We start from the raw sequence: 57,671 nt of genomic DNA, 5'->3' as shown, positions 1-57,671 counted from the left end.
CTCGATACTGGTGAAGCTCGCTTATAAGCGGCAGCAATCCACGGAGTTTCCGCCGGCCACGATTCCGGGCGCGGCGACCACAGTGCAGGTGATGGTGAAAGACTCCAGGAAATATGCCGCCAGCCACGGCTGGGGCTTTGGGCGGTTTGTCAACGGCAAGCCGGTGGATGCCGCCCAGCATGAGACGTGCCTCTCCTGCCACGAGGGCAACGTCAAGGACCATGATTTCGTCTTCACGCGATATGCACCGTAACCGATGCCGGGGCTCGGGCGATTTCGCTTTCACGACTGTTCGCCGAACGGCGGCCTCTACACTCGATTACAAATTCACCGAAGCCCGGACACATCAGGGATACGTGAGGCCGGGAAATTGGCGCCATCACCGGGTCGCCTTCGCCGACCGGAGCCCAGAACTCCTGCCTGAAAGGAAAAGATGATGACGTTTCTGGTCATTGCCTATCTCGGAGGGGCGCTGACAATTCTCAGCCCCTGTATCCTGCCCATCCTTCCCTTCGTTTTTGCGCGGGCCGGGCAACCGTTCCTGCGCAGCACGCTGCCCCTGCTTGCGGGAATGGCGGCGACCTTTTGCGCCGTCGCGACACTGGCCGCGGTGGGCGGCAGCTGGGCAATCAGCGCCAATGAATATGGCCGGCTCGCGGCTCTTGCGCTGCTTGCGGTCTTCGGCGTGGGGCTGGTCTCGCCCCGTGCGGCCAGCATCATCACCCGCCCGGTCGTCGAACTCGGCAACCGGCTCGCCAATGCCGCCGGCAAGCCCGGGTCAGTACCGACGATTGCAGGCTCGCTGATACTCGGCATCGCCACCGGCCTTTTGTGGGCACCCTGCGCGGGACCAATCCTCGGGCTTGTCCTGACGGGGGCGGCCCTGAAGGGGGCCAATCTGGAAACGAGCCTGCTGCTTGCCGCCTATGCCGCCGGGGCAGCGACATCCCTTGCCGTTGCCATCCTCATCGGCGGCCGTGTATTTGCGGGTATGAAGCGGTCTCTGGGTTTCAGCGAGCGGGTCCGCCAAGTGCTTGGCGCGGCGGTGCTTGCCGGCGTCACGGTCATCGCGCTCGGTCTGGATACAGGTCTCCTGTCGCAGATTTCCTATGCGAGCACGGCATCCTTCGAACAGCAGGTGCTCGATCGGCTCCGCACCACCAAAGCGCCTGAAGCGGCGACCGCGGCAGGCGCCAGCGCCAGCGCTGCCGCGGCCCGGTCAGAGCTGCCGGTTGAAGGCAAGGCTCCATCCCTCGACGGCGCCGTCGAGTGGCTCAACTCCCCGCCGCTCACGCGTGAGCAATTGCGTGGCAAGGTCGTCCTCGTCGACTTCTGGACCTATTCCTGCATCAACTGCATCCGCACCATTCCCTATGTGCGGGCCTGGGCAAACAAATACCGGGATCAGGGCCTCGTCGTCATCGGTGTCCACGCCCCCGAATTCGCCTTTGAAAAGAAGATCGACAATGTCAGGCAGGCCGTCGCCGGCTTCAAGATCGATTACCCGGTGGCAATCGACAATGATTACAAGATTTGGCGCGCCTTCGATAACAGCTACTGGCCGGCGCATTACCTGATCGATGCCAAGGGCCAGATTCGCTACCACCATTTCGGCGAAGGCGATTATCGGCAGACCGAAGAGGCGATCCAGGACCTGCTGCGTGAAGCCGGTAGTAGCGCTTCCTCCAGCGCACCGGTGAGCCCGGAGGCGACAGGGGCTGAAGCCGGTGCGGATATCGGGCACATGCGCTCCGGCGAAACCTATATCGGCTACGGACAGGCTGAGAATTTCGCATCTAACGAGGCGGTGCGCGCGGACACGCCGCGCGACTACTCCGTCACGACGCCTTCTCTCAACGAATGGGGACTTTCCGGTACCTGGACGGTTGGCGCGGAAGCGGCCACACTTGATGCGGCTGATGGCGGCATAACCTACCGCTTCAGCGCCCGTGACCTGCATCTGGTCCTTGGGCCGGCAAGCGCCGGAAAACCGGTTCGTTTCCAGGTCACCATCGACGGGCATCCGCCGGGCGCAGATCACGGCGCCGACACGGATGCCGAGGGCAATGGCGTCGTCACCTCAACCCGTCTTTACCAGCTCGTCCGCCAGTCCGGCACCGTCGCAGCGAGAACCTTTGCTATCCGCTTCCTCGACCCCGGCGTGCAGGCCTATGCCTTCACGTTCGGCTGAACCTGCATTTTCCTTCCCTTTCCCATCAAACCAAAGGAAAAACATGATGCACCGTCGTCTCATGCCAAAATTCGCGATCGCCATCGCAACCGCACTGATCGCTTTTGCCGCACAGGCGGCGGAGGTGAAGAATATCGTCATAGTCCATGGCGCGCTGGCCGATGGATCGGCCTGGCTCCGGGCGACAGAGATTCTTCAAAGCCGAGGTTTCAACGTCACGATCGTGCAGGAGCCCATCACCTCGCTTGCCGATGATGTGGCGGCCACCAACCGTGTCCTCGATCTCCAGCAGGGCCCGAGCCTGCTCGTCGGACACAGCTACGGCGGCATGATAATTTCGGAAGCCGGCAGTCGACCGGACGTGGCCGGGCTGGTCTATGTCGCCGCCTTTCAGCCGGAGAAAGGAGAGAGCCTTCTCGACCTCGCCGGCTCCAGACCGCCGGCCGGTAACGGCATCAAGCCGACGAAGGATGGCGCGTTCCTTTACCTCGATCCCGCCGTCTTTGGACAGGATTTCGCCGGCGATCTGCCGCGTGAGGACGCGGCCTTCATGGCAAGAAGTCAGGTCTTCGCCGCCAAGGCCGCCTTTGCCGCCAAAGCCGGCGAACCCGCCTGGAAAACCAAAAAAAGCTGGTCGATCGTCGCAACGCAGGACCGGTCAATCAACCCCGATCTCGAGCGTGACATGGCCAAGCGCGCCGGCAGCGCGGTGACCGAGATTGCGGCAAGCCATGCGGTCTTCGCCTCCCAGCCCGATAAGGTTGCAGACATCATCGAACAGGCCGCCCGGCAATCCGCGAAATAAACCGCGCCCGCCTCGAAGTCCAGCACAGCCGCGCCAGACACCGGGGCGGCTGATTGCGTTGGAAGGGCGAGCCAAATGTATCAGTCTGTATCCGGAATGCACCCTGCTACAAAACCATTCACAGTCGGCTCCCTTGGGACACATCGAGGATACACGCACCCTGTTACTTGTCCGGCATCCAACACGGACAGGAGAGACAGCCAATGACTTCCGAGATCAATTTCCAACGCCGCCGCTTCTTTGGCATTGCCGCAATGACGGTTGCCGCCGTCGAATTCGGGGCCACAGGCCTTGCTCATGCCAAGGGCGAAGCGCCTGCGCCTCAGCCGTCAACCGGACGCGACGGAGCGACCTCCTTTGGCGCCCTTAAGCAGGTTGAAGCGGGTGTACTCAGCGTCGGTTACGCAGAAGCCGGCCCCGCAGACGGCCCAGTCGTGCTGCTGCTGCACGGATGGCCTTATGACATCTACAGCTATGTTGATGTCGCACCCATCCTTGCATCGGCTGGATATCGGGTACTTATCCCCTATCTTCGCGGATATGGCACGACCCGTTTTCTCTCGGACGACACGGCACGCAACGGACAGCAGGCGGCGCTTGCGGTCGACATGATTGCCTTTCTCGACGCACTCGGCGTCAAACAGGCCGTCGTGGCCGGTTATGACTGGGGCGCTCGCACCGCCGACATCATGGCCGCACTCTGGCCCGAGCGTTGCACCGGGCTCGTGTCGGTCAGCGGCTATCTCATCGGCAGTCAGGAAATCAATAGAAAGCCACTTCCTCCCAAGGCGGAACTTTCGTGGTGGTATCAGTTCTATTTCGCGACGGAACGCGGCCGTGCGGGTTACGCAGCGAACACCCGCGACTTCGTGCGCCTGATCTGGCAGACGGCATCTCCGACCTGGAAATTCAGTGACGAGACCTTCAATCGTTCGGCACCCGCATTCGACAATCCCGACCATGTGGCCATCACCATCCATAACTACCGCTGGCGGTTGGCACTGGCAGACGGGGAAGCCAAGTACGATAAATACGAGCGCCAGCTTGCGAAACTTCCCGTCATCACCGTGCCGACGATAACCTTGGAAGGCGACGCCAACGGTGCTCCGCATCCAGACCCTTCCGCCTACGCGTCGAAGTTTTCCGGCAAATACCAGCACCGCAACATCAGCGGCGGCATCGGCCACAACCTTCCGCAGGAAGCGCCAGAGGCGTTTGCCAGGGCTGTTCTGGACGTCGCAGAGCTTTAAACTTGCCGAAGCCCGCGAACCGTTGTCTTACTGCATGTGACAGCGGGGCGCGCGGTAGCGGGCCACTCGAACCGTCCGGACGACGAAGGCATCCAATGGACCATATCGACCATATTCTCGTCGTGGACGACGACAGGGAAATCCGGGAGCTGGTCTCCAGCTACCTGAAGAAGAACGGCCTGCGTACGAGCGTGGCGGCCGATGGACGGCAGATGAGAAGTTTTCTCGACGGCAATACCGTCGATCTCATCGTGCTCGACGTGATGATGCCTGGCGATGACGGGCTAGTTTTATGCCGTGAGCTGCGGGCGGGGAAACACAAAGCCACGCCGGTGCTGATGCTGACGGCCCGCGATGACGAGATGGATCGCATTATCGGGCTCGAAATGGGCGCCGACGACTATCTGTCGAAGCCCTTCGCTGCCCGCGAACTTCTTGCGCGGATCAAAGCCATTCTGCGCCGCACGCGGATGCTGCCTCCCAATCTGCAGATCAGCGAGGCCGGGCAGCTCCTGACCTTTGGTGAGTGGCGCCTCGACACGGTGGGCCGTCACCTGCTCGACAGGGAGGGCACGACCGTGGCCTTGAGCGGCGCTGAATACCGGCTCCTCAGGGTCTTCATCGATCATCCCCAGCGCGTCCTCAACCGGGACCAGCTGTTAAATCTCACGCAGGGCCGCGATGCCGAACTTTTCGACCGGTCGATCGATCTTCTCGTGAGCCGCGTGCGCCAAAGGCTGGGGGATGACGCGCGCGAACCCGTCTACATCAAGACGGTGCGGGCGGAAGGCTATGTCTTTGCGGTGCCCGTGGAGATTTCGGAGCCGAGGTTATGAACGGCCCACGCCTGCTCGCCGGCTGGTGGCCGCGCTCGTTGCGGTCCAGACTTTTCATCATCCTGTTTGCGGGCCTTGCCATTGCCTACGGTCTGTCGTTCAGCATCCTCTTTGCGGAACGATATATGTCGGCAAAGGCGGTCATGCTCGGCACTCTTGAGCAGGATCTGGCTGTATCGATCGCCATAATCGACCGCCTGCCTGCGGAAGAGCGGGCGCAATGGGTCCATCGCCTGAGCCGCAGCAATTATCAGCTCGTCCTCGGCCCGGGTGTTCCAGGTGTTTCCGACATGTCCGGCCGCGGCGCTGAAATTGCGCAGAGGATCGAGGAGGCCGCAGGACACCGTTTCCCCGTCAAGGTCGAATCCATTCCCGGCGACGGCAAGCGGCTTCAGGCGCATCTGACGCTATCGGACAGCTCACCCCTGACAATTGACGTGACACCGCGCGGCGTGATGCCCTTGGCGGAATGGCTGCCTTATGTCTTCGCCGCTCAGATGGCGCTTCTTGTTCTTTGCACCTGGTTTGCAGTGCGACAGACGACCAGACCGCTCAGCGCGCTGGCTGCGGCAGCCGAAGCGTTAGATCCGGGGGAAAAGGGGTTGCCGATGAGCGAGAGCGGCCCAAGCGAAGTTGTCCACGCCGCCCGCGCTTTCAACGCGATGCGCGATCGCGTCGCCCAATATCTCGAGGAGCGGGTCCAGATTCTCGCGGCGATTTCGCACGACCTGCAGACGCCCATCACCCGGATGCGGTTGCGGGCCGACATGGCAGACGATACGCCGGAAAAGGAAAAGTTGGTCAGTGACCTGCGTGAAATCGAACGTCTAGTACAGGATGGTATCGCTTATGCACGCAGCGCTCATGGCAATGGCGAGAAATCCTCACGTATCGATCTGGCCTCTTTCATCGACAGCATAGCCTACGACTATCAGGATACCGGAAAAGCAGTCACGGTTGACGGTATGGTGCGCGGCACAGTATCGACAAAGCCACATGCCCTGCGAAGAATCCTGACGAACTTGATAGATAACGCACTCAAATTCGGGGGCAGTGCGGAAATCAAGGTCGACCGGCGCACTGAAGGCACCGTGGTCATCACGGTGCTCGATCGTGGGCCGGGCATCCCCGACGAGATGCTGCAAAATGCCATGCAGCCCTTTTTCCGGATTGAAACATCGAGAAACCGCGACACCGGCGGAACAGGACTCGGACTTGCGATCGCGCAGCAGCTCGCCGGAACAATCGGCGGCTCGGTGCGCCTCTATAACAGGCAAGGCGGCGGGCTTGCAGCCGAGGTGGCTTTTGCCTGAGAGGGACGCAGGTCAACGATAACCAGTAACAACGATACTTTTCGATACAGTTTTGCAGTTTCCGGAAACATGCCGGATACGCCGATCCGTCACAAAGCTCCTATCACGAAACGCCGCAGCAGCGGCACAATGAAAGGAGCCTCCCGTGACCAAGATCGAGACTGTTCTTTATACCGGCAAGACCCACACGACCGGTGGGCGCGACGGATCGGCGCAAAGCGATGATGGCGCGCTTGGCATCAAGCTTTCCCCTCCGGGCAGCGGAAAGCCGGGCACGAATCCCGAGCAGCTTTTTGCGGCAGGCTGGTCGGCATGTTTCATCGGCGCCATGACAAAGGCGGCGGCAAAACACCAGCTCCGGCTTCCAGCCGACACCACTGTCGATGCGGAGGTTGACCTCGGCACGACGGGTGGCGAATTCTTTCTGCAGGCTCGCCTGTCGGTCAGCCTGCCCGGTATCGATCGTCCCATCGCGCAGACGATAATAGAAGATGCCCACCAGATCTGCCCCTATTCGAAGGCAACCAGGGGGAACATCGATGTTACGCTCATTCTCGCTTAAGCCGATGGTTTCCGCCCGCGTCCTTGTCATCGCCGTCGTGTTTGCGGCGATATTTGCAGTACCATGCGTATATGACTCAACATCCGACGAGCCCTCGCCGCTTGCGGGACTTCTGGGCGCGGTTTCATCGATCTGACCTCAAGGAAACGGCTCGGCGCCCCGCCGCGGCCGTTTTCGCATTCACTTCTTCCTTCCATCCCTTTTGACAACGCCATGGCGTTGCGCAACGCCCTGCGGCAAGCGGATAATCTGTCCACCACCCTTTCACGATATCGGAGACCGGCCTGCCGGTGGGCAAGCGGGTACTGCCTATGGACGCCGGGCTGCCGAAACCGCCATCTGAACACGGGTCAAAAATCAGGGAAGTTCATGTCTTGCTTCACTCCATCGTTGCGCTACGGTTGTGATCAGGGATTTTCAATGGAGGGACTAGGGAATGTGCAACCATTGCGTGATCGAGAACGTGAAAAAGAACATGCTGTCGCGACGCTTGTTGTTCAAGGGCGCCGTGGCCGGTGTAACGGCGATGACGGCTGGCAGCCTCGCGGCCCCGGTACTTGCGCAAACACCCAGACAGGTCATCGATCTCACACATACATATGACTCCACGTTCCCTACATTCGATGGCAAGCCGGGCATAGAATACGAGTGGGCAGCTCAGATCGCCAAGGACGGTTATCAGCTCCATAAACTCACGATCTACGAACATACCGGAACGCATATTGACGCACCGTTCCACTTCAGCGCCGACGGGGCGAGTGTCGATCAGTTGGAACCGCAGAAACTTGTCGCGCCGCTGGTCATCGTAGACATCACAGACCGCGCAAAAGAGGATGCCAATTCCACGATCGAGGCCGAAGACATCGAGCGCTGGATATCCGCAAATGGCGACATTCCGGCAGGTTCGATCGTCGCTCTGCGCTCCGGCTGGGCAACCAGAGTAAAGAGCCCCTCCTTCCGCAATGACGACGCCGGAAAATTTGCCTTCCCCGGTTTCGGCAAGTCGGCAACCGACCTTCTGCTCAAGCACGATACGGTCGCAATCGGTGTCGACACGCTCTCGCTTGATCCTGGCAACTCCGCCGATTTCGCAGTTCACAATTCCTGGCTGCCGGCAGGGCGCTACGGCATCGAAGGCCTCAACAACCTTGAGGCTTTGCCGGTAAGGGGCGCGACAATCGTCGTCGGCGCGCCTGCACATCGCGGCGGAACGGGTGGTCCGGCCCGGATTCTGGCTCTGGTCTGAACGTAGTACGCCGGGGCGCCCCCGCATGCAGTAGCCGCTTACCTGCCGCATCAGATCAATCCGCTCAGCATCCGCCGCGGTCGCAAAGGAAAGGCTGGGCGACGCGTCGCCCCGCGCTTGCCAGGAAGAATTCCAAGCGGTGACGTCGCGAAGAACATATCCCCTTGTAACATAACGTTACGTCAAGAAACCACCGTAAGGGAAGGTTTCGATAGATAATCGACGCCTGTATTGCCGTTTAGGGAGGGCTCAGGCGCACCACCGTCACTTTTTCCTTTTGCGCCCAGCGGTCGTCACGTCGCAGCTCTTCCCACCCCCGCCAGTTAAGGCCAGGCAGACATGTTTTCCGGCTCTCTGTAACGCGACGCGGGCGTCCCGGATGTCTGGCGACCTGCTCTAATCGGTAGGCACGATTTGCATTGACTGGCCTTTGAACGAGGTGCCGCGCTGCAAGGCGATCATGAGGAATGAGGGCTCCAATCAAGTATGATCCACTATATGGACCTTATATATGCGCAAATTAACTGCATAAATCCGTCTATTTACTGTTGATTTCATGAATTTTCCTGTGTATCCCGAATACATGATTTTGTAACGGTCCATATTGTGGAGGCAGTATCCCGATACATTCAGACCTTTGGAGGGGTCTGGCCTGTCTGGCAACAACAGCTATCCTGATGTCGCGGTCGTGGCACGGACATCCTGTTTTGCAGACATGTTCATTGCGAAGGTTGTTCTGTGGGAGAGGAGGCCCCGATGACCATGACCGCAAACGCGAATGACGACGTATTTGTACTCGATGGCGAACTGTTGCACACCGGACAGGTAACAGGCTCCTGGTTCATGCGCCCCATCGAGGCCGTGGCGGCGGTGCTGCTGGCGGTGATGATCGGCCTGCTTCTGCTGGGCGTGACGTCACGTTATGCCCTGCATCTACCGATTGTCTGGATCGATGAAACGGCGTCCTTGTGCTTTCTGTGGTTTGCCATGCTGGGCGCGGCAATCGCCATCGATCGCAGTGAACACCTGCGCCTCACGCTGTTTCTCAACATGTTCCCGCAACGTGTTCTGGGCTATATCAATTCCCTGGCACTGGTGCTGGTGGCGACATTTCTTGCGGCAATCATCAAGCCCGCCATGGAATACGCCATCGAGGAGTGGGTGGTCACGTCAGCGGCGCTGAATATTCCGATGTCGTTTCGCGCTGCGGCGCTGCCGGTCGGCGCCTGTCTTATGCTGCTTTTGGTGCTCAACAATCTCTTCCGACGAGAAAATCTGCGCGATATCATTGCGGCCCTTGTAACGGTCGCGGTTGCCTCAGGCCTGCTCTATCTGGCATCGCCGATGCTGGAATCCCTCGGCAATTTTAATCTGGCGATCTTCCTCGGCCTGTTCGTTGCGGTATTTCTGGTGCTGGGTGTTCCGATTGCCTTCTGCTTCGGCCTTGGAACCCTCGCCTATCTGACCTTCACCACCTGGGTTCCGACCATTGTGATGATCGGGCGCATGGATGAGGGCATGTCCGGCATCATTCTGTTGTCAGTGCCAGTCTTCGTGCTGCTCGGCTGCGTGCTCGATGCAACCGGCATGGGTAAGGCGATTGTCGAGCTTCTGTCCTCGATGTTTGGCCACATTCGCGCGGGCATGTCCTATGTTCTGCTCGGTTCTCTGTTTCTTGTCTCCGGCATTTCCGGCTCCAAGGTTTCTGATATGGCAACCGTCGCACCGGCGCTGTTTCCGGAAATGAAGCGCCGTGGCCATAAACCCAAGGAAATGATCGCGCTTCTGGCCACCGGCGCCGCCATGGCCGATACGGTTCCGCCCTCAATCGTGCTGATCGTTCTGGGTTCGGCGGCAGGTGTGTCTATTGCCGGCCTCTTCACCTCCGGTTTCATGATTGCAATGGTACTGCTTCTGGTGCTGGCCGTTCTGGCCCGCTGGAAGGCGCGGGATGAAAACATGGAAGGCGCAAAGCGCACGCCATGGCCGCAGGTCGGCAAGGCAGCCCTGATTGCCGCACCGGCGCTCGTTCTGCCCTTCCTCATCCGCAGCCTGGTGGGCGGCGGTGTCGCCACGGCAACCGAAGTATCCACTATTGCCGTGCTCTACGCCATGATCGTCGGCGCAGTGCTTTATGGCGGCATCAGCCTCAGGAAGCTTTATTCGATGCTGGTTGAGACGGCAGCCCTTTCAGGGGCGATCCTGCTGATCCTCGGCTGTGCGTCGGCCATGGCCTGGGGGCTGACGCAGAGCGGCTTTGCTTTCCAGCTGACCGCGATGATTACCGATCTTCCGGGCGGCTGGATGACCTACATGGTCGTGTCGATCCTGATTTTCATGATCCTGGGCTGCGTCCTGGAAGGACTGCCAGCAATCGTTCTGCTCGCGCCGATCATGTTCCCGATCGCCCGCACGCTTGGCATCAATGACATTCATTATTCGATGGTCGTGGTGGTCGCCATGAATATCGGCCTGATGGCGCCGCCCATCGGTATCGGCTTTTACATCGCCTGCAAGATCGGCAACGTGTCGCCGGACGAAGCCATGGGTGCCATCTGGCCCTATCTCGCAGCCATGATCATCGGTCTGCTGCTGATTGCAGCAATCCCCGGATTTTCGACCATTCTGCTCTGAGACCGTGGCGGGTCCGCCCGCCACGCCCATGAATGATACCTGCTTTATTTTGGGAGGAGAAAGCAATGAATATCAACAGACGTACCATACTCGCCGCCGCCGGTTCCGCCGTACTGGCCACCGCCTTCGTGTCGCGCGCCCGCGCTGCCCAATACAATTATAAATATGCCAACAATTTGCCTGCAGCGCACCCGATGAACATTCGCGCCAAGGAGGCCGCTGAGCGCATCGCCAAAGAGACCGATGGGCAGGTCAATATCAGCATCTTCCCCAGCAGCCAGCTGGGTGCCGACACAGACGTTTTGAGCCAGGTGCGCTCCGGAGGCGTTGAATTCTTCACGCTTTCGCCGCTGATCCTGTCGACGCTGGTACCGAACGCCTCCATCAGTGGCATCGGTTTCGCCTTCCCGAACTACGAGTCCGTATGGGCGGCCATGGATGGCGATCTCGGTAAATATGTCCGTGGCGAAATTGCCAAGCAGAATCTCGTTGCCATGGACACCATCTGGGATAACGGCTTCCGCCAGATCACCAGCGCTTCCAAGCCCATCGCCACGCCGGCCGATCTCGAAAGCTTCAAGATCCGCGTGCCAGTGAGCCCGCTCTGGACCTCTATGTTCAAGGCGTTCAAGTCTGCCCCTGCCTCGATCAATTTCGCCGAGGTCTATACTGCACTGCAGACCGGTGTGGTCGATGGCCAGGAAAATCCGCTGGCGATCATTTCCACCGCGAAGCTGTTCGAGGTGCAGAAATTCTGCTCGGTCACCAATCATATGTGGGACGGGTTCTGGTTCCTCGCCAACAAGCGCGCCTGGGAGCGTTTGCCGGATGACCTGCGCGCCATCGTCGCCAAAAACCTCAACCAGTCGGGCAAGGATGAACGCGCCGATGTGGCGAAGCTCAATGCCTCGGTCAAGGAAGATCTGATTTCCAAGGGCATGACCTTCAACGACACGGATGCGACACTCTTCCGCGCCGCGCTGAAAGAGGCAGGCTTCTATTCCGAGTGGAAGGGCAAATACGGCGATGAAGCCTGGGCCATTCTTGAAAAGGCCGTTGGTGCAAGCCTGACCTGACCGGCCCGTTGAGTAACTGGCCCCGCCCGTAGCGGGGCCAACCCGACTATGTCTGACGATTGGAATGGAGACTGCTTTGACAGGTCGCCTGACGGGAAAACGCGCGCTTGTGTTTGGCGCAGGATCATCGGGGCCGGGTTTTGGCAACGGCAAGGCTGCGGCGGTGCAATTTGCCCGCGAAGGCGCGCGCGTAGCCTGTGTCGACCTCTCCGCTGACGCAGCCGAAGAGACGGCTGAGATCATTCGCGGAGAAGGCTTGGAGGCGATTGCGGTTGCCGCCGATGTCACTGAACTACAGTCCGTATCGGCCACCGTTGCCCGCACCTGCGAGGCCTTTGGTGGCATCGATATTCTGCACAATAATGTCGGCGTGACCCATATGGGCGGGCCGATTGAGCTGGATGAGGAAAGCTTTCGCGCCTCGGTCGATCTCAATATCGGCTCCGTTTATCGCACCTCCAAGGCTGTGTTGCCGGTGATGTTGGCGCAGGGCGGCGGGGCCATTATCAATATCTCGTCGCTCGCCTCCATTCGCTGGACCGGCTATCCCTATTTTGCCTATTACGCCATGAAGGCAGCTGTAAATCAGGCGACTGTGGCGCTGGCCATGCAATATGCTCGGCAGGGCATTCGCGCCAATTGCATTCTTCCGGGAATGATCGACACCCCACTGATCTACAAGCAGATCAGCAATCAATATGCGTCTGTCGAGGAGATGGTGGCGGCGCGCAATGCGGCTGTCCCGGTGGGTCGCATGGGCGATGCCTTCGATATTGCCCGCGCCGCCGTTTTTCTCGCATCTGATGAGGCTAAGTTCATCACTGGCGTCTGTTTGCCGGTCGATGGCGGGCAAAGCTGTGCGGTGGGGGCGTTTTCCTGAGATGGCAGCAACAACAACGATCCCGGTAGAAAAAGATCTGACGGGCGCGCGCGCGGTGGACCGGGCTCTGGCGCTGCTCTCCATGGTCGGGAGGCACGCAGAACGCGGCGTGGCGCTTTCGGTCATCGTGACAGAGAGCGGACTGAACAAGCCCACGGCCCGCCGCCTGCTGCTGGCTCTGATCCGTGCCGGCCTTGTGGAGCAGGATGAGGAAACGCGGCGTTATTACCTCGGCGAAGAAACCTATGTGCTGGGCAGCCTGTCATCGCGCCGGTTTGGCCTTCTTCAAATGGCGCAGGACGGCCTGACGCGCATTTCCCGCCGCTCGGAGGATTCGAGCTTCCTTTCCGTGCGCCGTGATACATTTTCCCTGTGCCTTTACCGCGAAGAAGGCACCTGGCCGGTGCGCACCCATGCACTTCAGGCCGGTTTCGAACACCCCTTAGGTATTGGTGCGGGTTCGCTCGCCATGCTGGCGGCGCTGCCAGACGCCGAGGTGGAAAGTATCATTGCGGCCAATAGCGGGCTGATTGCCGCTAATTATCCCGGTATAACGCTTGAGGGCCTGCGCCGGGATGTCGAGTTGACGAGAGCCAATGGCTATTCGCTCAACCCCGGCCTGATCCTTTCTAATTCCTGGGGTATTGGCGTTGCCATCCGCGCGCCTGATGGCGCTGTGGCGGGAGCGCTGAGCATTGCCGCTGTGGACAGCCGCATGCGGCCGGAGCGCCAGCCGGAACTGGCAGCGCTGCTGCGCGAGGAAGTAACCCGCATCGAGACACGCATCGCAGAAATGATGGCCAGCCGCGCCCGCACGCGCGGTGAAGGCGACACGAAACGGCAAACGAGGAGAACGAGCAAATGAGCAAAGCGCAGATCGTCGGCTGGGCGCATTCGCCTTTCGGCAAGTCGGCCCTTGAAAATACCGAGCAACTGATGGCTTCGGTCGTGGCGCCGGCCATAGACCATGCGGGCGTCGATGTCAGCGATATCGACGGCATTTTCGTCGGCGTAATGAACAATGGCTTCTCGAAACAGGATTTTCAGGGCGCCCTGGTAGCGATGGGCGATGAGCGCCTCGCCTATACGCCGGCAGTGCGTTTCGAAAATGCCTGCTCAACAGGATCGGCCGCCCTCTACAGCGCCATGGACTTCATCGAAGCCGGGCGCGGCCGCATCGCACTCGTTGTCGGCGCCGAAAAAATGACGGCGCTGCCGACCGCAGAGGTGGGCGAAATCCTGCTCTCCGCCTGTTACCGTGCGGAGGAGGCCAATATTCCCGGCGGGTTTGCCGGCCAGTTCGGCCGCATCGCCCAGGCATATTTTCAACGTTATGGCGACCGCTCGGAAGAACTGGCGATGATTGCCGCAAAGAACCACGCCAATGGCGCGGTCAATCCCTATGCCCATATGCGCAAGGATTTCGGCTTCGATTTCTGCAATACGGTTTCGGACAAGAACCCCTACGTCGCAGGCCCGCTGCGCCGCACCGACTGCTCGCTGATTTCTGATGGCGCTGCCGCGATCATTTTGGCCGACGAGGAAACGGCAGCCACACTCAACCGCGCCATCGGTTTCCGGGGCCGCAAGCATGTCAACGACATCATGGCATTGAGCCGTCGCGATCCGTTGGCCTTCGAAGGCGCGCGCCGCGCCTGGGCCGGCTCGCTGGAACTTGCCGGCGCAACGCTCGACGACCTCTCGTTCGTTGAAACGCACGACTGCTTCACCATTGCCGAACTTATCGAATACGAGGCCATGGGGCTTGCGAAGCCCGGTGAAGGATATCGGGTTGTCCAGGATGGAACGGCGCTGAAGACCGGACGCCTGCCAATCAACCCATCGGGTGGATTGAAATCGAAAGGTCATCCCGTCGGAGCGACCGGCGTTTCCATGCATGTCATGGCGGCGATGCAATTGATGGGCGAGGCAGGCGACATGCAAATTCCCAATGCCTCCCTGGCTGGCGTGTTCAACATGGGGGGCACGGCGGTTGCCAATTACGTCTCGATCATGGAGCGTGTGAAATGACGATGCAAAGTGCCGTGCAGCATCCCGCGGGCGGGGTTGCGCCCTCCACCACGCGGGTGATGAACCTCTCGCATTTCCTGACGCAGGCGGCACGCCGCAACCCGGACCATATCGGTTTCGTCTGGGGTGAAAAGACTTGGAGCTGGGCTCAAATGGAAGCCCGCGTCGACGCAATGGCCCATGCGCTGGAGACTGAATTCGGCGTCAAAAAGGGGGACCGCATTCTGGTGCAGTCCTCCAACAACAACCAGATGTTCGAATCCATGTTCGCATGCTTCCGCGTGGGTGCTGTGTGGGTGCCGACCAATTACCGTCAATCGCCCGATGAAGTTGCCTATCTGGCGAAGGCCAGCGGCGCACGCGGCATGATTTGCGCCAGTGCTTTTCCCGATCATGCAAAAGCCAGCCATGAGGCAAGCACGATCGATTTCAGCATCGCCATCGGCACGGCTGAGTTCGGTGAGGATTACGACGCCATCGTGGTCCGTCATATGGGGCACAAAGTCAAAAGCCAGGCAGTGGATCGGGATGACCCGTGTTGGTTCTTCTTCACCTCGGGCACCACCGGCCGGCCCAAGGCTGCAGTGCTTACCCATGGCCAGATGGCGTTCGTCATCACCAACCATCTCTGCGATCTGATGCCCGGCACCGGACCGGACGACGCCTCCATCGTCGTTGCCCCGCTTTCACACGGTGCGGGCATTCACCAGCTGGTGCAGGTGGCGCATGGCGCGAAAACCGTGCTGCCGGCGGCGGAAAAGCTCGATGTGCCCGCCGTCTGGGCGCTGATCGAAAAATGGCATATCACCAACGCCTTCACTGTACCGACCATTCTTAAAATGCTCGTCGAAGACCCCTCTGTGGATAGTTTCGATCACTCCTCACTGCGCTATGTCATCTATGCCGGCGCGCCGATGTATCGCGCGGACCAGAAACGGGCGCTTGCAAAGCTCGGCCCGGTGCTGGTGCAATATTTCGGCTTGGGTGAAGTCACCGGTAACATCACCGTGCTGCCGCCTTCTTTTCATAACGCCGAGGACGGTCCGGAAACGCGTATCGGCACCTGCGGCTTCGACCGCACCGGCATGGAAGTGCAGATCCAGAACGATGTGGGCGAGGAAGTTGGCGCAGGCGAAACCGGCGAAATTTGTGTAATCGGTCCCGCCGTTTTCGCCGGCTACTACGATAATCCCGAGGCAAATGCCAAAGCCTTCCGCAATGGCTGGTTCCGCACGGGCGACCTTGGTCATCGCGATGAGAACGGCTTCCTCTACATCACCGGGCGCGCCTCCGACATGTATATTTCCGGCGGCTCGAACATCTATCCGCGTGAAATCGAGGAAAAAATCCTCATGCATCCGGATATCAGCGAGACTGCGGTTCTGGGTGTGCCGGACGCGGTGTGGGGCGAGGTCGGTGTGGCCGTTTGCGTGGCCCGCGAGGGCGCGGATATCGCCGCCATCGATCTGAAGGCCTATCTGGAAGGCAAGATGGCCCGCTACAAGCTGCCGAAATCAGTGGTGTTCTGGGATGCCATGCCGAAATCCGCCTACGGCAAGATCACCAAGAAAATGATCCGCGAGGAACTGGAGAAACGCGGTCAGATGCCCGCTTTCGAAGAAAAGCGGACAGGCTGACAGGCGTGACATTCAATCGGGAGGAGACGGTATGACACAAGAGAAAACAGGGACAAAAGGGGCCGTCGCGATAACCGGCGGTGCATCCGGCATCGGCTTTTCCACTGCGCGGCTCCTGATGGCGCGCGGCTGGCAGCCATGGTTGCTGGATCTCAAGCGCGAGGCGCTGGATATAGCCTGCGAAAAGCTCGGTATCGATCTCTCGCGCGGCATCGTCTGCAACGTTGCGGACGAGGCATCGATAGAGATGGCTTTCGCCGCCCTGACCGCGGGAGATTCCGATCATGCGGTTGATCTGGTCGCCGTCGTCAACAGCGCCGGCATCGGTATCGACAAGCTGTCCGTCGACACAAGCGTCGAAGAATTTCGCCGCATCGTTGATGTCAATCTCGTCGGCAGCTTCGCGGTAGCGCGCACTGCCGCACGTTACTGGCTGGAGCGCGATATTTCTGGCTCGATCGTGAATATCAGCTCTGTTTCCGGCATGTGTGGAAATCGTGGCCGCAGCGCCTATGGCGCTTCGAAAGGCGGCGTCAATCTTTTGACGATGGTAATGGCAAACGAGCTGGGGCAATCGGGCATTCGTGTCAACGCGATTGCGCCCGGTCCGGTCGATACCCCCCTCACCCAGGCGGTTCATACTGAAGATGTTCGCGACCAATGGCATAGCCGCGTTCCGATGCATCGCTATGGCAGGACGGACGAGATCGCCTCTGCCGTGGCTTTCCTCGTGTCGGATGACGCAAGCTACATCAACGGACAGGTGCTCGCCGTGGATGGGGGCTTCATTACCGCGGGGCTTGCGGTATGACGGAGACAGGCACGCAAGAGCTTCACCGCCACATCGTCCATCCCGGACCGACAACGCCTGAACGCTTTCGCGCCGTCGGCTGCCATGCCTATCCTGTTACTCTGACGGTCCGGCCCGGCGTAAGCGCCAATGAAGCGATTGCCGATGCCTTTGCGGAGTTGGGGTTCGAAGGTGGTTACGTCAGACTGAAGAACGTACCGATGAAACGGCTGAATTATGTCATGCCGGCAGCCGCACCGGATGACGCACATGCCGCATGGTATAGCGAAACCTTTTCCATGCCGGGTGGCACAATCATCGATGCCGGCCTGCATATGGGCCGGCGTGATAGCGCGCCGTTTCTGCATTGCCATGGTTCATGGAAGAGTGCCGACGGCGTTGTCTCCATGGGGCATCTGCTGCCTTTAGAGACCGAATTTGCTGTAGAAACACCGCTTGAAGCTCTGGCGCTGGATGGAGCGATCCTCGATGTGCAAAAGGATGAGGAAACCAATTTCCCCCTTTTCACACCCATCGCGCAGCAGCGCCGCCAGAAGGGTTCGGGTCTTCGGGCACTTTTATGCACAGTGCGCCCCAATACCGATATATGCACGGCACTCGAAGAGGTCTCTACCCAGTTTGGCCTGCGAGAAGCCGAAGTCAATGGAATTGGCAGCCTGGTCGGTGCGGATTATGAAGACGGAACAAGCCTCACTGCCTACGCGAGCGAAATCCTCATAAGAAACGGCCGTATCGCCACGGCCGCGTCGGGAGACCGACAAGCAATGCTGGATATTGCGATGGTGGACCTCACCACACATATCAGCGGCGGGCGGCTGGTGCGCGGCAAGAACCCGGTCTGCGTTACTTTCGAGCTACTTCTGACCGAAAGACAGGGGCGCGCCGCATGAGTTGCGCTGAGCAACTCACCGGCCCGCCTGACGACAACTCACGCCGCCTGCGGCTTTTCCGCAGGCAACCACTCTTCCAGCGTCACTTCAAAAGTCATGCAAACCGGGTTAGCTCCGGCGATAAAGGGACCGCCATAAACCGAGCCTTCGGTATCGGCGACGACACCGGTCAGCGAGGCGCGCAGCGAGCCGTCCGGCTGGGCACGCACTTCGCCGGCAATGGAGACGATTTCCACAGCGGGACCGCGTATCTGCAAGAACGCGCCGCTTCGGGTGCCGAGACAGGCATCGACAAGACTACCCAGCGCGCCGCGCACAAAGGCATTTCTGAAACCTTCGGCAAGACACAGCTTTTCGACACCGAGAACAAGGTCTTCATTGGGTGCGATGCGGGCATAGGCCACACGCCCCATGGATCCGATTTCGACAGTGTTATGCGTGTTCATCGGCGCGCTCCGAACGGTTCCTGGGTTGAAGAAGGGGAATGTTGGTTTCGGGGTCGAAGGACTGCTGCAGCACGAAACTGTCGAGTGACGTCACCAGGGCGGAAACGCCGCTCTCGCCAACAATACAGGATTCAGTCAGCAGATGGCCGCCCTTGACCACACCCGCCGCGGTGCGCATGGCGGCATGGCAATGGACGATCGGCTCGCCCTTCATGCTGCGCCCGAGCGTAGCATTGCCGAACACAAGCCAGGCCGCACCGGCGTCGATCGGTTTCGTATAGGCAATGACCGCCTTGCCGGAAGGGTCGGGCGGAGCGACGCAATAGGACAATATGTCGAAATAGCCGCCAAGAATGGTGAGCGAGGCATTCTCAATGCCGTTTTCAAAAAGCGGCTGCACGATTCCATCATAAAGACTGCGGCCCGCCGCGATGAACAGCCGCACGTGGCGCGCGGATGGCGAGTGCAGGCTGTTGATGCGCACGGGCGAGGAAATGCCGGGGTGGATCAACGTTCTAGGCCTTGGAAAATGATGTTGTTCTACGGGTGCCACGCCTGCTCCTCCCTGCTGCCTGTACCTTGCAGTACGGTACTTAAAAATCAGCGGAAGGTGCTTTCGAATGCCAGCGCCGAACCGCCCGTCTGAAAACATTTCTTTCGCAGTCTGCCGCAGTGACGGCAGGTTTTTTGCAACGTATTGTGTGGAGACAGGGGATGACGAAACCGCTGGACAGAATTGACCGCAAGATATTGCGCACCCTGCTGGAGAACGGCAGGTTGAGCAATGCGGAGCTTTCGGAAAAGGTGGGGTTGTCGCCCAGTCCCTGCTGGCAGCGTGTCAAGCGGCTGGAAGACGAAGGGGTCATTCGCGGCTATACCGCCATTCTCGATCAGGCCAAGCTTGGACTGAGCGAAACTGTTATCATCGAGGTGATGCTGGAGCGCCACGACGACGAGGTTCTGGAACGCTTCGGGGAAGCGATGGCCGCTCTTCCGGAGGTGCTGGAAGCCTATCTGACGACAGGTGAGTATGATTATCTCATCAAGGTGGCGGTGGCAGGAACCGCAGGCTACGAGCAGTTTCTGCGCCGGAAGCTCTACAAGATCGAGGGTGTACGCCACTCCCGATCCTGTTTCGCACTTAAATGCCTCAAACACACATTATCAGTCGTACCCGATCCCGAACCTCCATCAATGGCAGCGACCGGGACCGGCCGCGTGCCGGCAAGATAGCGGCAGCGGATTGCGAATGGCGTACCTGAATGAGCTGCGTGGCCGCGGAGCCGAGGCAACAACAGCCACTGCCGAAGCATTGACGTGATTTTGCCAGAACGGTGGCTTGGGCGTTGTCAATGCTGGTAAGCTAGCAAGCTCGCAAACCGCAATCTCAAAACAGGCTTGGTATTCTGCGCCCGTGCGGCAACGCCATTGATCAATATTATATATATTACACGGCAGCTAGTGATAATAATCTGACCACGACAAGTTAATCCCGGGGCGATTTGTACGCCATACGGACAGGGCGACGAGCCGGCGGATGGTCAAGCCGCAAAGGCCAATGCCAGGCGCCAGTTGCTTCAAGCCACCCAGCACTCACCTCCAAGAATAGCAGGCCACCATGTGTCACGGCGCGCCTTGATGTGTCGAGAAATTATTCGGCCCGTATTATTCAACCGCCAACACGAGACTGCCCAGGGCTTGACTCGCGGAAAATCAAAAGATATGTCACTTTCAATTCTAATATATCAGTTAGGCATTTGATATGTCTGTTACCCTTGAATTTCCATCGTTACCGCTGTCCGAACTCGTCACCCCCCAAGACCTGCCGGCTGACGGAAACATGACCAACAGGATCCATGCCTTACTTCGCAAACTGATTGTCGAGGTGAAGCTGCTCCCAGGGCGGGCGCTGTCGGAAAAGGAGATCGCGACACTGCTGCATGTCAGCAAAACTCCGGTCCGCGAGGCAATCATTCGCCTTTCCGAAGAAGGTTTCGTGACTGTCGTGCCGCAAGGTGGCACCTACATCTCGCCGATCGACGTTCAGCGGTACATGGAGGCCTGTTTCATTCGATTCAAGCTGGAAGAAGGCGCTGTGATCGAGGCAACCAAGCGGCATTCGCTGGAAGACATCGCACGGCTGAAAACCTGTCTGTCGCAGCAGCGCACTGCCGCCGCGGATGAGGAATTCACTAACTTTTTCCTGCTCGACGAGGAATTCCACCGCACGATCTTTTCAGCAGCTCGCCTTCCTGGAGCCTGGAGCGTCGTAAATCAGGCGAAAGGCGAAATGGACCGAATGCGACACCTGAAGCGCGTTTTTGCAGTCCGTCGCACCGAGAAGGTTATCGAAGAGCACGAAGCAATCGTGAACTCAATCGAATCCGGCGATGTCGAAGCCGCAAGAGAGGCCGTACAGCGCCACCTCGGATCACTCGAAACCAAAATCGCAGAACTCTCCAAGAACCCGAAGATCTGGACCTTCATCGAGCAGGTCAACACGCGCGTCACGAGGAAGCGCGCTTCACGGGGGCAGAAGACGCCTGACTGAACATTCAAGGCTTTTGAGGAGGGGCCTTTCATGTCCGCAGTTCAAATCAACGACGTCGTCAAGCGCTATGGTGCCCTTGAAGTCGTCCACGGTATCAATCTTTCCATACAGCCGCAGGAATTCGTTGTCCTCGTAGGTCCTTCGGGATGCGGAAAGTCCACCACGCTGCGCATGCTCGCCGGGCTGGAAGACATTTCGGACGGCACCGTTTCAATGGACGGCCGAGTGGTCAACAAGATCGCGCCCAAAGACCGCGATGTCGCGATGGTGTTTCAGAACTACGCGCTTTATCCGCATCTGAGCGTGGCCGATAACATCGCTTTTGGCCTGCGAGTGAGGGGCGAAAAGCGAGCGGTTATCGACAAGGCGGTGGCAGAAGCTGCACAGGTCCTCGGGCTCACCGAATATCTGGGCCGCAAGCCGGCGGATCTTTCCGGTGGCCAGCGCCAACGTGTCGCCATGGGTCGTGCCATCGTGCGCAGGCCGAAAATCTTCCTGTTCGATGAACCTCTCTCGAACCTCGACGCAAAGCTGCGCACCCACATGCGGGCCGAGATTAAACTGCTGCACAAGCGGATGAACGCCACCAGCATCTACGTGACGCACGATCAGGTCGAGGCAATGACACTTGCGGACCGCATCGTCATCATGAATGGCGGCCATATCGAGCAGGTCGGTTCGCCGATGGAAGTTTTCCTCGAACCGGCCAACACGTTCGTCGCAAGTTTTATCGGCTCACCGCCCATGAACCTTCTGGACGGGACGATCGAAAAGCAGGATGGCACCGTAAAGGTCAAAATCACGGGTAGTGCCGGACAACGCTTCAGCGTCCCGGAAGCATTTGCGAAAAATGCGACGGAAGGGCAGCAGGTCAAACTCGGCCTGCGACCCGAAATCATGTCGGTAGAGACCGAAGACAGTCGTGAAAACCTCAATTGCAGCATCGACCTCGTGGAACCCTTGGGCGCGGAGGCTCTGCTCCACGGCAGGGCTGATGGCCAGCCATTTATCGCCAAGGCGGAAACACTTTACGGCGATCATACTCTCAACGGCGTCACCCGACTTGGCATCGATATCACACGCATCCATGTCTTCGATGCGGCAACCGGAAGGTCGCTGAAAACCCCAAGCGGGGCGCGACCATGAAAAAGGGTTTTCAGGGACGCCTTCACGATCTCCAGGAAGATGTTCGCCGCGACTGGCAGCTCTACCTGCTTCTCGCTCCGATGATTATCTGGTTCGCCGTCTTTCTCTATAAGCCCATGTACGGGCTGGTCATCGCGTTTCAGGACTTCTCGATTTTTCGCGGCATTGCAAAGAGCCCGTGGGTCGGTTTTGAAAACTTCGCGGAACTCTTTCACAATGACATGTTCATCCGCGCCTTCTGGAACACCCTAAAAATCAGCGCTCTCGGCCTGATCTTCGCGTTTCCGGTACCGATCATCCTGGCCTTGATGTTCAACGAGGTTCAAAACAGCGTTGCCCGAAGCTGGGCCCAGACGATCGTTTACCTGCCGCATTTCATTTCGGTGGTGATCGTGGCCGGCATCGTCATCAACTTCCTGTCGCCGTCGATAGGCATCGTCAATCTTCTGCTGAAAGGCCTTGGATTCGAGCCGATATACTTCCTGACCCAGCCGGAATGGTTTCGTCCGATTTATATCGGCTCGTCGGTCTGGAAGGAAGCGGGCTTCGAATCCATCGTCTATCTCGCCGCCATCGCTGGCGTGAGCCCGACGCTTTATGAATCTGCCCGTGTGGACGGGGCATCGCGCTGGCAGATGATGTGGCGGATCACCCTGCCCTGCATCCTGCCGACAATCGTGATCATGCTGATCATCCGCATCGGCAATCTGGTCGAGGTCGGGTTCGAATATATCATTCTGCTCTATCGGCCATCCACCTATGAGACGGCAGATGTCGTTTCCACCTTCATTTACCGCACCGGCTTGCAGGGTACCCAATACGATCTCGCGACGGCCGCCGGACTGTTCAATGCGGTTATCGCTTTCGTCCTCGTCTATTCGGCAAATCGCATCAGCCGAAAAGTCTCGTCGACATCGCTTTGGTGAGGAGCTGAAAGATGGCAAACTTCAATCTTTATTCCCGCGGCGACAGGATTTTTGGCTGGGCAAATGCCCTTCTTCTGGCTCTGTTCGTTCTGTCGACGCTTTATCCCTTCATCTATGTGCTTTCGGTCTCGCTATCTTCGGGGGCCGCCGTCACGGCTGGCCGTGTCACGCTATGGCCGGTTGATGTGACCCTTGCCGCTTACGACAGGGTATTGTCCGACAGGATGTTCTGGGTCGCCTATGGCAACACGTTCATCTACACCTTCGGCGGCACGCTGATGAGCCTGCTGATCATGATCCCCGGAGCCTACGCCCTTTCGCGCAAACGCCTGCGCGGCCGCACTTTCTTCAACATCGCCATCGCTTTTACGCTGTGGTTCAACGCCGGCATGATCCCTTTCTTTCTGAACATGCGTGATCTTGGACTTCTCGACAGCCGCTTCGGCATCATCCTCGGATTTGCGGCAAACGCCTTCAACGTCATTCTGCTGCGCAACTTCTTCGAAGCGGTGCCAAAGTCCTTCGAAGAAGCCGCCAAAATGGACGGTGCAAGCGAGTTGCAGCTGCTGTGGAAGGTGTTCATTCCGCTTTCCAAGCCCGCAATCGTCACCGTTGCGCTGTTCTGCATCGTTTCGCGGTGGAACGGTTACTTCTGGGCGATGGTCTTGCTGCGCGGCGAGGAGAAGATCCCGCTTCAGGTCTATCTGAAGCGCGTGATCGTCGATCTTAACTCGAATGACGAATTCGCATCGAGCCTGCTCACCGCCCACTATTCGTTCGAGACGGTAACATCCGCGATCATGATCGCTTCCATCATTCCCGTCCTCATCATTTACCCCTACGCGCAGAAGTATTTCACCAAAGGAATTCTGCTGGGCGGAGTCAAAGAGTAGCAGCACAAGGGAGGAGAACCTGTGAGAGCACTACGAAAAGGCACGCCCCTACTGGCGTTGATGACAGCCGCAACCCTGGCCTTGCCGGCATCGGCGCAGGATTCAGGGAAAATTTCCAAGGATCCGCTGGAGCTTACGATCCACTTCCACTTCCGGGACAAATACGTCTACTCGGAAAAATGGCCGGTGGAGCAAAAGGCCGCCGAGATCACCAACATTCATGTCCGCAACGTGGCGTCGCTGGCGACCACCAGCAGCCGCGATGCATTCAACCTTCTGATTGCCTCGGGCAACCTTCCCGACATCGTCGGCGGCGACGCCACGGGCGGGCTGAAGGAAGACTTCATTCGCTACGGGTTGGAGGGCGCATTCATTCCACTCGATGACCTGATCGAGGAAAACGCCCCCAACCTCAAGGCATTCTTCGACAGCCACAAGGAAATCCGCAACGCCATCTCCGGACCGGACGGCAAGCTCTATTTCATCCCTTACGTCCCTGATGGCAAGTTCTCGCGCGGTTGGTTCATCCGCCAGGATTGGCTCGACAAGCTTGGGCTGAAGCAGCCGGAAACACCGGAAGAGGTCTACGAAGTTCTGAAAGCCTTCCGTGACAAGGACCCGAACGGCAACGGTCTCAAGGATGAAGTTCCCTACTTTGCCCGTGAGGAAATCGATGCGGTCCGCCTTATCAATCTGTGGGATGCGCGCGTGTCCGGATCCGAGCGTTATGGCGACTTTGCCGTTTATGACGGACAACTTCGTCATCCCTGGGCGGAGGAAAACTACAAGACCGGGATTTCCAACGTGGCCAAATGGTACAAGGAAGGCCTGATCGACAAGGAGATTTTCACCCGCGGTGCTCGCTCGCGTGAATATCTGCTGGGCAACAATCTCGGCGGCATGACGCATGACTGGTTCGCCAGTACCTCGACCTACAACGACGCCCTGTCGCCAAAGATCAACGGTTTCGCGCTAAAGCCGATGCTGCCGCCAAAGACCGTCTCGGGCCAACGGTTTGAGGATTCCCGTCGGCTGCGTGTCCAGCCCGTCGGCTGGGCTATTTCGGCGACCAACGAACACCCGGTCGAAACAATCAAGTATTTCGATTTCTGGTTCTCTCAACAGGGGCGCATCCTGTCGAATTTCGGCGTCGAAGGCCTGACCTACGAGATGGTCGATGGCAAGCCGCAATTCAAGAAGGAAATCCTCGACAACAAGGACCCGGTGAATGCCCAGTTGTGGGCGGTCGGTGCGGCGATCCCGCGCGGATACTGGATGGACTACGAATATGAGCGCCAGTGGACAAACAAGATCGCGCTTGAAGGCATCGATATGTACGACAAGTGCAACTGCCTCAAGGATGAGTTCATGGGCGTTTCCCTGAACGCAGAGGAAAAGGCGACATTCGACCGCTACTGGCCAAGCATCCTCACCTACATGACCGAGATGCAGCAGACCTGGATACTGGGTGCCCAGGACGTCGATGCCGGCTGGGATGCCTACAAGAAGCGCCTCACGGCACTCGGTTACGACGAGGTCATCAAGATGATGCAATCGGCCTATGACCGCCAGTACAAGGCCGCGCAATAAACCTTCGACCGTGATGGCGGCTTTGTCGCCGCCATCCTTTCCTTCCTGTTTTCATAGGAGTTAGAGCGCAATGTGTCCCTCTGCCCCGGCAATCTCCCGACAGACACTTCTCGATGAACCCCGGCCGCGTTCATTGACCATTGGCTACGAGCCGAGCGAAGAAGTACCGCCGACGGAGAACCCTCCGCGCTTTTCATGGCTGCCCGACATCGACGACGGTGCGCGCTACGTATTGCGGATTTCGTCCGATCCCGGTTTTGCAGACAAAAAGACGCTCGTCTTTGAAGATCTCGCGTGGAATTTCTTCACGCCGGACGAAGCCCTTCCGGAAGGCCGCTATCACTGGTGTTATGCGTTGTGGGGCCCGACGTCCGCGACGCCGGATTCCAACTGGAGTACCGTGCGCAGCTTCGAGATCGACGCTTCGCTGCCGAAAACGCCGCTACCAAGCAGGCAGGCCCGTCATGCAGCCGCGCATGCCAGCCATCCACGGCTCTGGCTCAATCCGGAACAGTTGCGCTGCTTCTCGGAGGCGGTGGCAAAGGACCCCAATCATTGCAGTTGGTCCGAGTTCTACGAGAAATCGGTAAAGCCCTGGCTTGAGCGGCCGGTCATGCCGGAACCTCAGCCTTATCCCAACAATATGCGCGTCGCAGGACTCTGGCGACAGATGTATATCGACTGCCAGGAAGTGATCTATGCGATCCGGCACCTGGCCATTGCCGGTCGGGTGCTCGGACGCGACGATCTACTCGATGCGTCGCGCAAGTGGCTGCTGGCCGTCGCTGGCTGGGATCCGAAAGGCGCGACCTCCCGGGCCTATAATGACGAGGCGGGGTTCCGTATCGTCGTGGCACTCGCCTGGGGCTATGACTGGCTATACGACTATCTGAGCGAAGCCGAGCGCGAGACCGTACGCTCGGTTCTTCTTGAACGGACGCGGGAGGTCGCCGACCATGTCATTGCGCATGCCCGCATCCACGTGTTTCCCTATGACAGCCATGCGGTCCGTTCGCTTTCGGCAGTACTGACGCCGGCCTGTATCGCGCTTCAGGACGAAAGCGACGAGGCGGGCGAATGGCTCGATTATACCGTTGAATTCCTTGCCACCCTCTATTCTCCCTGGGCTGGAACTGACGGTGGCTGGGCGGAAGGGCCGCATTACTGGATGACCGGCATGGCTTATCTCATAGAGGCCGCCAATCTGGTCCGCTCCTATATCGGTTACGATCTTTATCAGCGGCCATTTTTCCAGAACACGGGGCGCTTCCCGCTTTATACCAAGGCGCCGGGAACCCGTCGCGCCAATTTTGGCGACGACTCCACGCTTGGCGATCTTCCCGGCCTGAAACTGGGTTACAATGTTCGGCAATTTGCCGGCGTTACCGGCAACGGCCATTACCAATGGTATTTCGATCACATCAAGGCCGATGCGACGGGCACAGAAATGGCCTTCTACAATTACGGCTGGTGGGACCTGAACTTCGACGATCTCGTCTATCGTCACGACTATCAGCAGGTGGAAGCAGTCTCGCCTGCAGACTTGCCGGCACTCGCTGTTTTCGATGATATCGGTTGGGCGACCATCCAGCAACATATGGAAGACCCGGAACGGCATCTGCAATTCGTCTTCAAATCCAGTCCCTACGGTTCGCTAAGCCACAGTCATGGCGACCAGAATGCCTTTGTCCTCTATGCCTACGGCGAGGATCTGGCGATCCAGTCCGGCTATTACGTGGCGTTCAACTCGCAGATGCATCTGAACTGGCGCCGTCAGACACGGTCGAAGAACGCCGTCCTGATCGGCGGCAAGGGACAATATGCGGAAAAGGACAAGGCACTCGCGCGTCGTGCCGCCGGCCGTATCGTATCGGTTGAGGAAAATCCGGGACATATCCGGATCCTCGGAGATGCGACGTCTGCCTATCAGGTCGCGAACCCGCTGGTTATGAAAGCGCAGCGCGAAATGCACTTCGTCAACGACAGCTATTTCGTGATTGTCGATGAGGTGGAGTGCTCCGAGCCCCAGGAACTGCAATGGCTTTGCCATACCACAGGGGCACCGCAGACCGGCAAGTCGAGCTTTCGCTACAATGGCCAAAAGGCGGGCTTTTACGGCCAGTTTGTCTTCTCGTCAGCCGGCACACCGCAGATCGCGGCCGTCGAAGGTTTTCCCGACATTGATCCCAAGGAGTTCGAGGGTCTTGATATCCACCATCACGTCTGCGCCACGGTTCCGGCAGCAACTCGGCATCGGCTGGTCACCCTTCTGGTGCCTTACAGTTTAAAGGAGCCGAAGCGCATCTTCAGCTTCATAGACGATCAGGGTTTTTCGACCGACATCTATTTCAGCGACGTCGACGACGAGCGTTTCAAGCTCTCCCTTCCCAAGCAATTCTAACCATACGAGGTTCTTCAAATGCAGCGTTTTACCAATATGACCGTTGTTGTAGCCGGCGCCGGCCGGGATATCGGCCGGGCATGCGCCATTCGTTTTGCGCAGGAAGGCGCCAATGTCGTCCTCACCTACAATGGAGCCGCTGAAGGTGCGGCCACGGCTGTTGCCGAAATCGAAAAGCTTGGCCGTTCGGCTCTGGCGATCAAGGCAGACCTGACAAACGCAAGCGAAGTAGAGGCTGCCATTTCTGCTGCCGCAGACAAATTCGGTGAGATCCATGGCCTCGTCCATGTTGCGGGTGGGCTTATCGCCCGCAAGACAATCGCTGACATGGACGAAGCCTTCTGGCATCAGGTCCTCGACGTCAACCTGACGTCGCTGTTCCTGACAGCCAAGGCCGCACTGCCCAAAATGGCAAAGGGCGGCGCGATCGTAACCTTCTCGTCGCAGGCGGGCCGTGACGGCGGTGGGCCGGGCGCGCTCGCCTATGCCACTTCCAAGGGTGCCGTGATGACCTTTACCCGAGGACTTGCCAAGGAAGTTGGCCCGAATATTCGCGTCAATGCCGTCTGCCCCGGCATGATCTCCACCACCTTCCACGACACCTTCACCAAACCCGAAGTGCGTGAAAGGGTAGCAGGCGCCACATCGCTGAAGCGCGAAGGCTCAAGCGAAGACGTTGCCGGTCTGGTGGCGTTTCTTGCGTCCGACGATGCCGCTTATATCACCGGCGCCTGCTACGACATCAATGGCGGCGTCCTGTTCTCCTGATATCCGGTAAAAACCATGTCCGTATCGTTACCAAGGGCGAGCCGGATTGCCGTTCTCGGCACTTCGCTCGTCCAACAGAACCATATTGGCGACGCGTCCTCGCTGGCCACATCGGCCCGCGGCTGGATGAGTTGGGCCGAGGTATTGTCGCATGGCAGGCTTTGCTGCCCTGTCCACCATGATCCATCAGCACCAACAGGCTGGGAACCGAGCAATCGACCGGGTGTCAGCCGGTTCTTTTCCGGCCTCAATTTCGGAGTTTCCGGCCAGAAGGCAATCGAGATCGAACGGCGGCTACCGCGACTGCTGCAATCGGATTTCGATCTGGTCATCGTCGATGCCGGCACCAACGACATGATGGTGGAAACAGGCCAGACGATTGCCGATACACGGGCGCGGATCGTTTCGGCTCTGCTCGACGCAGGCAAAACCGTCATCCTGCTCCCGATCCTCGCCCGTGGCACCGGGAAATGGCCGGCAGGCGGTGCGGAGCGGGCAAAAGCGCACTGGATCAACCGGCAGAGCATCGAATTTGCCGCAGATCATGCCAATTGCCATGTCTTCGACTGGAATTCGGCATGGGTCGATCCCGAAAGTGAATTCGGCGAGCCTCATCCCGGCTATTCCGACGACGGCACCCATTTTGCGGTGACAGGCGCTTTTGCCGTAGGAAAGCTGCTTGCCACCTATCTGGAGGCGATTGTGCCGCGAGCGCCGGCCCGTATTCTGGCGACAGACGATCGTTTTGACCCGGTAAACAATCCAGCTGGCAATCTGGCCTCTGATTTTTCAGCCCTGACAGTCACGGAAACAGGTGAACAAAGCCACCGTCTCGGCGGGCGGCTTGTCCATCCGGGCACAGGCTTATGGGTGGAGGCCATATGCGATGTTGATGTGCCGGCGCATAGCGACGTACTCGGAGTATCGCTGCGTCTGAAAGATGCTGCAGCCGAAGGACAGCAGGCGGTAGCACTTGCGCCTTTCCCTGCCGAAGACGGCATATTTTTTCCTTTCCCTGCCACCCAATGGACAGGGGCGCTCAGAACTCCTCCCCTGAAACTCAGGCCAGGTGAAGCCCCTCCCGAAGTTTTTCTCGATGTGATCCTGCGGCCCGGTTCTCAACCGATCGAAATCGACGTCAACCGCATCGAGGTTCGATCTGTTTCAAGTCCGGTACGCCGATGAGACCATCTCAAGACAAACCACGGCTGTTGATCGCCATGCGGAACGAGCTTCCCGAAGGTTTCTTTGGTTCGCGCGAATGGGCACGCATGAATGCCGTAACCGACATCATACCGGGTTTCCCCTACACGGATTTCGACACGGAAGCGGGAGCAGAAGCGTTGGCCGAGGCGGACATTTTGCTCGCCGCCTGGGGCACGCCATCCCTGACACGCGAGCGCCTCGCCCGTGCGCCAAAGCTCAGGATGGTCGCTTATGCCGCGTCCTCGGTGCGCGCTGTTGCTCCCGCCGAATTCTGGGAAACATCCGATATTCTTATCACCACGGCGGCATCGGCCATGGCCGTGCCGGTTGCCGAGTTTACCTATGCGGCAATCATCATGTGCGGCAAGGATGTGTTTCGTCTGAGAGACGAGCATCGGGTAGAGCGCGGCACCGGCGGTTTTGGCAGCAGACGTGGCATGAGCCTACCCTATCTCGGCAATCATTCCCGCAAAGTCGGCATCGTCGGCGCGTCACGGATTGGTCGGCTTGTCATGGAGATGCTGACGCGCGGAAAATTCGAGATCGCCGCCTACGACCCTTTTCTTTCGGTGGAAGACGCGGCCGCACTTGGTGCTACGAAAATGGAGCTCGACGAGCTTCTCGTCTGGTCCGATGTGGTCTCCCTGCACGCGCCGATCCTGCCTGAAACCCGCCACATGATTGGTGCCCGCGAACTGGCGCTGATGGCGGATCATGCGATCTTCATCAACACGGCACGGGGCTGGCTGGTCGATCACGACGCATTGCTGGCCGAGGCACTTTCCGGGCGGCTGCGTATCCTGATCGATACACCGGAGCCGGAACCCTTGCCGACGGATAGCCCATTCTACGATTTGCCCAATGTCGTGCTCACCCCCCACATTGCCGGGGCGCTGGGAAATGAATTGCGGGCGCTTTCCGATCTCGCCATTACCGAGATCGAACGTTTCGTCGCGGGGCAAGCCGCGCTTCACCCGGTCCATAAACAGGATATGGAGCGTATGGCATGAGCGCTTTCGATTACTGTTTTTCAACGCTTGGCTGCTCCGAACTTAGCCTGCACGAAGCGGCCGATCTGGCACAGAGGCATGGCATCGTGCATGTGGAGTTGCGCACGCTCTCCGGTACGGTCGACCTCATCCCGGCACTCACTGCCGAATTTGCCACTCCTTCCAGATTTGCAGCCTTTCTGGCCGAAAGTGATCTCGAGGTTGCCGCCCTAAACACATCCATTCGGCTGTTCGGCAGCACCGATCTTTCCGCCGTCGAGCCCTTTATGGACTGGGCGGAAGCCGCAAACATTTCCTATCTGCGCATCTTCGACGGAGGCAAACAGTTGGGACAGGATGAGATGACGCAGGCAGCGGGCCTGTTGGACAACTGGCAATCGCTGCGACTATCACGCGGTCTGAATGTCGACCTCATGATCGAAACACACGACGCGCTGGCTGATTTCGAGCAGCTTCTCGCCTTCATCGCGTGCGTGCCAGCATCGAAGCTCTTGTGGGACACTCACCATACCTGGGCCAAAGGCAGCGATCTCAAAATCCTTTGGCAACACATCGCACAAAATGTCGTCCATCTGCACGTCAAGGACAGCACCACGGACAGCGATGGCCGACGACGCTACGTATTGCCCGGCCATGGCGATTTCCCCATGGCGGAACTGCTTTCGCTTTTACAGTCGGATGAACGACATATCCCTCTCAGTCTGGAATGGGAACGCCACTGGCATCCCGAACTGTCCCCGCTGGACGATGCGCTAAAAGCTGCGCGCGGCTGGTGGCGACAAGGAGCTTTTTAATGCGCATAGCCGAAATTCACCTCACACCGGTCGCCATTCCCGACAGACCGCTACTGAACTGTAAAGGCGTGCATCAGCCGCATGCGTTGCGCACCGTCATCGAGGTCATATGTGACGACGGTACGGTCGGCCTTGGTGAAAGTTACGGAAGTATCAAGGCGCTGGATGGGTTGCGACGGGCGGCCCCTGCCCTGATCGGGCTCGACCCGTTTCATCTTCACGAGTTGAAATCTCGCGTCATCACCGCATTGCCCGGCAGTGGCGGCATCAATGCCAAATCGGCGGTGGCCGATCACAAGCTGACGGACGTGGTTGCCTCAGCCTTTGAAGTCCCCTGCCTCGACATTCAGGGCAAGCTTCTCGGGCGGCCGGTCTCGGATCTGCTTGGTGGCGCCATTCGTACCAGCGTTCCGTTCAGCGCCTACCTGTTCTTCAAATTCGCAGCCCATATAGGTGAAGCCCCGGATGAATGGGGAGAGGTTCTTACGCCTGATCAGATGGTTGGCGAAGCCCGCAGGATGGTCGACACATACGGTTTCCAGTCGCTGAAGCTCAAGGGTGGCGTGCTGCATCCGGATCTCGAGATCGAGACCATGCTGAAGCTTCGGGAAGCTTTTCCCAATCATCCGCTGCGGATCGACCCCAATGGCGGCTGGACTGTGGACACGGCCATCTACATCGCACGCAAGCTTGAGAATATCCTTGAATATCTCGAGGATCCGGTCATCGGTATGGATCAGATGGCACAAGTCGCAGCCGCTACGTCGATCCCGCTCGCCACGAACATGATCGTCCTTGAATTCGACCAGATCGCCGCGGCCTTCCGCAAAAATGCGGTGCAGATTGTGCTGTCAGATCACCATTATTGGGGTGGATTGCGCGCCTCGACCCATCTCGGGAAGATTTGCGAGACACTGGGTCTTGGCGTCTCCATGCATTCCAACTCGCATCTCGGCATCACACTGGCGGCAATGGTCCATGCTGCCGCCGCAACGCCGAACCTGAGCTTCGATTGCGACACGCATTACCCATGGACCGGTGTCGACGTGATCGAGGGCACGCCGTTCACGTTCCGTGGCGGTCGCCTCGATGTCCCCAATGGGCCGGGACTTGGCGTGACGCTCGATCGGCAAAAACTCACCGAACTTGCGGCACTTTACGAACAGACCTCGATGAAAGAACGCGATGATACAGCCTATATGAAGCTCTTCGACCCAGACTATGAAAGACGTGTGCCACGCTGGTGACGAGAAGATGCCATGTTACACCCTCGTCAACCTCGAGGCAGCAAACCTGTCCTCCTTACCCAGACCGTGACAGTCTTCGCGCTAATCGCTTTCGCAGGGGCGGCAAATCAGCTCGCTCGGCATTCTAGAGCCCGTGCACGATACCGCCCCCGCATAACGGACAACTCGCCGCTGCACATTTATAACCGTGTCTATCTCAATTCACATGCGGATCTCTGTCGCGCGAAAGACGAGACGCGGCGATGACACCATCTTCCGGTGCAAGCAGATCGTGTCTTTCGGCAAAGGCCACGAACAAACCGCGGGCGGTCTCCGCTTCAATCTCGCCGCGCAACGCGGCAGCACATGCCTTAAGCGCAATGGAATGTGCGCTATCTCGGTTTGTTGCGGGCCACTCGGAAAGATGTCGGTAGGCCTCCAGCACGTTTCGAACCTCCGCTGGAAAGCCGAGACCGACAAGAATGAAAACAGGCTGTCTGAACATATCGGGTTTCATTGCTTTCTCCTTCCCATCCCGGATATTCGTGGGCGCCATCGCGACGGCGCCCCTGTTCATCCAACAATGTAAATCAAGCCGCCTTCTGTGCTTCGATCTGGCCCGAGGCAACTGTCGGCACCAGAACCGCATCGGTCTGGATGTCGATTTTCCGGGGCTTCAGGGCCTCCGGGATTTCGCGGACGAGATCAATCGAAAGGAGACCGTTTTTCAGTTCGGCGCCGCTCACTCTGACATGATCGGCGAGTTCGAACCGATGCTCGAACGGACGGGCCGCAATGCCGCGGTGCAGGTAGCCCTCCGCGGGAGTCTCCTGTCTCTTGCCTGTCACGGTCAGGAGATTGGACTGGAAAGTGATGTCGATCTCGTCCCGTGTAAAACCAGCCACCGCAATAGAAATCTGATAGCTGTCTTCGGCCGTACTGATAATGTCATAGGGCGGCCAGTCACTGATCGAGCGGGTGCGCTGGGCGTTTTCGAGAAGATTGAAGACCCGGTCGAATCCGATGCTCGATCGGTACAACGGTGCATAGTCGTAAGATGTTGCCATAACCATATCCTCCTTGAAGCAACATGGGTACCAAAGCGCCAAAAGCGGCGCCTCCAGCACGGCCAGTCCTGTCATCAGCGACTGGCGGCTCACGATTTGGTTTTTCGTGTTTTCAAAATCAAGAGGCGAAGCGAACGAAATTTGCTTTCGCACCCGTATTAAATATGGCTCGGGTACCGCGCGATCAAACGCCTCCAGCCACGCCGATATTCGGCCCGGGAAGCAGGATTTCTGCCGGAGCCTGGGCACAACCTGGAACCGCCATTGAGGCACCACTCTCCTGGACATCGGCGGGTAACTCGGTCGGACTCGGTGTTACATCCATATCTAAGACAGGACTTCGGTTCGAGGCCACAGAGCGTCGCGTGCGGCTGCGCCTCGGAACGGCGCGCAGTCAACCAGCGATCCACATCGGCCGTCCCTGCCATTGATTGGCCGGGGCATCATGGATTTCATAACCCATAAGGGCGTCATCTGCGTTTCAGCTACCAAAAGGATAGTACGGCGCCAACTTCGGAGTAATAGCCACTCCGTATCATGAGCCCACTAGTCCTTACGACCAACTTGCCGCCTGTTTTCACCTCGCCAAGAATGCTCCTTCAGACCGGACATTTCGTGGGAGAAAAAAGCGTGAGGACGATCTTCCTGAATAGGTACGGTTTCCCCGACCAGTCGGCAACAAGCCGTATGATATCATCGCTCGCCTTTTCAATGGCGCAGCGCGGAATGAATGTGACTGTCGTTGTAAGTCGCGAAATACACAATCATCCCGGCAGCGTGTTGCCCGCAAACGAAACGGTTCGGGGTGTACAGATCCGACGGCTTGCAAGCGGCCGCTTCGGCCGGCACAGCCTGATGCGCCGGAGCGTTGATTATCTTCTTTTTCAGATGCTGGCATTCGCCTGGCTTCTGCGCAACGTTCGGGCGACGGACACGGTCGTTGTCTGCACCGATCCTCCGCTCCTCTCCGTCATGAGCAGCATCGCGATCCGCCTCAAGGGCGCACTCATGGTGAACTGGATCATGGATCTTTTTCCCGAGACCGCAATCGAGCTTGGATTTTTCAGGAAACGTGCACGGTGGCTTGCGCCATGGCTGACTCAGGCACGCAACTGGTCGCTGCGATCCCCCGGCGTGGTTGTCTGCCCCACCGACAAGATGGCGGAATTCCTCTTCACTCAAGGCCTTGCAAAGGATCGCGTCAGCGTCCTGCATCACTGGTCGGATGGGGAGGAAATCTATCCTGTCTTGCCCCAGGATAACAGCCTGCGGAAGGCGTGGGGACTGCAGGATGTGTTTGTCGTCGGCTATTCAGGAAACTTCGGGCGGGCGCATGAGTTCGGCACTATGCTGGCAGCGGCGAAACGTCTCGAGCACCGGCGGGATATCCGGTTCCTTCTCATTGGCGGCGGACACCAGCACGCGGCTGTGAAGACTGTCGTTCAGGATCTCGGTCTTCATAACGTCATCTTCAAGCCGCTGCAGCCCGTGGAGAAACTTGCTGAAAGCCTGAGCGTTGCAGATGTGCATCTGGTCTCGCTGCTGCCGGAACTGGAACACTGCATCATTCCAAGCAAATTCTATGGAATCCTAGCGGCCGGGAGGCCGACGATCTTCGTCGGCGACCCTGATGGAGAGGTGCCGCGCGTTCTCAGAGCCAAAGGATGCGGCAGCACCGTCGAAATCGGAGAGACCGAAAAGCTCTCCGGCACCATCGAAAAGCTCTGCGACGACCCAGATGCCACGACAGCAATGGGGGATGCGGCACGGCGGCTGCTGTGTGCCGACTATTCCCGAGAAAAGGCGGCAGATGCCTGGGCAGTGCTGATCGCCGGGCTGCAGACTGTCGAGCCTTCCAGGCCACCTATCGCTCAAGGTATCTCGTCATGAAAGACAAAGTCGTCGTCAGTCAGCTCGGCGCCCGCATGCATTATGCCGTACCGCGAATATTTGCATCCGCTGGCCGCCTTGCGCATTTTTACACTGATATATGCGCCACGAAAGGTTGGCCCCGGATCGTCAATTCGTTTCCGGCGACCCTTTATCCCGCACCTGTCAAACGGCTGGCCGGCCGGCTGCCCAAAGGCGTGCCGACAGCGCTGACGACGGTGTTTTCCAGCTTTGGCCTCCGTTCCGTGCTGCGCCACATGCGAACGAGAGACGTTGTGGAGGAAACCTCTCACGCGATCTGGGCCGGGTCGGTTTTCTCCGAAATGGTGGCCCGGCGCGGCTTCCATGGCGCAGCTGGGCTCTACGCCTTCAGTGGCGACGCACTCGAACAGATGCGGGCGGCAAAACAGCAGGGCCTCTGGACCGCAGTCGAGCAAATGATCGCTCCACGCGATGTCGTCGAAACGCTTCTGGACCAGGAAATGATGCGGTTTCCCAAATGGGCCGGCCCTGTGCGGGATAATCCGCATGCTCGTCTATTCGCCGATCGGGAGAAAGCGGAGTGGCGCCTTGCAGATGTCATCGTCTGCCCGTCGGAATTTGTCCGCAAGCACGTCGTCGCATGTGGCGGGCCGGAAGACCGGTGTGTCGTCGTTCCCTATGGGGTCAATGCCAGCGCTGCCATCGACAGACCGGCGCGCATGCCGGGGCCAATCAGGGTCCTGACCGTAGGCGAAGTCGGGCTGCGCAAGGGATCGCCCTATGTTGTGGAAGCCGCCAGATTGATGGAGGGCGCCGCCCGCTTCCGGATGGCGGGCCGCGTTCGTGTGCCCGATGACGTCAAGCAGGAGATTTCGCAATGGGTCGAGCTGAGAGGGATCGTTCCGCGCTCGCAGATCGTCGAGGAGTTTCGGTGGGCGGATGTCTTCCTGCTGCCGTCGCTCTGCGAAGGCTCCGCGACTGCCGTCTATGAAGCACTGGCAGCGGGCCTGCCGGTTATAACGACCGAAAATACCGGCAGCGTCGTTCGCGATGGTGTCGAAGGTTTCATCGTTCCCGTCTGCGATCCGGAAGCTATCGCGACCGCGGTGCGTGCGCTTGCCAACAATCCCGAGCTGAGGCGGATCATGTCTGCCAATGCACTCCTGCGCGCAGCCGAACATACCGTGGAGTCTTACGGCGAGCGGCTTCTTGCCGCCCTGTCGGCGCCGCATCTGTCCGGGTCCGCGGGTCTTTGCCTTGCGGACGACGCGCGATACCTGGGGAACAAAGAGATATGAAGATAATCCACGTCATTGCTTCGATTGATCCCAAGCATGGCGGCTTGCAGGCCGTTGCCATGCGCCTTGCCGCGGCACAGGCCGGCCTCGGCCTCGATGTGAATATCGTCAGCTATGGCGACGCCGCGATCGAGGCACAGGTTAAGGAAATCGGTCACAGCATACCGCATTTCGAGAGTATCCACTGGCATCTCCTGCCGCCGGCCGGGAGGCTGGAGACGCTGTTCTGCTTCAGGGGCCGGCGCATGCTGAAAGCCTTGCTGAAAGATGCCTCCTTCATGCATATTCACGGCGTGTGGGAGCCATTTCTGCTCTATGCTTCCAAGCTCGCCCGCGCCGCTGGCGTACCCTACTGCATCTGCCCGGCCGGCATGCTGGACCATTGGAGCCTTGGCCAGCGATCGTGGAAAAAGAAGATCGCCCTGATGCTGTGCTACCGCAAGATGCTGAACGAGGCTGCGTTCCTGCACCTGTTGAACGTCGATGAAATGGCAGCTGTCGAGCCGCTGAATTTCCAGGCACGAAATCTGATCATACCGAACGGTGTTTTTGCCGAGGAATTCGATCCCCTGCCGGCCCGGGGACATTTCAAGCAGAAAATCGCCCTGGCGCACGGCAGGCGTTACATTCTGTTCCTGTCACGCCTGCACATCAAAAAAGGTGTCGACATTCTCGCCTCGGCCTTTGCGGCTATTTGTGACACCTATGTCGACGTTGATCTCGTTGTCGCAGGTCCACCCGGTGGAGCAGAGGGCCACTTTATGCACCTGGTCAAAAAACTGAACATCCGGCACCGCGTCTTTATGGTCGGGGCCATTTACGGCGAAGCAAAGCTCGAAGCCATGGTCGATGCCGACTGCTTCTGCCTGCCAAGCCGACAGGAGGGCTTCAGCATGGCGATCACCGAAGCGCTCGCCTGCGGCACGCCTGTGGTGATCACCGACCAGTGTCACTTTCCCGAAGTCGGATCTGCCGATGCCGGGGTTATCGTCGCGGTTGACGCGGCCGAGGTTGCCAAGGGCCTGGCAAGCGTGCTCAGCAACCCCGCCAAAGCGAGAACGATGGGTGAAAACGGTCGCCGACTTGTGCTGGAGAAATTCACCTGGCCGGCCATCGCCCATGCCACCCTGGAGGGCTATCGGCTGAGCGCGTTGGATGCCGCCGCTTCCTGACGACGCGAGCCGACTGGCCTTGCCGGATTGCCGACATAGATCGTCCAGGGCTCCAGTGACTTCGCTGTGACGGCTCGCGCGCCGAGCACAGCCCCCTTGCCGACGACGACACCGGGACCGACGAAGGCTTCCGCCGCTACCCAGGCGTCCTCCTCGATCACCACCGGCCGCGTCACGAGGGGAAACGCGCTGTCCTGAACGTCATGCGACCCTGTGCACAGATGAGCACGTTGCGAGACCGAGGCATATTGGCCGATGGTGATCATATCGACATTGTAGCAGATCACGCCAGGTCCGATCGATGAATGACACTCCATGACGAGGTGCCCCGGCCACCACACGATCGCCTTGGAATGCACCATTGCCGTGGCATGCAGGCGCGCGCCGAAACTGCGCAGGAGAAAATTGCGCCAGCGGCGCATCGGCGGCGGCGTCCAGGAGGCAAGAAACCGCCAGACGATCATCCAGACCAGCCGCTTAAGCCGCAAATGCAGTGAAAAGGTCGGACCTCCGAAGCGCGGCAGGGGCGTCGTTGCATGCTGGAAGGCAGGATCGTCGTATCGTGAGCGCATGGCCTATCCTCCGGCTTGAGACGTCAAGGATGGTATCGCGTACCGACGCTGCTGCACGCGCGCGGGTATGACGGCAAATGCCAGCGCCGGCGCTGCAAACATCAGCATATGCACCCAGACCATGAGAACCCAGTCGGTCTGATGCGAGATGGCGTGCATGGACGGTATGATCGACAACAGATAGGTGAATTGCGCAGCGAACTCGCCCGTGTTTGCGGTCACCCAGATCCGGCGCACCAGATAGGCGAGCAGGAAAAATTTGAACGCCCCCAGATACCAGAAGGATCCGAACGCATCCGCCATTCCGGTCTCGGTCGTGCCGAGGACAGGATTGTAGTCGCGCGATTGAACCGGCACCGGCAACATGAAGGATTGCTTGACCTCCACGCCCACGAGTTGCGCGGGCACGAAGTTGAACACCAGCCTGTTCCAGTGGAACTTGCCGTAGTCGAATTGCAAGGTGTTTGCGGTGTTGTCGATCCGCATGATCGCGTTGCGCATCTCGTCGCCGCCGTCCCGGAACACTTTCTCAAGATTGCCGATGACATCTATCCTCTTGATGTCATCCCACACGGGAGCGTCGTTGGCCTTGGTGATGGCGCGGTAGTCGCCCATGCTGGTCATCGACAGTGTGCCGAGGAAAAGCGCAATGATCACGAAGATGCGCGGGATCGCCCATCCCTTGTAAAACCACCATGCCAGCGCGAACATCATGATGAGTTCCACCGCTTCGGCGCGCTTTCCGGTTATCACGATGCGATCCAGGTAAAAGACGAGATCGAACGCAAGGACGGCCAGCGCCAGCCAGGAGAATCGCCGTGCAAGGCAAAGCACCGCAATGGCCAGACCATAACTCAACAACCGCGAAAAGAAGATGTACATGACCGGAACTCCGGTCATCTGCACCGCAATGGTCAACTCTCCCGGCAAACGGCTAAGCTTGAAATAGAAGTAGGCGCCGGCGACCGAGAGAACGGCTGCGACGATCAGCAGACGTGTTTCGTCGAAATCGATACGGAAGAATGCAAAGGGTTTTGCCGTTCTGCTCCATCCCCACCAGCACATGAAAAGGCACAGCATCATGAAAAGCGCGGCTCTGGCAAACGCGCCTTCCGGCAGGAATCTTTCAGACGCCAGTCCGGGAACCTGCGGCAAGATGAAACTGAACGTGATGACGCCCGTCAGAAACGGGAATTCGTAAATTCGCTCCCGACGCATCATTCCCCAACAGATGAGCAGGATAACACCACCGAAGAGGCAAAAAACCAGAAGCGTGCTCATGAGGCGAGCCCCGCCTGAACCGGAGGCAAATCCTGCACTAAACTGCTTCTGAGGTCGTAGAGGAGCGCTTTGGCGTACTCCTTGAACACCTGCACCCCGTCGCCGTTGATGGCAAGCCGCCACAGTGACACGGTTCGTTGCGCAGGAAGGGAAATCCACTCGATTTGAGGCATCACAAACCGGAAGCGCTTTACTGCGCGTCGTGAATGAAACCAGCTCGTGACCAGAATGGCACTTTTTGCCCCCATTCCAGTCAGTATAGGCTGTGCGAATGTCGCGTTTTCCCAGGTGCTGAGCGAAAGACATTCCGTTGAGACGACTGCGGAATCCACCCCCAGCCGCACCAGCATGTCGCGGATGAGGTCGCAATCCCCATAGCCAGTCACCAGAACGAGCGGCGCCCTTCCCTCGTGCCATAGTTTTGCGGCCTGGGCAGCTCGAGGAGGACCGTCCCCGCCCAGAACTACGATGACGTCAGCTTGCGCAGGCGGGTCCTCCACGACAAGGAGCGACCCCGCTGAGACGAGGGCAAGTCCGTAGAGCCCGATTGCAGTCAGCATCATCAAGCCCAGTAAAATTGCATTCCGTTTCAATGGCGGAGCGTTTCGGATGTTCTGGGAAATGCGCGAACGCGAAAGCCGTCCTTTTGAAACCGGTGTCGAGGGAATTCGCGGTCCGGGCCACGGCGCTTTCATGAGGCGATTACTCTTCATTCGCCGATTGAATGGCTCTTGGCTCCGGCGCGGCGCTTGCGGCGACCGGTAGACGCGCCACCTCGCGGTAGAGATCGAAATTACCCCTGTGAAGCCAGGTTTTCGAGAGGTAGCCCGTCGCGGTAAGGACGAACGCGGTGTGAAGGGCAATCGGCACGAGAAGGCCCGCGGCCATCATCTCCGCCGGAACACCGGCTTTTATTCCGGCAAAACCGATGCCGCCGCAAATGAAGGAAATGACGACCAGCGTGTTCGTTGCCGCCGCCGGCGCGAAACCATAGTCCAGCAGCAGATGATGAAAGTGCCAGCGATCGGCCGACATTGGACTGCGACCGTGCATGATACGACGGACAATCAGGCTGAGCGTATCGGTGATCGGCAGGATCACGATCCAGAGCAATGCCGGAAAGGATACCGCAGCGCTTGTGGTCGCCAGCAGGACGATTACATAGGCAATCGTCGCACCCAGTGCGGTACTGCCCGCATCGCCGAGGAATATGCTTGCCCGTGCGCGCCATGGACCGCGCATGTTGAAGACCAGAAAAGCGCAGAGGCATACGCAGAGTGCCTGAAGCGGCGCGATAATGTCGCCGACACCTGCGAAGATCGCCACGATCATCAGCCAGATCAACGCGACACCCGCAGTGCCACCTGCAAGCCCGTCGACGCCATCAAGCATGTTCCACGAATTCACCAGCCCGGTCACGAAGAGAACTCCGATGACGAAAAATAGCGGCAGGAACAGCTCGGAATGCTGCGTGAACAGCACGCCGATGGAGAGAGAGCCGATATCGGCGCCGCCTACGAGAGCGATCGCCATTGCTAGTTGCATGAGAAGGCGTCCTGCTGCGGGTAGCGGCCGGCGATCATCGACAACGCCCATTAGTAGAATGACCGCCAGCCCGAGCCAGAAGTTCATGCCGAGAGCCTCGCTCCACCCACCGACGAATGCGGAAACAGCGAAAGCGGCAAAGATCGCGATGCCACCGCAAAGAGGAACGGCTCCCGTGTGGCGTTTGCGGATTGAATCGGGGCGATCCACAAGCTGAAACACAATGGTCAGGCGCCTGAGAACGACGATGAGGGATACGCACAGAACGAAAGTGGCAATGGTGTTGAAGAGTATCCCCGACATGTCTGATCCCCACACTGAAGCTTGGCGGCGCATTTGCAACGATACTCGCCTCCAGACGATCCTAAAAAACACCGGCCCTGAGGGGTATGCGGGCAAAAGGCGTGTGAAATCCACCAAAGGGAGAGGGTGTCGAAATTAACGGCTACCCTACCCACCCCCGAACCGGATCGACTATCGAAAGAGCTAGGTTTGAGACCTTGACGGCGAGCGACCACAAATGAACGACCCGGCAGCGTGCGGCATCTTGCAAGTGATCATTCCTGTGTGGAGAGAACGGCGATCCAGTCCTGAAAGCCGAAAGCATTCGCCGATGCCGGCACCGTCACGTTACGAAGGCCGCTGCGGCCAAGACGCTCGATCGGTTCGATGTAAATTCCATTCGAGGGATCATACCAGCGAAGGGTTTTCTCGCCTGCCGCCAAACTGTCGAGATCGATCGCAACGGAAGGAGTGTCGAGATAGATCACGGCGAAAAACCCTTCCCTGTCGCGCGCCGCGAATGCGCCCGCATCGCTTTTCAGCAAGCTTCCCTGATCGGGTACGAGCTTCCACCATGCCAATTGTCTGAAAAGCGAGGCCAGATGGGTGATGCTTTGAGCACCACGGCTGTTCAGCGAACCTTGCCAGCTGTCCTTCGCTTCATAAAGCCCGGCGGCGGAAAAATGCCAGACCGGATTGTTGCCGAAGAGCTGACCGCTCGCGCCTGAAAGCAGCGCACCATAGGCGATAAGACGAACCTGACGCTCCTTCACATCGTTCTCGCCTTCATATGCGCCTTCGATGAGGAAAAAAGGGCGTCTTGGTCCAGATCGGTAACGATCCAGCACCTCCGCCGCGACATTGCTGTAAGTATAAACTGAATCGATATCGAGCCAGGAAGCGCCCCGCCAAAAATCGCTCGTCACGGTATCGGGATTGCCATGCACGGTCTGCAATGCCGAAAGATCAGTTTCAGCGATCCCCATTGCAACAGCCATGACCAGATTGCGATCGGGCGGATCGTAATCCCCGCCCTGCACCCAGATGATGTTGGGGTACTTCGCAAAACGCTGCCCGACATAGCGTCCATAAGCCCGCAGCTTTTCTGGCCCGGCCGCGACCATTTCCTGATACCATCCTTCGGGGCCACCGCGTGCGCCGCTATAGGCCGGACAGAGAAGCACCAGCAGGTTGTGGCTGGCGGCTGCCTTTATGACGGCTTCTGCCCTGTCGAAATAGGCCTCGTTTGGTTGCTCGAATGCATCGCCTGCGAAAGGTTTCTCGTTGTAGAAGTTCGCCGGCGCCTTGCGGGAGAACTGATGCTCGATCAACGATACAAGCACGGTGTTGAAGCCCTGCCGCTTTCGGGTTTCCAGATAAAATTCCGCATCGGGAATAGAGGTATCACCAATGAGCGACCACGCACTGTCGCCGACAATCAGGAACGGCAGACCCTTGCTGTCTTCAAGATAACGCCCGTCCTTCGACGTCTGCAGCGGAAAAACGGTATCCTGGGCGTTGCAGGTCGAAAACATGCATAGCCAAAAAAAGAAGACGCCACACAGATGTCCAAGTCGCCGCTGATCGCCGATCATCGCTTCAGAGCCGTTCACGAACGACGCGAAGCCAGTTTTTCAAGGGCAACGGCAGATAGGTTCGAAGGCCCGGCCTCAAACCGGCGGGAATAGACCAGTCCTCCATCCTGAGCACTGTTGACAGGCCAGGACGGTCGTTCAGTGTCATAGTGATGACTTCGTTGTAGCGTGCGGCCATCCGTTCGATGCTGAAGCGGTTCAGGACCATTTCCTTTCCCGCGATCGACATCCGCTCGAGAAGGTCGCGATCGGCATGCAAGCGCGCGATCGCATTGGCCGCTGCCGTATAATTGCCGATCGGGAACAGGAAGCCGTTTCGGCCCGGCTCGACAATCGTGTCCGTCACGCCGCGGATATGAGACACGACCGGGACGCAGCCGCCGGCCATTGCCTCGATCATCGTCATGCCAAGCCCCTCGAAGCGGGACGGCATGATGAGAACATCGTGACTGGCCATGATGACCGGTATGTCTGAAAGCTGAACGGATCCTGCGTAACTGACGCGATGGCCATGGCCGTCTAGCCGTCGCCTGAGCTTGCCCATATCCGGCCCATCTCCGACGATCGTCAGGCGCACGGCCTCGGGCGAGGCATCCAGTATCTCCCGCAGCCACATCACGCCTTTCGATGCATCTTCAATGCGGCCGACGAAGAGAACCTTGAGTTCCGGCCCTCGGTTGAAGCGCCGAACCGCCTGGCTCCGGAACGCATCGCTGTCCACCGCATTCGGGATTGCGTAGGTACGCTCCTTCGAAAAGCCGTTGCGCGCGACAAGGTCGGCGCGGCACCGCTCCGATACGCCGATCGTGACATGGGCATAGTCCCGGACCGAGCGCGCAGCCGCGTATGTTCCAGGCGAGATATTATGGACGACGAGAATACGCAGGATACCTTCTGGCAAATAGCGCGCGATATTTGTCTGCAACTGATCGCCTAGAACGTTGACGATCACACCGTCGAACCCTCCGTCTTCGATGGCAGTCGCCATTCGCCCTGCGCATTCGCGTTCGCTGAGATTGACGGGCATCCGCAGCAATTGACCGAAAGCCTTCTCACCCTGGAGATCGAAAGGCAGCCCGTATGTTTCCTTGCACACGCCGAGCCATCGCACGTCTATGCCATAGGCAGCGAGACCTTTGCGAAGATGTTTGAAGACGGAATAGGTGCCGCCGATATGGGGAAGAACAAAATAGGCAAGCTTCATGGGACACTCTCGCTCTTGCATCCACAACCATGCCGCAACGGATCGACGGCGGATGGTTCGAGTGGCTGCTAAGGCGACATACTAAAAAGCCACGGGATGACAGTCAGTTGCATCTTAGGCTTAGCTGTATCTTCCTTTGAGAGGTTTGCGTCAGTCAGACTATTCGTTTGGCGTAAGACGCAACCCGAATGTCGGTGTGGGGTCGGACTGCTCCAGCGGATATCAATGCCATATCGAGCGTGTCGGCGCCGGGCTGCGATTGGAAAATAAATGAGGATCACTCTCCTTGGACAATTTGGCTCTGGCAATTCGGGCAATGACGGATCGCTGGAAGCCATGCTCCTTTATCTGCGCAGGATGAGGCCCGATGCCGATCTGTTGTGTATCTGTGCAAGTCCGACAGTCGTAAGTGCGAAGTTCAATATTCGTGCGATGGGTGTTGGGGGGCCTCCCCTGACAAATGCATGGATGAGGCACCTGGACAAGCTGCTCGGCAAGGTGCCTTCACGGCTCATGCTATTGGTCAGTTCCCTCTTTAGTTTCGACAAGGCTGACCTGATGATCATACCGGGGACCGGCATCCTCGATGATTTTCAGGAAAAGTGGTTCGGCTGGCCCTTTGTCGTGTTTTGCTGGTGTCTCGTTGCACGCCTTCGCAACACACGGATCGCCTTCGTCAGCATCGGCGCTGGCCCGATGAAAAGCCGTCTCAGCCGCTGGTTCCTGCGCTCTGCCGCACAGATGGCCTCCTATCGATCCTACCGGGACGATTTCTCGCTCAACTACATGAAAACGATCGGTGTCGACGTGTCGCGAGACCACCGTTACCCCGATATCGCCTTTGATCTTCCTATTCCTGTGCCCCACCGGCAGAGCCCCGCCGACGGCGTAATGAGAATAGGCGTCGGCGTCATGGACTATCGCGGCTGGCGTCACAACGATCCCGAGGCCGCCAGGATTTACAAGACCTACATCCACAAGCTCTCACGGCTCGTGAGCTGGTTGATCGGTGAAGGCCATCGCATCACCCTTTTGATGGGAGACATTACGGACAGGGTCGCCTGCGCGGATCTGATGTTTCTGCTGACGGACATGCTCTCCGAGGACGAGTTGGCGCAGATCGACATCAGCGCGGCCGCAACGCTGCGCGATATCATGCAGCAGATGGCAGCAATCGACCTTGCGGTGGTGTCGAGATATCATGGAGTTGTCTGTTCCCTGAAGCTCGGAAATCCCACGATATCAATAGGTTATGCCAGAAAGTTCGATGATTTGATGAACGATTTCGACCAGGAGAAATTTGCCCGACACATCGACACGTTCGAAGTCGAGGAAGTTATCGAGCTGGTGAAGGAGATACTCGCTGGAGCCGGGGCGGTAAGACAGCGGATCGACCACGCCAATGATCGCTTCAAGCGCCAGCTTTCCGAGCAAGAGGCGCTACTCGGCCGGGAATTTCTCTCAACTGATGCCGTCGCAACGCCGCAGAGCGTTACGCCTTAGCAAAGGTGTCCCGCAGCCTAATGCTTTCGACGTAATACCGAGGCTCTTCACCACTCGACGGGAGTAGTCCGCACAATGTCGCACGCCCTTCAACGGACATTCTCCAAACGGCCTACACCTACGGATCCGGCTGCCATCCCAACGGTCAGATTTCCAAGATCCAAGTCCCCACTCTAGATTTGACGCTACCGTCGATTATCGGCGACGCTGTCGGAGCCCTCGATGCACAAAGTCCGCCGCGCCTTTTTCATGGCCATGCTGGAACAGCACCTCGGAATTGCGATCAATCTCGCTCTGATCGCGATCGTATCGAGACTATTGTCGCCGGCGGAAGTTGGCTTTGCCGTCATCGGCTACGGGGTGACATCGGTGATATTCGCCTTTCGCGAATTCGTTTCGTCCGATTTTCTCATTCAGCTCGATGTCGTTGAACGCGATGACATCAACACGTCGCTTACACTCTTGCTCCTCGTCAGCGGCATTCTCGGGATCGTTCTCTATCTATGCGGACCCTATCTGGCGATTTTCTACCACCAGCCCGGTCTCCAGCATTATCTTATCCTCGCAATTGCCGCCGTCATGGCCGAAAGCCTGGGCATGCCGGCATTTTCCATGCTGCGTCGCCGGCTGGCATTCGGCACCATCGCACGCGTCCGAACCATCGGCCTCGTGGCTATGGCTACCGTGACGATCTTCGCTGCCAGCAATGGATGGGGCTTCGTCAGCTTCGCGCTCGGCCTGCTCGTCGGCAACAGCGTTGCCAGCGCCCTTGCAGCCTATGCCGATCCGGCCCAGCGTACAGCACGCCTTTCGCTCAAGTCGTGGCGCCGTATGGCCGAATTCGGCCGTTACAGGGGCGCTGCAACCATCGTTGACAAATTATACGAGTCCCTGCCGCAACTGGTGCTCGGCTTTGCCATGACACCGACAGCGGTCGCGATCTACAATCGCGCCAATACCGTTTGCTCCATTCCCGATCGCATTTTCCTCTCGGCAATCTTTTCCTTCGCCTTCCCGGCGCTCGCCGCCGAAGTTCGCGAAGGTGGAGACGTCCGCAGGTCCTACCTGCGCGCCCTCAGTTACATCACCGTGCTGTATTGGCCGTCGCTGATCATGGTGGCCATTCTCGCCGATCCCATCGTGCGCCTTGCACTTGGAGACCAGTGGCTCGCCGCCGTACCGATCACCCGGATTCTCGCGCTTGCGTCGATCTTCTGGTTTCCCATGGTTTTGACAACGCCGCTGCTGATCGCTCTCAACGCCAACCGGGAGGCTTTTCTGGGCAATTTCGTCTGCCGCAGCGTCTCGGCAATTGTGCTCTGCTCTGCCAGCTTCTTCGGCCTCACCGCGGTAGCGCTGAGCCAGTTCGTCACGCTGCCCTTCCAGATGCTCGTCGCCTTCTATCTCGTCAGACGCCATGCGCACTTCAAATTACCCGAACTGTTCGCAGCCATCGGCCCGAGTGCCGCCGTGACCCTTGCCGCGATTGTGGGGCCGCTCGCCATATCTGCCTGGACGGGATTCCGCTTCGATTACTCCCTCGCCCAGGCTGGCGGCGCCGTCCTCCTTTCGGTGACAGGCTGGGCCGTTTGCCTGTTTCTTCTGCGTCATCCACTCGTCAGCGAAATACGTTCGACGCTCGATGCTTTTGCCGGGCGTCTGCGCAGGGTCGGAAAACCTCCTGCGTCGGCTTCCATTCCCGACACCGTCGTTCCCGCAGCGGTGGAACCATGAGCAGCATCGATATCGTCATCCCCAACTACAATTACGGTCGCTTTCTGGAGGGATGCGTAGAAAGCGTCCTTGGCCAGAACATCCCGGACATGCGTATCCTCATCATAGACAACGCCTCCACAGACGACAGTGTCGCGATCGCCCGGTCTCTCGCGGCAGCAAATCCCCGTATCGAAACGAGCCTGCGCCCAAGGAACCTCGGCGGTCACGCGTCTTTCAACGAAGGCATCGATTGGGCTCGGGCGGACTATTTCGCCATCATCTGCGCCGACGATGTCCTGTCGCCTGGAGCACTCACGCGCGCAATGGAGGCGCTCGACAACCACCCCGGCGCGAATATGGTGTTCGGCCGCACCGCCTTCTTCCGTGACGATGCCGATATACCATCAGGATTTCGCAGCGATGCCGATGGCATGCACCTTCATCGCGGCATGGACTTCATCGTCAGAATCTGCGTGACGGGACGCAGCCCGGTGCCGGGCCCACTCGCCGTTACCAGGACGCACATTCAACAACATGCCGGTCATTATCGGCCAGCACTGCGCCATACCGACGATGTCGAGATGTGGATGCGGCTCGCGGTACTGGGCGATATCGTCGAACTTGATGCCGTGCAGAATTTCACCCGTATCCACGGTGCGAACCAATCCGCCATCCTTGATAACGTGCTTGCCTGGAATACCGAAATCGAAGCCGCGCTCGAAAGCTTCTTTGGCAATGAAGGGGCTTTGCTTGCCGATGCCCAAACACTGCTAAGGCGCGGTCGCGCGAGCCTGAGCGACCGCGCCTATTGGTGCGCGCTTTCCAATCTGGTCCGGCGCCGGCCCGGCGCGGGTGCCCTTCTCGCACAGGCTTTCCGCCTGAGACCCGCTTCAGCATTTCTGCCACCGGTGAGTTATCTTGTGCGCCGACCTGATGCATTACATCGCATTCGCGCAGCGATCGCCCGCCGATAGCGATAGACCGGCCAAATTTTCGATGATGACGGCCTATTCTTCGGCATTCAGGACAAGCCGCAACAGCGCCGGCAACGAAGCGGATTTCGTTCGGCGCATGATTGATGCGCGATGGTTCTCGACAGTGCGCTGACTAAGCTTCAAATCAGCTGCAATAACCTTGTTGGCCTGCCCCTGAACAATCCGGTCAAGGATCTGGCGTTGCTTGCGAGTAAGCGTTGCCAGCGTGGCACGAGCCGTTTCACGCCGCTCTTCGCGCTCGTTTGCATCACGCGATCGCTCGAGGGCCGATTGCACGCTCCGATATATCTCCTGGTAAGAAAACGGCTTCTCGATGAAATCGGCCGCTCCATATCGCATCGCATTGATTGCCATACGGACATCGCTACGACCCGTGATCACAATCACCGGAAACCGATGATGTTTTTCTTTCAGTAAACGCAGCAACTCCATGCCGACCATGCCCGGCAGATACGCATCGACAAGCAGACAACCTGATCTGTCCGGCTGGTAATCTGCAAGATACTCTTCTGCCGATACATAGGTTGCAACCGTCCAGCCTTCTCCTTCGAAAAGAGCGCGCAAATTGTCCCTGATGTCCTGCTGGTCGTCGATGACTTCGATGAGCCGACCCGTCATCGGCCTCATGTATTCGGGTTCGCTTATGTGCACTACCCTCTCGTCGGTTTGGCGAACAACCAGGGTCTCGACGACCTGCACGACGTCCTTGAGTTTCGCCGGCTTGTGCAGATACGGAATTTCGTGCTGTGCAAAAGCCCTCAGGGCCTTGCTTGAAATATCGCCTGTGAGAATGAGCGCCGGAACATTTCGGCGGAGTGCTTGCCGGATATCTCCTATCGCAGCTATGCCATTCCCCCCGGTAGGGAGATTGTAGTCTGCGAGAATGACGTCGGGCGTGAACTGCAATCCTCGAACAATCGCGAGCGCCTCGGCAGCCGTAGAGGTCGCAGCCACCACATATCCAGTCTGCTCAAGTCCCATCTTGAGCAAATCACGCATGCCGTTTTCGTCTTCGACGATCAGAACCGACGCCCGCGACAGGGTAGCCGCTTGGTTCGAATGGTCATCCACTGGCGCAGGAAGTGGTACAAGCGGCTCACCGGCCGGTGCGTGATCGATCTCGATCATGAATGCCGAACCTTTATGCAGTCGTGACTGCACCACTACCCTTAGTTCGAGAAGCTCGCTGAGCCGCTTGACGATCGACAATCCCAGCCCCAAACCACGGTCTTCCGTTCCAGCAGGCGCATCGAGCTGGAGGTATTCCTGAAAAACATCCTCGATATGGTTTTCGGGAATGCCGATGCCAGTGTCCCACACTTCGAAGCGAACCTTCGTACCGCGCCGGCGACAACCGACCAGAATTTTGCCGCTCGTCGTATATTTCAGCGCATTGGACAGAAGGTTGCGAACGATCTGCTCGAACAGACGCGGATCGGTGCGAACGGCAAGGCTGGACGGCACGACATGGAGTTGCAGCCCGGCGGCCTGAGCGGGATAGTAAAATTCCTTGAAGAGCCTTCCCAGAAGATCGCCTATTGCAAAGCTCACGATCTGAGGTTCCACCATACCCGCTTCGATCTGGTTGATGTCGAGAACGGAGTTGAGTATTCCCAACATCGAGGACAGCGTCTCCTCCATCCTCTGAACGAAGGTGCGCGCCTGGCCTTCGCCCACGCTCTTTTCCAAAAGCCCCTGCAACAGCTTCAAGGTTTGCAGCGGCTGACGCAGATCGTGGCTTGCCGCAGACAGGAACTGCGACTTTGCCTCAGTCGCCCGCTCGGCGGATTTCTTTGCAGCCTCCCTGCTTTCCGCAACCTGTTTCTGGGCGCTCATATCGATGAATGTGATAACGACCCCGTCGACGGTTTCGCTCTCTCCGCGATAGGGTTTGACGCGGCGGACATACCAGCGGCCGTCAGGTCCTCCTATCTCCCTGTCGATTGTATTGCCGTCCTGGAGGGTCGCCATCGCATCGACTTGAAGCGTAATGTCGCCGTCAAAGCCGCTAAGGTCCGAGAGGGGGCGGCCGACATCGGACGATATAATCTTGAATACTGACCGGGTGGCTGGTGTAAAAAACCGTATACGAAGACTGGCATCCAGAAAGAGCGTCGGGACATCGGTGCTGTACAAGACGTTTTGCAGATCGTTGGAAACTGCACGCTGACGCTCCAGTGCTTCGTGCAATTGATTGTTGAGGGCTGTCAGCTCTTCATTGAGGGATTGCAGCTCCTCTTTCGAAGTAACGAGTTCCTCATTCGTCGACTGATACTCTTCATTCAGAGACAGTGCTTCGGCGGTGATCTGCTTCTGTTCTTCGCTGGCAATTTCCAGATTGCGTATGGCGCCCTGCAATTCCGCCCGTGTCTCCTCCAGTTCGAATTCCAGCTCGGTAATGGGCGACGCATCTGTCGTCGATGATTTCTGCGATCGGACAACCCTGTTGGCCTGCGCAGCATCTTCCACGAAACATATGAGGAACAGCTCTTCACCCTGACTGAACAGCGGTTCGACGTGAATGCTGAACTCGATATGCGCGCCGTTGCTGTCGAGTTTTGCATTCTTGGCTACGAATGGCTTCTGATCCCGGGTCGCACGATGGATCGCAGACCTGATCTTATTATGGATCGCCTTCGGTGTCATGGCGAACAGATCATGCGATGCCGGGCCTGAAGCGATCCGCAGGAACCTTGCTGTCGGGCCTATGGAGTAAAGATATTCATACTTTCGATTGACGAGGATCGCGGCGGGCACGTAGCTACCCAGCAGAACCTGGGCAACCGCGTCGGCAAGCGCACTGTGCCTCGACGCTGAAGTCACCTTTCCCAGCGAAGAGGGAATTCTGACATTTCCACCCGGAGCCACGCCGAAATTAAGATCACCGAAAACCGGCGGCCCGATACGCCGATATACCCGTTCGGTTTCCGAAATCAGCTTGAAACGGTCATCCATTCCGCCAACGGTTTCGGATTTTCCGACCAGTAAAATGCCGTTCTCCCGCAAGGCGAACCTGAAAAGCGACAAAACCTTGGCTTGGGCGTCCGCTTCAAGGTAAATCAACAAGTTGCGGCATGAAATCAGATCGATCCGTGAGAACGGTGGGTCGCTCAGGACATTCTGCACGGTGAATACCACCGCCCCACGCAGTTGCGTCGTCACGGTGTATCCGTTGTCATCCCTTACGAAATATTTTTCCAGCAAGTCCGTCGGCAGCGATTTGGTCGCCTCATGTGAGTAGTGTCCGTCTCTGGCAATTGCGACCGCCTCGCCATCGGCGTCCGAGGCAAACATCTGAAACTGGAGACGAAGGCCCATGGACTGAATGAGCTCGAGGAAGAGAATAGCCAGAGAATATGCTTCTTCCCCCGTGCTGCATCCAGCGACCCAGACCCGCACTGCTCCGTGAGCCGCTTTTGCGTGGAGAATATCCGGAATAATGGTGTCGCGTAGAAAGTCGAACACCTTCCCGTCGCGGAAGAAGCTGGTGACGTTGATCAGAAGATCCCTGACGAGATTTTGCCGCTCTTCTTCGCTGTTTTCGAGCATCTCAAGATATCGGTCAATCTCCTCGATCTCGATACCGAGAACCGCAATGCGTTTTTCGACACGGCGCTGCATCGTTCCATGTTTATAGGCCGAAAAATCATTCGCTGTGGAAACCCTCAATATCTCGATAATCCGGCCCAGCTGGGGCATTCGGCGCACCATCGAGTGATCGGCTCGAAGCCGCGACAACAGCGCAATATGTTTGGCGATGGCCGCAGGCATCTTTTCGACCGGTAAAACCGTAGCGCCAATGCCCAGCGAAATAACACTTTCGGGCATGCCGCCAAACTGTGCGTCTTGAGGCTCCTGGACTAGAACAAGTCCCTTGAAATCCCTGATCTGCTGGACGCCGGATGAGCCATCTGACCCCGTGCCGGACAGGACAGCTGCTATCGCCCACGGCCCGAATTCTTTGGCCATAGAACCCAAGAGAAAATCAAACGGCAGAGGTGCCTCATGCAGTTCACGCCGGGGCGACAGATATATCCTTCCTTCGTCAACCGACATCAGGAATTTTGGTGGAATGACGTAGACGTGCTCGGGCTCTATCAATGCAAGATTGACAGCCTCGGTCACGACCATATTCGTTTCGCTCGCCAGAAGTTCTGCGAGCATGCTTTCATGCGACCGGTCAAGATGCTGAACGAGAAGAAACGCACAGCCGGTTTTTTCAGGCAACGCCTTGAGCAGGGATCTGAACGCATTCAGTCCACCAGATGAAGCTCCGACGCCGACAATCGGGAACATCCTAACGGGACTTGCTTCCTGTGACCCGGACATCGGACCGGTGTCTACCTCGAAAGTAGAGGGAACCTTGTTACTATCCGCGCCGCGTTCCGTCATATTCACTCTCGTTAAAATTGACGCGCATTCCAAACAGAAATCGACCCTTACGAAGCGTCAGGGGGTGGAGGGTCAACGAAGTCTTGAAAACGGCCAACACGGCCTTGAGATCATTCGTCAGTGATAAATATTCACCACGCCCCGTTATATACGGGGTACAGTGTGTCGAATTGTCTTGAGGCGCAATTTGAAAATGCGATTAACACGCATAGGTTGCCGACATCAAAAACAAGAGCAACAAAGGTTGATGATAAATCAATCCAGCAAATATTATAATTCATCCAATATAATTAGACGCGGCCCGCGAAGAATGACGTTGGTGTGATCGAAATTCCATTTCACCGGTTCTCGTGCGCCTGCTGGCATTTTTACGTCATGCCAGATTGAACACCGTCTCGAAATCTCAATCAAAAGTGAGTAATTTCCGAGCCTTTTCCAGTTGAGATACTCCATTGTAGGATGCCGGAGTAGAAATTCGGGTAGTGCCACGTCTATTGCTTTCTGGCCGACATTAAATTCCGAAAAATCCAGACCGCAATTCAGATCATCTCTTCCGAAGTTCCAGATTGATGACGACGTTCCGGGTTGAATTACCTCCGACGTCCGTTGTGCCGGCTCGTAGAAAGAAACTCTTCGGTTGCGTCTCTGCCAAGCCAGGCAGGTTCGCAAAGCAATCTTTAGCGCGGATAGGACATAACATGCTGACATCAGTTCCTAACAACGGACATAGCCAATTCTCATCAAATTTCCATGTGGTTGCGCATTCGAAACCTATGGAAACTTCGGTCAGAAAGCTGGCGATCATCGACGACCGCGCGCTCGACCGTGAGTGTCTGGCTCAGAGCCTGATCGCATACGGCCTTGATATGGAAGTCGAGTTGTTTTCATCACTCGACGACTGGAGACATGCTCCAAACGGCCAGCATAGCGGCATCCTGGTCAATGTCGGTCGCAGCGATTTTTGCGATGACGTTTCCCTTCACGAGTTGCGGGAATTCATCGCCGATTTCCCTTATCTGCCAGTCGTCATTCTTGCGGAAAACCGCGATCTGCGTCAGGTCATGAGGGCGTTCGACGCGGGAGTTCGCGGGTACATCTCCTCGTCGATAGGGTTGGCGGTGTGCGTGGGCGCCATCTCACTTGCATTGGCGGGCGGCGCTTTCGTATCAGCTGAAAATCTGAGCGATCTCAGGCAGTTGCTCGTGGTTGCGGAAGACAAGGAACGTCAGCGCACGGCCATGTTCACCCAACGTGAGGTCGATGTCATCAACGCCTTGACGCAAGGCAAGCCAAACAAGATCATAGCCTATGAACTCAATCTTCGTGAAAGCACCGTAAAGGTACATATTCGCAATATCATGAAGAAAGTCGACGCCAAAAACAGAACGGAAGTGATCTTTAAAATATCCGATCTCTTCAAAAACTAGTCATGTGTCGTGCAGTGGACCTGTTGTAAATCCATAATTGCCTGCGGGTGTCGGGCCCCGCAAGATGCAAACGCATCGGAACGATTATGACAAGAAGATTGTACATCTCCTCTAAGCCTTTCGGCTAGCATTCCAAGCATAAAGACGGGGTGACGGCCACCGGGCCGGATACGGTAATCTCTGGTCATTGGACATATGGACCCGGGATTTCGCCATGCAAACTTTCGTCGAAAATTTCGAAAACTCGGACCGACTGCGCCTGCGCTCCCGCAACATCATACCGGGCGGCGCACATACCTATGCAAAGGGTGACGACCAGTACCCTGTCCTGTCTCCCGGCTTCATTGAAAGGGGATATGGCTGTCATGTCTGGGATGTCGATGGAAATGAATATATCGAGTACGGTATGGGCAATAGGGCTGTCGGCCTTGGCCATGCCTATGCCGACGTCGTAGAGGCTGCGCGTGCGGAACTATACCGCGGCTGCAATTTCACGCGCCCCTCAAAGATCGAGGTGGATTGCGCCTCGACCTTCCTTGATACGATCCAGACGGCCGAAATGGTCAAATTCTGCAAGAACGGTTCCGATGCGACATCCGCTGCGATACGACTTGCGCGGGCTGTTACCGGCCGCGACCTGATCGCGCGCTGCAGCGACCACCCCTTTTTCTCCACCGACGACTGGTTCATCGGAACAACGGAGATGAATGCGGGCATTCCTCAGGCGATCCAGAATCTGGTCCTTGGCTTCAGCTATAATGATCTGGCGAGTGCGCGCAGTCTGTTTGACCGTTTTCCAGGCCGCATAGCCGCCTTCATCCTGGAGCCGTCGCGCGGTGATCCGCCTCGGGACCAGTTTCTTCACAAACTCCAGAATCTTTGCCACGAAAACGGCGCGCTTTTCATTCTCGACGAAATGATCACCGGCTTCCGCTGGGATGCGGGTGGCGCGCAGAAGACATACGATATCGCCCCAGATCTATCCTGTTTCGGTAAGGCGCTGGGGAATGGCTTTTCGATTTCCGCACTTGCCGGCAAGCGGGAGTTCATGGAACGAGGCGGTATCGATCAAACCGATGCCCCCCGCGTCTTCCTGCTTTCGACGACGCATGGCGCGGAAACGCATGCGATGGCCGCGGCCATCGCAACCATGAAGGTTTACACGCAGGAACCCGTGGTCCCACATCTGGTCCGACAGGGAAATTCGCTGCGCGCCGCCATCAGCCAGATCGCAATTGCGCACGGGCTCGATTCCTATTTCGGCATCCAGGGCCATTCTGCCTGCCTCAGCTACTTCACGCTGGACCAGACCGGAAAGCCGTCTCAGGCTTTTCGCTCGCTGTTTCTGCAGGAAACCATCCGTCGCGGCCTTCTCGCACCGTCTCTCGTTGTAAGCTACACGCATGAGGACGAGGATATAGCCAAAACGCTTGACGCCATCGATGGAGCGCTCGTCGTCTACCGTAAAGCGCTGGAATACGGCGTCGACAAATTCCTGACAGGACGCCCATCCGATGTCGTCTTCCGGCGTTTCAACGGCAACGCGCAGCATCAGGCCAGCCATGGGTTGGTCATGGCCGACATGCCCGAATTATCGGAAAGCATCCGAAAGCCTTAACCGAGCGGGGCACCTAGACCGTTCGCATTATCGATACAGCCGCTTTGCGCGGTGCATCGATCTAGCCTGAAAAGATACGCTCGTTGCGATCGAAAATAGATTTTGAGGGGAAATTTCATGCACGTTCTAGTCACCGGGCATCGCGGATACATCGGCTCCGTCATGGTACCCATCCTGCGCAAAGCGGGTCACGAAGTACACGGCTACGACACTGAATTCTACCATCGCTGCGCTTATGTTCCAGGCGGACCTTTGCCGCAGGTCCCCGGCGTCTGCAAGGACATCCGCGATATCCAGCCTTCGGATATGGAAGGTTTCGACGCTGTCATTCATCTTGCGGCGCTGTCCAACGATCCGCTGAGCAATCTCAATCCGGAAATTACCTATGAGATCAATTACCGCGGCAGCGTTCGGGCAGCGCGAGCCGCAAAGCAGGCAGGCGTCAAGCGTTTCATCTTCGCCTCGTCGTGCAGCAACTACGGCGCCGCTGGCGAAGGACTGGTCAACGAGACGGCCGAGCTGAAGCCGGTATCGGCCTACGGCACGTCGAAGGTCTTGGCGGAGCGGGAGATTGCAAGCCTTGCGAGCCCCGGCTTCTCACCGGTCTATATGCGTCCGGCAACAGCATATGGCCTTTCGCCCATGCTGCGTTTCGATATCGTCCTCAACAACCTGACCGCTTGGGCGGTGACGGAAGGACTGATCCTCCTGAAATCCGACGGATCGCCATGGCGCCCAATCGTTCACATCGAGGATATTTCGCGCGCCTTTCTGGCTGCGCTCGAAGCGCCCACTGATGCCATACACAATCAGGCTTTCAACGTCGGACAGGATGCGCACAACTATCAGATCCGGGAGATTGCCGAAATCGTCGCTCTCACGGTGCCCGGATGCCGGCTGCAATATGCGAGCGATGCAAGCCCCGATACCCGTTCGTACCGCGTCGATTTTGGCAAGATCGCCCGCGCGCTTCCGGCGTTTAAACCGACATGGACGGCCGCCGCAGGTGCCGA

At 58.2% G+C, this 57,671-nt stretch carries 48 protein-coding genes (2 of these 48 running past the window's edge); 37 read left to right on the top strand and 11 right to left on the bottom strand.

Going from position 1 to position 57,671, the window contains the following annotated elements; genetic code table 11:
• From ASD46_RS22955 to ASD46_RS22880, 16 genes are all read left to right on the top strand, one after another.
• Window positions 1-253: the 3' end of a cytochrome P460 family protein gene (locus ASD46_RS22955; RefSeq protein ID WP_060642762.1), read on the top strand. 257 nt of this gene lie to the left of the window's left edge; only the last 253 of its 510 coding nucleotides appear in the window; the start codon falls outside the window, past its left edge; its stop codon occupies window positions 251-253.
• Window positions 254-436: 183 nt separating this feature from the next.
• Window positions 437-2,191 carry a cytochrome c biogenesis protein DipZ gene (locus tag ASD46_RS22950; RefSeq protein ID WP_060642761.1) on the top strand — a complete coding sequence of 585 codons (1,755 nt, stop codon included), beginning with the start codon at window positions 437-439 and terminating at the stop codon, window positions 2,189-2,191.
• Between the two features lie 46 nt (window positions 2,192-2,237).
• Window positions 2,238-2,996: an alpha/beta hydrolase gene (locus ASD46_RS22945; RefSeq protein ID WP_060642760.1), complete on the top strand. Its 759-nt coding sequence runs from the start codon at window positions 2,238-2,240 to the stop codon at window positions 2,994-2,996.
• Between the two features lie 203 nt (window positions 2,997-3,199).
• A complete protein-coding gene (locus ASD46_RS22940) occupies window positions 3,200-4,246 on the top strand; it encodes an alpha/beta fold hydrolase (RefSeq protein ID WP_060642759.1) in 1,047 nt (348 codons plus the stop codon).
• A 95-nt stretch (window positions 4,247-4,341) separates the two neighbouring features.
• The gene (locus ASD46_RS22935; RefSeq protein ID WP_060642758.1) at window positions 4,342-5,082 is read left to right on the top strand and encodes a response regulator; all 741 of its coding nucleotides are present in this window, start codon (window positions 4,342-4,344) and stop codon (window positions 5,080-5,082) included.
• Window positions 5,079-6,395, top strand: a complete 1,317-nt coding sequence (locus tag ASD46_RS22930) for an ATP-binding protein (RefSeq protein ID WP_060642757.1) — start codon at window positions 5,079-5,081, stop codon at window positions 6,393-6,395. The genes ASD46_RS22935 and ASD46_RS22930 overlap by 4 nt, the downstream gene beginning before the upstream one ends.
• A gap of 145 nt (window positions 6,396-6,540) precedes the next feature.
• Window positions 6,541-6,957 (top strand): organic hydroperoxide resistance protein, encoded by a 417-nt coding sequence (locus tag ASD46_RS22925; RefSeq protein WP_019566319.1) that lies wholly within the window; start codon window positions 6,541-6,543, stop codon window positions 6,955-6,957.
• Between the two features lie 436 nt (window positions 6,958-7,393).
• Window positions 7,394-8,203: a cyclase family protein gene (locus ASD46_RS22920; RefSeq protein ID WP_060642756.1), complete on the top strand. Its 810-nt coding sequence runs from the start codon at window positions 7,394-7,396 to the stop codon at window positions 8,201-8,203.
• A gap of 756 nt (window positions 8,204-8,959) precedes the next feature.
• Entirely contained in the window at window positions 8,960-10,837 is a 1,878-nt protein-coding gene (locus ASD46_RS22915; RefSeq protein ID WP_013761236.1) for a TRAP transporter large permease subunit, read from the top strand.
• Window positions 10,838-10,902: 65 nt separating this feature from the next.
• Window positions 10,903-11,913, top strand: coding sequence for a TRAP transporter substrate-binding protein (locus tag ASD46_RS22910; RefSeq protein WP_060642755.1), 1,011 nt, complete (start codon window positions 10,903-10,905; stop codon window positions 11,911-11,913).
• A 76-nt stretch (window positions 11,914-11,989) separates the two neighbouring features.
• Complete coding sequence (locus ASD46_RS22905; RefSeq protein ID WP_035199177.1) at window positions 11,990-12,793, top strand: SDR family NAD(P)-dependent oxidoreductase; 804 nt, start codon at window positions 11,990-11,992, stop codon at window positions 12,791-12,793.
• 1 nt (window position 12,794) lies between these two features.
• Window positions 12,795-13,658: an IclR family transcriptional regulator gene (locus ASD46_RS22900; protein WP_060642754.1), complete on the top strand. Its 864-nt coding sequence runs from the start codon at window positions 12,795-12,797 to the stop codon at window positions 13,656-13,658.
• Window positions 13,655-14,824, top strand: coding sequence for an acetyl-CoA acetyltransferase (locus ASD46_RS22895; RefSeq protein ID WP_003517520.1), 1,170 nt, complete (start codon window positions 13,655-13,657; stop codon window positions 14,822-14,824). Before ASD46_RS22900 ends, ASD46_RS22895 begins: the two co-directional genes overlap by 4 nt.
• The gene (locus ASD46_RS22890; protein WP_060642753.1) at window positions 14,821-16,461 is read left to right on the top strand and encodes an acyl-CoA synthetase; all 1,641 of its coding nucleotides are present in this window, start codon (window positions 14,821-14,823) and stop codon (window positions 16,459-16,461) included. Before ASD46_RS22895 ends, ASD46_RS22890 begins: the two co-directional genes overlap by 4 nt.
• A gap of 31 nt (window positions 16,462-16,492) precedes the next feature.
• On the top strand, window positions 16,493-17,272 hold the full coding sequence (locus tag ASD46_RS22885) for an SDR family NAD(P)-dependent oxidoreductase (RefSeq protein WP_060642752.1): 780 nt from the start codon (window positions 16,493-16,495) through the stop codon (window positions 17,270-17,272).
• On the top strand, window positions 17,269-18,162 hold the full coding sequence (locus tag ASD46_RS22880) for a PCC domain-containing protein (RefSeq protein ID WP_060642751.1): 894 nt from the start codon (window positions 17,269-17,271) through the stop codon (window positions 18,160-18,162). Before ASD46_RS22885 ends, ASD46_RS22880 begins: the two co-directional genes overlap by 4 nt.
• A gap of 38 nt (window positions 18,163-18,200) precedes the next feature.
• Here the strand turns inward: ASD46_RS22880 and ASD46_RS22875 are convergent, their stop codons facing one another.
• A complete protein-coding gene (locus ASD46_RS22875; RefSeq protein WP_003508265.1) occupies window positions 18,201-18,608 on the bottom strand; it encodes a PPC domain-containing DNA-binding protein in 408 nt (135 codons plus the stop codon).
• Window positions 18,595-19,161, bottom strand: a complete 567-nt coding sequence (locus ASD46_RS22870) for a hypothetical protein (protein WP_060642750.1) — start codon at window positions 19,159-19,161, stop codon at window positions 18,595-18,597. Before ASD46_RS22870 ends, ASD46_RS22875 begins: the two co-directional genes overlap by 14 nt.
• A 161-nt stretch (window positions 19,162-19,322) precedes the next feature.
• Between ASD46_RS22870 and ASD46_RS22865 the strand changes: the two genes are divergently transcribed.
• From ASD46_RS22865 to ASD46_RS22810, 12 genes are all read left to right on the top strand, one after another.
• Entirely contained in the window at window positions 19,323-19,841 is a 519-nt protein-coding gene (locus tag ASD46_RS22865) for an Lrp/AsnC family transcriptional regulator (protein WP_060642749.1), read from the top strand.
• 529 nt (window positions 19,842-20,370) lie between these two features.
• Window positions 20,371-21,159 (top strand): GntR family transcriptional regulator, encoded by a 789-nt coding sequence (locus tag ASD46_RS22860; protein WP_003517566.1) that lies wholly within the window; start codon window positions 20,371-20,373, stop codon window positions 21,157-21,159.
• Window positions 21,160-21,189: 30 nt separating this feature from the next.
• Window positions 21,190-22,305: an ABC transporter ATP-binding protein gene (locus tag ASD46_RS22855; protein WP_003517568.1), complete on the top strand. Its 1,116-nt coding sequence runs from the start codon at window positions 21,190-21,192 to the stop codon at window positions 22,303-22,305.
• The gene (locus ASD46_RS22850; RefSeq protein ID WP_060642748.1) at window positions 22,302-23,231 is read left to right on the top strand and encodes an ABC transporter permease; all 930 of its coding nucleotides are present in this window, start codon (window positions 22,302-22,304) and stop codon (window positions 23,229-23,231) included. Before ASD46_RS22855 ends, ASD46_RS22850 begins: the two co-directional genes overlap by 4 nt.
• Before the next feature lie 11 nt (window positions 23,232-23,242).
• Entirely contained in the window at window positions 23,243-24,124 is an 882-nt protein-coding gene (locus ASD46_RS22845; protein ID WP_060642747.1) for a carbohydrate ABC transporter permease, read from the top strand.
• A gap of 60 nt (window positions 24,125-24,184) precedes the next feature.
• Window positions 24,185-25,714, top strand: coding sequence for an extracellular solute-binding protein (locus tag ASD46_RS22840; RefSeq protein ID WP_003517573.1), 1,530 nt, complete (start codon window positions 24,185-24,187; stop codon window positions 25,712-25,714).
• Between the two features lie 70 nt (window positions 25,715-25,784).
• Window positions 25,785-28,115 (top strand): alginate lyase, encoded by a 2,331-nt coding sequence (locus ASD46_RS22835; RefSeq protein WP_060642746.1) that lies wholly within the window; start codon window positions 25,785-25,787, stop codon window positions 28,113-28,115.
• A gap of 18 nt (window positions 28,116-28,133) precedes the next feature.
• Window positions 28,134-28,883, top strand: a complete 750-nt coding sequence (locus ASD46_RS22830; protein WP_003517575.1) for an SDR family NAD(P)-dependent oxidoreductase — start codon at window positions 28,134-28,136, stop codon at window positions 28,881-28,883.
• 15 nt (window positions 28,884-28,898) lie between these two features.
• Window positions 28,899-30,068, top strand: coding sequence for an SGNH/GDSL hydrolase family protein (locus ASD46_RS22825; RefSeq protein WP_013761271.1), 1,170 nt, complete (start codon window positions 28,899-28,901; stop codon window positions 30,066-30,068).
• Window positions 30,065-31,099, top strand: coding sequence for a hydroxyacid dehydrogenase (locus ASD46_RS22820; RefSeq protein ID WP_013761272.1), 1,035 nt, complete (start codon window positions 30,065-30,067; stop codon window positions 31,097-31,099). The genes ASD46_RS22825 and ASD46_RS22820 overlap by 4 nt, the downstream gene beginning before the upstream one ends.
• On the top strand, window positions 31,096-31,893 hold the full coding sequence (locus ASD46_RS22815; protein ID WP_013761273.1) for a sugar phosphate isomerase/epimerase family protein: 798 nt from the start codon (window positions 31,096-31,098) through the stop codon (window positions 31,891-31,893). The genes ASD46_RS22820 and ASD46_RS22815 overlap by 4 nt, the downstream gene beginning before the upstream one ends.
• Complete coding sequence (locus ASD46_RS22810; RefSeq protein WP_060642745.1) at window positions 31,893-33,140, top strand: glucarate dehydratase family protein; 1,248 nt, start codon at window positions 31,893-31,895, stop codon at window positions 33,138-33,140. The genes ASD46_RS22815 and ASD46_RS22810 overlap by 1 nt, the downstream gene beginning before the upstream one ends.
• Before the next feature lie 196 nt (window positions 33,141-33,336).
• On the opposite strand, the gene ASD46_RS22805 is transcribed toward ASD46_RS22810, so the two are convergent.
• Window positions 33,337-33,636, bottom strand: a complete 300-nt coding sequence (locus ASD46_RS22805) for a DUF982 domain-containing protein (protein WP_035199246.1) — start codon at window positions 33,634-33,636, stop codon at window positions 33,337-33,339.
• 73 nt (window positions 33,637-33,709) lie between these two features.
• Window positions 33,710-34,186: an Hsp20 family protein gene (locus ASD46_RS22800; protein ID WP_060642804.1), complete on the bottom strand. Its 477-nt coding sequence runs from the start codon at window positions 34,184-34,186 to the stop codon at window positions 33,710-33,712.
• 687 nt (window positions 34,187-34,873) lie between these two features.
• Between ASD46_RS22800 and ASD46_RS22795 the strand changes: the two genes are divergently transcribed.
• Genes ASD46_RS22795 through ASD46_RS22785 form a run of 3 tightly spaced genes read left to right on the top strand, consistent with a single transcriptional unit; the run spans window position 34,874 to window position 38,528 of the window.
• Entirely contained in the window at window positions 34,874-36,076 is a 1,203-nt protein-coding gene (locus ASD46_RS22795; protein ID WP_200951529.1) for a glycosyltransferase family 4 protein, read from the top strand.
• A complete protein-coding gene (locus ASD46_RS22790; protein ID WP_060642743.1) occupies window positions 36,073-37,356 on the top strand; it encodes a glycosyltransferase family 4 protein in 1,284 nt (427 codons plus the stop codon). Before ASD46_RS22795 ends, ASD46_RS22790 begins: the two co-directional genes overlap by 4 nt.
• A complete protein-coding gene (locus tag ASD46_RS22785) occupies window positions 37,353-38,528 on the top strand; it encodes a glycosyltransferase (protein ID WP_060642742.1) in 1,176 nt (391 codons plus the stop codon). Before ASD46_RS22790 ends, ASD46_RS22785 begins: the two co-directional genes overlap by 4 nt.
• On the opposite strand, the gene ASD46_RS22780 is transcribed toward ASD46_RS22785, so the two are convergent.
• The 6 genes from ASD46_RS22780 to ASD46_RS22755 form a co-directional block, all read right to left on the bottom strand.
• The gene (locus tag ASD46_RS22780) at window positions 38,492-39,100 is read right to left on the bottom strand and encodes an acetyltransferase (protein WP_013761280.1); all 609 of its coding nucleotides are present in this window, start codon (window positions 39,098-39,100) and stop codon (window positions 38,492-38,494) included. The genes ASD46_RS22785 and ASD46_RS22780 overlap by 37 nt on opposite strands.
• A gap of 3 nt (window positions 39,101-39,103) precedes the next feature.
• Window positions 39,104-40,381, bottom strand: a complete 1,278-nt coding sequence (locus ASD46_RS22775; RefSeq protein ID WP_013761281.1) for a hypothetical protein — start codon at window positions 40,379-40,381, stop codon at window positions 39,104-39,106.
• Window positions 40,378-40,974: a YdcF family protein gene (locus ASD46_RS22770; protein WP_236771321.1), complete on the bottom strand. Its 597-nt coding sequence runs from the start codon at window positions 40,972-40,974 to the stop codon at window positions 40,378-40,380. Before ASD46_RS22770 ends, ASD46_RS22775 begins: the two co-directional genes overlap by 4 nt.
• Window positions 40,975-41,083: 109 nt before the next feature.
• Window positions 41,084-42,229 carry an MraY family glycosyltransferase gene (locus ASD46_RS22765; RefSeq protein ID WP_060642740.1) on the bottom strand — a complete coding sequence of 382 codons (1,146 nt, stop codon included), beginning with the start codon at window positions 42,227-42,229 and terminating at the stop codon, window positions 41,084-41,086.
• A 254-nt stretch (window positions 42,230-42,483) separates the two neighbouring features.
• Window positions 42,484-43,743, bottom strand: a complete 1,260-nt coding sequence (locus ASD46_RS22760) for a DUF4038 domain-containing protein (RefSeq protein WP_236773618.1) — start codon at window positions 43,741-43,743, stop codon at window positions 42,484-42,486.
• 64 nt (window positions 43,744-43,807) lie between these two features.
• Entirely contained in the window at window positions 43,808-45,007 is a 1,200-nt protein-coding gene (locus ASD46_RS22755; RefSeq protein WP_060642738.1) for a glycosyltransferase family 4 protein, read from the bottom strand.
• Between the two features lie 270 nt (window positions 45,008-45,277).
• Between ASD46_RS22755 and ASD46_RS22750 the strand changes: the two genes are divergently transcribed.
• From ASD46_RS22750 to ASD46_RS22740, 3 genes are all read left to right on the top strand, one after another.
• Window positions 45,278-46,510, top strand: a complete 1,233-nt coding sequence (locus ASD46_RS22750; RefSeq protein ID WP_060642737.1) for a polysaccharide pyruvyl transferase family protein — start codon at window positions 45,278-45,280, stop codon at window positions 46,508-46,510.
• Between the two features lie 222 nt (window positions 46,511-46,732).
• A complete protein-coding gene (locus ASD46_RS22745) occupies window positions 46,733-48,244 on the top strand; it encodes an oligosaccharide flippase family protein (RefSeq protein ID WP_060642736.1) in 1,512 nt (503 codons plus the stop codon).
• Entirely contained in the window at window positions 48,241-49,200 is a 960-nt protein-coding gene (locus tag ASD46_RS22740) for a glycosyltransferase family A protein (protein WP_060642735.1), read from the top strand. Before ASD46_RS22745 ends, ASD46_RS22740 begins: the two co-directional genes overlap by 4 nt.
• A gap of 33 nt (window positions 49,201-49,233) precedes the next feature.
• Here ASD46_RS22740 and ASD46_RS22735 read toward each other — a convergent pair whose 3' ends face one another.
• The gene (locus tag ASD46_RS22735) at window positions 49,234-53,517 is read right to left on the bottom strand and encodes a CheR family methyltransferase (protein ID WP_041694613.1); all 4,284 of its coding nucleotides are present in this window, start codon (window positions 53,515-53,517) and stop codon (window positions 49,234-49,236) included.
• 794 nt (window positions 53,518-54,311) lie between these two features.
• On the opposite strand from ASD46_RS22735, the gene ASD46_RS22730 reads away from it, so the two are divergent.
• From ASD46_RS22730 to ASD46_RS22720, 3 genes are all read left to right on the top strand, one after another.
• On the top strand, window positions 54,312-55,040 hold the full coding sequence (locus ASD46_RS22730; RefSeq protein ID WP_003517620.1) for a LuxR C-terminal-related transcriptional regulator: 729 nt from the start codon (window positions 54,312-54,314) through the stop codon (window positions 55,038-55,040).
• Window positions 55,041-55,254: 214 nt separating this feature from the next.
• On the top strand, window positions 55,255-56,658 hold the full coding sequence (locus ASD46_RS22725) for a glutamate-1-semialdehyde 2,1-aminomutase (protein WP_013761290.1): 1,404 nt from the start codon (window positions 55,255-55,257) through the stop codon (window positions 56,656-56,658).
• A 117-nt stretch (window positions 56,659-56,775) separates the two neighbouring features.
• On the top strand, window positions 56,776-57,671 hold the 5' portion of the coding sequence (locus ASD46_RS22720) for an NAD-dependent epimerase/dehydratase family protein (protein ID WP_003517624.1). 175 nt of this gene lie beyond the right edge of the window; the window shows 896 of its 1,071 coding nt (coding positions 1-896); it begins with the start codon at window positions 56,776-56,778; its stop codon lies off the right edge, out of view.

The organism is Rhizobium sp. Root491 (assembly GCF_001427205.1).
GTDB classification, from domain to species: domain Bacteria; phylum Pseudomonadota; class Alphaproteobacteria; order Rhizobiales; family Rhizobiaceae; genus Agrobacterium; species Agrobacterium tumefaciens.
The sequence above is the reverse complement of the archived record's forward strand: the minus strand, read 5'-3'. Positions and strand labels throughout refer to the sequence as shown.

Bases quoted from the DNA above. Each gene is read 5' to 3' on its own strand.
- ASD46_RS22765 (WP_060642740.1), bottom strand. From the start codon at position 42,229: ATGTCGGGGATACTCTTCAACACCATTGCCACTTTCGTTCTGTGCGTA.
- ASD46_RS22740 (WP_060642735.1), top strand. From the start codon at position 48,241: ATGAGCAGCATCGATATCGTCATCCCCAACTACAATTACGGTCGCTTT.
- ASD46_RS22775 (WP_013761281.1), bottom strand. From the start codon at position 40,381: ATGAGCACGCTTCTGGTTTTTTGCCTCTTCGGTGGTGTTATCCTGCTC.
- ASD46_RS22725 (WP_013761290.1), top strand. From the start codon at position 55,255: ATGCAAACTTTCGTCGAAAATTTCGAAAACTCGGACCGACTGCGCCTG.
- ASD46_RS22820 (WP_013761272.1), top strand. From the start codon at position 30,065: ATGAGACCATCTCAAGACAAACCACGGCTGTTGATCGCCATGCGGAAC.
- ASD46_RS22910 (WP_060642755.1), top strand. From the start codon at position 10,903: ATGAATATCAACAGACGTACCATACTCGCCGCCGCCGGTTCCGCCGTA.
- ASD46_RS22810 (WP_060642745.1), top strand. From the start codon at position 31,893: ATGCGCATAGCCGAAATTCACCTCACACCGGTCGCCATTCCCGACAGA.
- ASD46_RS22755 (WP_060642738.1), bottom strand. From the start codon at position 45,007: ATGAAGCTTGCCTATTTTGTTCTTCCCCATATCGGCGGCACCTATTCC.
- ASD46_RS22830 (WP_003517575.1), top strand. From the start codon at position 28,134: ATGCAGCGTTTTACCAATATGACCGTTGTTGTAGCCGGCGCCGGCCGG.
- ASD46_RS22885 (WP_060642752.1), top strand. From the start codon at position 16,493: ATGACACAAGAGAAAACAGGGACAAAAGGGGCCGTCGCGATAACCGGC.
- ASD46_RS22790 (WP_060642743.1), top strand. From the start codon at position 36,073: ATGAAAGACAAAGTCGTCGTCAGTCAGCTCGGCGCCCGCATGCATTAT.
- ASD46_RS22745 (WP_060642736.1), top strand. From the start codon at position 46,733: ATGCACAAAGTCCGCCGCGCCTTTTTCATGGCCATGCTGGAACAGCAC.
- ASD46_RS22825 (WP_013761271.1), top strand. From the start codon at position 28,899: ATGTCCGTATCGTTACCAAGGGCGAGCCGGATTGCCGTTCTCGGCACT.
- ASD46_RS22850 (WP_060642748.1), top strand. From the start codon at position 22,302: ATGAAAAAGGGTTTTCAGGGACGCCTTCACGATCTCCAGGAAGATGTT.
- ASD46_RS22730 (WP_003517620.1), top strand. From the start codon at position 54,312: ATGCTGACATCAGTTCCTAACAACGGACATAGCCAATTCTCATCAAAT.
- ASD46_RS22735 (WP_041694613.1), bottom strand. From the start codon at position 53,517: ATGTTCCCGATTGTCGGCGTCGGAGCTTCATCTGGTGGACTGAATGCG.
- ASD46_RS22895 (WP_003517520.1), top strand. From the start codon at position 13,655: ATGAGCAAAGCGCAGATCGTCGGCTGGGCGCATTCGCCTTTCGGCAAG.
- ASD46_RS22915 (WP_013761236.1), top strand. From the start codon at position 8,960: ATGACCATGACCGCAAACGCGAATGACGACGTATTTGTACTCGATGGC.
- ASD46_RS22840 (WP_003517573.1), top strand. From the start codon at position 24,185: ATGACAGCCGCAACCCTGGCCTTGCCGGCATCGGCGCAGGATTCAGGG.
- ASD46_RS22750 (WP_060642737.1), top strand. From the start codon at position 45,278: ATGAGGATCACTCTCCTTGGACAATTTGGCTCTGGCAATTCGGGCAAT.
- ASD46_RS22845 (WP_060642747.1), top strand. From the start codon at position 23,243: ATGGCAAACTTCAATCTTTATTCCCGCGGCGACAGGATTTTTGGCTGG.
- ASD46_RS22815 (WP_013761273.1), top strand. From the start codon at position 31,096: ATGAGCGCTTTCGATTACTGTTTTTCAACGCTTGGCTGCTCCGAACTT.
- ASD46_RS22785 (WP_060642742.1), top strand. From the start codon at position 37,353: ATGAAGATAATCCACGTCATTGCTTCGATTGATCCCAAGCATGGCGGC.
- ASD46_RS22760 (WP_236773618.1), bottom strand. From the start codon at position 43,743: ATGTTTTCGACCTGCAACGCCCAGGATACCGTTTTTCCGCTGCAGACG.
- ASD46_RS22875 (WP_003508265.1), bottom strand. From the start codon at position 18,608: ATGAACACGCATAACACTGTCGAAATCGGATCCATGGGGCGTGTGGCC.
- ASD46_RS22890 (WP_060642753.1), top strand. From the start codon at position 14,821: ATGACGATGCAAAGTGCCGTGCAGCATCCCGCGGGCGGGGTTGCGCCC.
- ASD46_RS22780 (WP_013761280.1), bottom strand. From the start codon at position 39,100: ATGCGCTCACGATACGACGATCCTGCCTTCCAGCATGCAACGACGCCC.
- ASD46_RS22855 (WP_003517568.1), top strand. From the start codon at position 21,190: ATGTCCGCAGTTCAAATCAACGACGTCGTCAAGCGCTATGGTGCCCTT.
- ASD46_RS22940 (WP_060642759.1), top strand. From the start codon at position 3,200: ATGACTTCCGAGATCAATTTCCAACGCCGCCGCTTCTTTGGCATTGCC.
- ASD46_RS22795 (WP_200951529.1), top strand. From the start codon at position 34,874: ATGATATCATCGCTCGCCTTTTCAATGGCGCAGCGCGGAATGAATGTG.
- ASD46_RS22950 (WP_060642761.1), top strand. From the start codon at position 437: ATGACGTTTCTGGTCATTGCCTATCTCGGAGGGGCGCTGACAATTCTC.
- ASD46_RS22920 (WP_060642756.1), top strand. From the start codon at position 7,394: ATGTGCAACCATTGCGTGATCGAGAACGTGAAAAAGAACATGCTGTCG.
- ASD46_RS22860 (WP_003517566.1), top strand. From the start codon at position 20,371: ATGTCTGTTACCCTTGAATTTCCATCGTTACCGCTGTCCGAACTCGTC.
- ASD46_RS22930 (WP_060642757.1), top strand. From the start codon at position 5,079: ATGAACGGCCCACGCCTGCTCGCCGGCTGGTGGCCGCGCTCGTTGCGG.
- ASD46_RS22880 (WP_060642751.1), top strand. From the start codon at position 17,269: ATGACGGAGACAGGCACGCAAGAGCTTCACCGCCACATCGTCCATCCC.
- ASD46_RS22900 (WP_060642754.1), top strand. From the start codon at position 12,795: ATGGCAGCAACAACAACGATCCCGGTAGAAAAAGATCTGACGGGCGCG.
- ASD46_RS22945 (WP_060642760.1), top strand. From the start codon at position 2,238: ATGCACCGTCGTCTCATGCCAAAATTCGCGATCGCCATCGCAACCGCA.
- ASD46_RS22865 (WP_060642749.1), top strand. From the start codon at position 19,323: ATGACGAAACCGCTGGACAGAATTGACCGCAAGATATTGCGCACCCTG.
- ASD46_RS22805 (WP_035199246.1), bottom strand. From the start codon at position 33,636: ATGAAACCCGATATGTTCAGACAGCCTGTTTTCATTCTTGTCGGTCTC.
- ASD46_RS22935 (WP_060642758.1), top strand. From the start codon at position 4,342: ATGGACCATATCGACCATATTCTCGTCGTGGACGACGACAGGGAAATC.
- ASD46_RS22835 (WP_060642746.1), top strand. From the start codon at position 25,785: ATGTGTCCCTCTGCCCCGGCAATCTCCCGACAGACACTTCTCGATGAA.
- ASD46_RS22800 (WP_060642804.1), bottom strand. From the start codon at position 34,186: ATGGCAACATCTTACGACTATGCACCGTTGTACCGATCGAGCATCGGA.